This window comes from Bacillus sp. mrc49, from assembly GCF_002803435.1.
In genome coordinates this window covers 1-50,449 of record NZ_PHNG01000673.1, presented here as the reverse complement: position 1 = coordinate 50,449, position 50,449 = coordinate 1, and the positions used below count along the sequence as shown (strand labels likewise).

Sequence of the window (50,449 nt, the reverse complement as noted above, 5' to 3'; positions counted from 1 at the left end):
TATATCTAATTTTTAATTGTAAACACAATGAAAAGATTATATCACATAATGGTGTGATGTTTTTAAGTTTATTTGGCAATAAAAAAGACTTGCCGATTAAGGGCAAGTCTCTGAATGTAGACAATTCGATTTTAGTTTTATAAAATCTGACCGTTCCATTCCACTATGCGTGAGAACAAAGAACTGGCAGCCTGCTTGCTCCCAGTTTGATGATTTGGATGATGAACCTTTCGTTTCACTGCGAGTGCTCGCTTTCCGCGGGCGGTCCGTGAGCCTCCTCGGCTTTTAGCCTGCGGTGTCTCACCGTCGACACGCATTTCCCGCAGGAGTCTCGCACCCTCCGTTCCACTTCACTCTGCGTGAATACGAAACTGGCAGCCTGCTTGCTCCCAGTTTGATGATTTGGATGATGAACCTTTCGTTTCACTGCGAGTGCTCGCTTTCCGCGGGCGGTCCGTGAGCCTCCTCGGCTTTTAGCCTGCGGTGTCTCACCGTCGACACGCATTTCCCGCAGGAGTCTCGCACCCTCCGTTCCACTTCACTCTGCGTGAATACGAAACTGGCAGCCTGCTTGCTCCCAGTGTGATGATTTGTATGATGAACGTTTCATGTCACTGCGAGTGCTCGCTTTCCGCGGGCGGTCCGTGAGCCTCCTCGTCTTTTAGCCTGCGGTGTCTCGCGTGGACACGCATTTCCTGCAGGAGTTCTGTACCTCTTCAAGAATGACTCGGTAATATCATGACTAGTTTAAAAGATTATCTATGCGAAGTAAAAGAGGGAAAAAAGTGAGTACCACTCATTCATATCTCGAATTCGAAAAGCCAAAAGGTTTCGGAATGAGACTTCCGAAGCCTTTTGGCTTACAAGAGCTACGACTTGCCGATTTAGGGCAAGTCTTTTTGTCAGTCGCGCATCGATTCAAATTCGTTCATCGCTTCTACATTTGAGTCTTTTTGGATAATGAAGGCTTGGGAAGGAATGGCGATTTGGACTTCTTCTCGTTCGAGTATCTCCATTATTTTAAAGTTGACGTCTTCCTTGATGGATAAATATCCGCCAAAGTCAGTTGCATTGGTAAAGAAGTAAAGATAGAGATTGAAACCGGAATGACTGAATTCATCAAATTTGACGAGTATCGTTTCCGGATGCACTTCTTTGTGCTCGATCAGCATAGTCTCGATGTCTTTAATGACATTTTCCAGCTTTTCCTTTGGGGTTGTAACGTTCACACCCAAATGGAAGGCGATTTGGCGTTTCCCCATCTTGGACCAGTTGATGATCGGTTCGTTCGAGAGGGTCGCATTCGGTACGGTAACGAGCGCCTGGGCAAAGGTCCGCACTTTGGTGCTTCGGAACGTGATGTCTTCAATCGTGCCTTCCACACTGGGGGTTTTGATCCAATCGCCTATGGTGAATGGCTTCTCGGTAACGATGACGATTCCTCCGAAGAAATTGCTGACGGTATCCTTGGCAGCAAGAGCGAAAGCTAATCCGCCCAAGCCAAGTCCTGCAACAAATCCGTCGACATTGAATCCCCATTCTTCCGCAATGATGGATGCTCCAAAAGCGATGATGATCAATTTAATGATTTTTGTGAAAAACGGCAGGACAATTTGGTCAACTTCCAGGCCGAATTTACTTACAAGCTTCGGAAATAAAATGGTCAAGATCGAACTGATATTGAAAATCGTCCAAAAGAATAGGAAAACAAAAAACGATCTGTAAATTTTTGATTTGAGTTCATCCGAAGGTGAGTCAATCGGAAAATAGTTCAAGGAAATAATGACACCGATTAATACGATAAGCCACCTTACCGGCCTTTCCAAAGCGAGCATTAAGTTGGCGGCAAATTCAATTTTTCGTTTTTCAGCAATTCGAAGAAAGAATTTGAATATATATGTAGTGAACACTTTCCGAAGTAAAAGAAAGATTAGGAAAATGCCGATTGTAATTCCTAATTGGGTCCAGGCATCGATTCCATCGAATTGATTTAGTGATTTAGAAACTTCTTGCAATGTATTACTCCTCCAATGTATCTTGTAGTATTGTAGAATACTAAGATTATAATATATCCATGCTGAAAAAGGAAAAATTATTGATGATTAAAGGAAGCGAGATCCACATAAATGCTTTTTCAAGTTATTAATGGCAAGGATATATGGTAATATGGATGCAAAGTGACTTTTTAAGTTTGGAAGGTGGAAATATTGACTAAGAAAATAGTGTTTACCGGTGGCGGTTCTGCCGGTCATGTATCAGTTAATGCAGCAATCATCCCAGAATTCCTCAAGCAGGATTGGGATGTTACCTATATTGGTTCAAAAAAAGGCATCGAAAAAGATATTATCGAAAAGGAATTTCCCGAGGTGCGTTATGAAACGATTTCCGTTGGGAAATTCCGTCGGTATCTTTCCATTGAAAATATGAAAGATCCTTTCAGGGTCATAAAAGGGATTTTTGATGCAAGGAAAATTTTAAAAAAGGAAAAGCCCGATTTCATCTTCTCTAAAGGTGGATTCGTTTCCGTTCCCGTCGTTTTGGCAGGGAGGATGCTGAGGATTCCGATCGCCATACATGAATCGGATTATACTCCTGGACTTGCGAATAAAATTGCCATGCCACTTGCATCAAAAATATTCACGACCTTCCAGGAAACCGAAAAAGGCCTTCCACATGATAAGGCGATGTATCTGGGGGCTGTATTGCGGGATGGAATTTTCAAGGGAAACGCTTCTGCCGGCAAGGCATTCTGCGGGTTTACAAGCAAAAAACCGGTGTTGCTCGTCATGGGCGGCAGCCTTGGGGCAGTGAAAATCAATAACTTGATCACTGATAATCTCGATGTCTTATTAAAGGAATACCAGATCATTCACATTTGTGGAAAAGGACATGTGAAAACGGAATTGAAACAACCAGGATACGCACCATTCGAATTCGTCCATGAGGAGTTATTCGACCTTCTGGCGGCTGCAGATGTGGTCGTGTCAAGGGCTGGATCCAATTCAATTTTTGAATTCCTTGGTTTGCAAAAGCCGATGCTGTTGATCCCCCTAAGTGCAAATGCATCACGTGGAGATCAGATCCTCAATGCATCCAGCTTTGAAAAACAGGGATTTTGTAAGGTCCTTCAAGAAGAAGAGTTGAATGATCGGGTTTTCAAAGACACACTAGCAGAATTGGTCGATCAATCCGGTGCATATCAGGAGAAAATGCGTCAAAAACGTCCATTCAAGACCGCTTCAGAAATGTATGATTTATTACTTGAAGTCATGACAGCAAAAAAATAAGTATCAATCCCCTCCTTGAAGCATATCTATTTCTTGAACAGAGGAGGGGGCAGTATGGCTTATGAATATTCCAAGGGGTGGTTCATCCAGCAATTAAAAGCCGGAGGGATAAGCTATCACCCAATCGAGAAGAAAAAGCTCGAGCTTTATAAAACACATATTTTAAGGCGTTTATACGAAGACCTGAAGAAGAATTAACCATAAAAATAACCGCAACGTCATTGGCGTTGCGGTTATTTTTATTTAAAGGAAATGGCTGATGACAGGAAAGAAGCATGAAATCAGGATACCTGCAATCGCCATGGCCGCACCGGCAACAGCTCCGGTAAACTCGCTCTCCTGAGCCGCTTGCGCCGTTCCAAGACCATGAGCGATGGTCCCATATGCGATACCGCGGGCAAAGGGCATAGTAATGTTCAATTTATCCATCATTTTCGGAGCGATCATCGTTCCCAGCACACCGGTCAAAATGACGAAGGCTGCCGATATATTGGAATCACCGCCATAAAGCTCGGTGATTTCCACCGCGATTGGCACGGTTATCGACTTAACCGCCAAGCCTTGAAGGATGAATTGCGGCAGTGAAAAGGCATGTGCAATGGTGAAGGCGATGGCCAAGGTGACCATAAGGCCCAATATCATCCCGCTAATCGCCGGTATCGCATATTTAACGATTATCCTTCTATTTTTATAAAGCGGAACAGCCAAGGCGACGGTTGCAGGACCGAGGAAATAGGAGATGATATCCTTTGCTGGGGAATAATCATCAAAATCCAAACCGGTGGCCAATAAGATGAGAATGATGGTGATAGTACTGAAAAATACAGGCGTTGTAAAAGGTGATGGGCGTTTGGCATATAATTTCCGTCCCATATAATAGGCAAGGAGAGTTATCAAGATGCTATAAGGTGTGATTAGCGCTGTCATGCTGATTGACCTCTCCTCTTTGAGAAAATTTCTGAACGGTCCATGCGGAAACGATGAATCCGAAAATCAAGCTGACTCCAAGTGTAAGTGCCAAAGGAAAACCGAATTCAATAAATAGCCATCCCATGGTCATTAAACTGATGGAAATGGGAATAAAGAAAAAGGCGAGGTGCTTCACTAAGAATCCTGAAGCCAGTTCAATCCACTCGACCTTTAAAACCTTCGTTTGTAATAAAATGAATAATAAAATCATGCCGATGACATTGCCTGGGATGGGTAAATGACATAAGTCAGCCAAATAATAGCCGAGCTTGCAAATGACGAGCAGCACGGTAAGTTGCACGGGAAAAGCCAATATTTTTTTCATGATTAAATCCTTTCAATGACGCTTTGAATATATCGTTGAATTGGTCAATTGTATTCATTATAAAAAAATATCCTTAAAAAGAATAGGGAATTGCAACATTCTTTTCGGTGCAACTCTTGAAAACGGGAAAAAGAGCTATCCAATTTTGGAAGCTCCCGTCCTATATATGAAAAGATAAGCAAATTTTTATGCTTCGAGTAATTGCTGTTCGTCATCATCATGCTGCCTAAGGATATGAAAGGTGTACAAATCTTTAGGGATTTCGAACAAATCGAAGATATCTCCTTCATGATTGATCTGATCATAAAGGGACTTTCTTGTATCATTGGCATTGACGGCATAAGGAAGCTTTTCAGCAGCTTTGATCGAACGGATATTTTTTTTGCGGATTCGCATGAAGACCGTCTCCAGTCCGAGCTCAAAGAAAAGCTCTTTAAAGAAAGCGTCTTTTGCGATTGCATTATATCCTTTTCCATGATAAGACTTGCCAAGCCATGTGCCTAAGAAACCTGCACCATTTTCAATGTCGTATAAAGAAATGCAACCGATCGGATTTTCCCATTCGTCCAGGATCGTTCGTGAAATCAGTTCCCCAGCTTCTTCTGCCTCGATCGTTTGCTTAGTAATGAATACATATTCTTCATATGAATCTACTTTATGGCGCACGAAAGGGAAGACATCTGGATGCGTCATTTGTTCATAAAGAGAAAAACAATCTGAGAAATCTCTCTTTTTTAACATTTCCGTCCCTCCGTTTGAGGGCAGTTTTTATGCGTAGTCGCTGCCCACCCTCGAAATTTTTTAAGTCGTTCATCAAAAAATTTCGGGGTGGGAATCGAACCCACTAGAACCGGAAACCGGTGGCGCACCATTTGCCTTCCCTATTTTTATTGTCAGAAATTATATAAATCTAAAGAAGCTTACGAAGGTATAATACTAAAAAAAAATCGGTTTGGGAATAGGTTTTTTGCCTTTTTTTTTCGTCAAATTCCAACTTTTTTTCGACGTGTATAAATAGCGGGCAAACGCCTGCATTTCTCCCTTGAAAATGCGGCTTTTCGCCTGTTTTTCAAGGAGGAAATGATACAATCCTTAAAACTTTCCTGTGTACTGCATGCATAAAATGATGGCTCCAAGCGCCCATACGTAAATGGAGAATATTTTAAGCGACCGTTTCTTTAGGAAGTCGATCATCCATACCACTGCGATATACCCAAAGATAGCTGCTGCAAGGGTCCCGACAAAAAGGGCAGTAAGGGGAAGCCGCTCAACCTCCCCTGTGAAAATTGGCTTCATCTGAAATACAATGCCGCCAGTAATGGCTGGAATCGAAAGCAAAAAGGAAAAATAGGCGGCAGTGGCCCTATCCAACTTGCAAAAAAGCCCAGCAGCTATCGTAAGGCCTGAACGCGAAAGTGCAGGCATGATCGCAGCAGCCTGGAAGGTTCCGATGATCAAAGCATCTTTGACGGAAATTTCATTGAGTGATTTTCCGCCCTTTCTGATTCCGTCCGCTACCCATAAAATCAATCCAGTTGCTAAAAATTCCCAGCCGATGGTCACACCTGTTTTCGAAAGGCCATCAAACCAATCGCTGAGTAAAAGGCCGGCAATCACTGCAGGGATTGTCCCGGCAATGAGGACCAAGGTCAGTCTGGAAAAAGGATTTTTCAAAATGGAGAGGATGTCATTCTTATAAACCACCAATAATGCCAGCAACGTTCCGATATGAAGCATGGTATCGAGAAAAATGCCTGCTTCATCAAGATGGAATAAATGCCTCCCCAAATATAAATGTCCGGTGCTCGATATAGGTAAAAACTCCGTCAGGCCTTGAATGACCCCAAGGATGAAGGCCTGGAATTCGTTCAGCAAATTCATCACTCCATTCCTGAAAATATCGGAAATTCCATTATTTTATCTTTATGCACCAGCTGGTTGAACATGTCCGCATATTTTGTCGTTGAGGATTTAGCAAAAAAGGTTCTCTCCTTTACTTTTCTTCGAATAAAATGAAAAGAAAATGAAACCAATCCTCATTTGATTCGTAATTATTCTTATAAGAGAGGAGGAGAAGACACTATGCCTACTAAAGATGAAAGAGTGTTTGCTGCCCTTATATATGTGATCAGCTTTTTCACAGCATTTATCGGTCCTTTAGTGATTTGGTTACTGAAGAAGGACTCATCACCGTTTGTGGATTATCATGGAAGGGAATATTTGAATTTTTTCATTTCCTACACCATTTATTCGATCGTTGCAGGGATACTGACGATAGTCTTGGTTGGATTCTTGCTATTGCCGGTTATCGGCATCGCGTTAATCATATTCACGATCATTGCTGCCATTAGGGCTTATGAAGGAACGGATTACCGGTTCCCGCTGATTTTTAGGATACTATAGTAAGAGATAGAAGGATTCCGTTCATAACGGAATCCTTCTTGCGCCTGGAATAGGCAGATTAAAAAAGGGAATCGATCATCTGAAAGCGAATTAAATGAACGAAGGGGATTGGTTGGCTGGCGCCTTGGAATGCTAGTTAGGCGGAGAAACTTTCTTAGTGAGGAGTGTGAAGCTGAATAGTATATGAATATACGCGAATATTATCAAAAGATGAGCCATTCCAATTTTTATGCTTCCTCGATATCTCTTGGGTTGGCCGTTATCTTTTTCATTGGCCATGTTGTCGGTTTGATCCCTGGCCCTATTATCTTGATTACGGCTCCGTTCATTTTAATAAGTATTGCCCTATATATCGTCCATCGAATATATGAAAGTCGAATCAAGGAATTGCCTCGTGATCTATATGGCACGAAGCACGGCTTATTGGATGCCGAACATATTTTGCTGACATTCTTGCCGGCACCGACATTGCGTTTGCTTCTATTTGCGCCTGATGGTAACCTGATGGGCGAGATCCGGGATAGGAATATGAAGTGGTTCATGTGGATGGTACCTAATTTCTTGTCGATGCTCTTGGCCAAACGGTATGATCTAGTCAATCCTGAGGGTCATGTACTTGCCGAGTATCATATTGGGAGGGGGCTATTCAATGAAATGGCGATCATGGATGAAGAAGGGAGCCTCATTGGTTCCTATCAAGAAAAAAGGACCTTTATGAAAATCGAGGGAATGATCTACAAGGAGGATGGGACGGAATGGATGCCCGTTGACACGCCGGGAAGTTTAAATTCATTTGAGATTGCAACGATAGCTGGGAAAAAAATCGTGACCTACCAAGAAGGATGGATGCCTGTTGAGTGGGGAAGGCGATTTAAGACAAATACGCCTATCCTGACCTTTTCATCTCATGTGGAAAAAATACCCAGATTAATCATCTTCGGGTTTTGTGCCGCCGCCTTAAATCATCGTTCAAATTGACTACGACCATACCCTTTAGTAAATCTATTAAATATTTGCTATAATAAAAGGGAAATACTTTTGCATAATTACATAAAAAGGGTGGTAAATATGAGTTTACTTAATGAGATTCTGGATTACAATGAACAATTTGTAGAAAAAGGGGAATATGTTAAGTATAAAACTGATAAGTTCCCTGAAAAACGAATGGTCATCATAAGCTGTATGGATACAAGGCTCGTGGAGCTACTGCCAAAATCGATGAATGTCAAAAATGGCGATGTGAAAATATTGAAGACTGCCGGGGCAATCGTCTCCCATCCGTTTGGAAGTGTGATGCGGAGTATCCTGGTTGCCATTTATGAGCTAAAGGCGGATGAAGTATTGGTCATACCTCACCATGATTGTGGGATGGCTTCCGTCGACGCGGATTCTGTCGTCGAAAAGATGGTCGCACGTGATATTCCGAAAAACACCATCGATACACTGGGAGCGGCTGGAATCGATATCCGCACCTGGCTTCGCGGATTTGATGATGTTTATGAAAGCTGTAAAAACAGCGTGGAAATCATAAAAAGCCATCCTTTGATCCCTAAAAACATACCTGTACACGGACTCATCATTTCCCCTGACACTGGGAAGCTGGAAGTGGTAGTCGATGGGTATGCTGCTGTAGAAGAAAAGTAATGTAGGGTTTTGAAACTGCCGGATTTATTTTCGGCAGTTTTCTTTATTTTTAACAATTCTATTTATTTTTTTCCGTAATTTTGATAAAATCGCCAAGTGTAGTTTGTCACTTAAACAAACGGGTGGGCGAGGGACAATTTAATAAGGATACAACATGAAGAAATTTAACTTGGAAGCCCTTTTTCATTTTTCCAACCATGGAACGAATGGAAAGCGAGAAATCCTGGCCGGACTTGTCGGCTATTTCACGATCGTATATATCCTCATCGTGAATTCCCTAATTTTATCGGAAGCGGGCATACCGATTAATGGCGCGGTCATTGCCACCATCCTATTGTCCGCCGTAAGCTGCATCATGATAGGGATTTGGGCGAATGTCCCGATCCTCCTCGTTCCTGGAATGGGCGTGAATGCACTATTCGCTTATACGATGGTACAGGGAATGGGATTATCCTGGCAATCAGCGCTTGGTGCTGTATTTATCTCTGGAGTCATTTTCGTGATCATTGCTTTTACTAAATACTCCAGATTAATCAGCGATGCCATACCTAGTTCGCTGAAAGACGCCATCACAGTTGGCCTCGGCTTATTCTTGATGCTGATCGGACTTGAAAAGGGCGGGATCATAACGGAAGGTTCAACCTCCATCATCGCACTGGGAGATTTAAGCAACCCAGCAGTATGTGCGACGGTGCTGACCTTTTTACTGGCGATTACGCTTTTCATCAAGAATGTGCCTGGAAATTTCATGATCACTATCCTGGCAGGCAGTCTTATTGCCTATTTGTGCGGAACGATTCAACTATCGGATATCCAATTTTCGGGTATGGATACAGCTTCATATAGCGATCTTTTCTTTTCATTATCGTTCATGCAAGCGGACCGGATTGAGTTTTGGATAAGTGTCTTTGCGATGACGATGGTTCTTGTCTTTGAAAATATCGGTCTCGTACACGGACATGTAGACAGTATCAACCGCCAGGATGCTTATAAAGAGTCGCTTAAGGCGACAAGTGTTTCCGTTCTGTTATCAGGTATTTTCGGTTCGAGTCCTACGGTTGCGACAGTTGAAACGGCAGCTGGAATAGCTTCTGGAGGCAGGACCGGATTGACCTCGGTTGTAACAGGCTTGCTTTTCATCCTTTCATTGCTATTTATCCCAGTGATAAAAGTGATCCCGGATAGTGCCATTGCGCCGATCTTGATCATCATTGGCATTTTGATGCTAGGGAACATTAAAAGATTGGATTTCAGCGATCTTACCGAGAGTGTACCTGCAATCATGATCATTACGATCATTCCATTCACGTACAGTATTGCTGATGGAATGGCATTCGGTTTCATTCTCTATCCATTCTTGAAGCTTGTAACCGGAAAGGCGAGAGAAGTTTCTGCCCCGATGTATGTGAGTGCGGCCATGTTTATCGTCTATTTCATCATCGGTTTGATCGGTTAATACTTTTGGAAGAGCGGTTGGAAAGGAGGATTTCTCCTGTCGGCCGCTCTTCCTTGCATAGTACATAATATTGAGGGATCGGATGATTTTTTTACTTTTCGCGATGACACATCTATTGTGAAAATGTTATGATATAGAATATTTTAAAAATGATAATGACATGCATATTAAAGGAAGTGACAGGATGATTATTGAAGGGCTAAAAAGCCATGGCTCAGGAAATGATTTCTTAATCATTGATGAATTGACCACGAACTTGACGTTTACTGAACAAGAAAGAGAAAACTTAGCGAAGGCCCTTTGCAATAGGGGGAGACTTGGAGCAGACGGTATTTTGTTTGTGATGAAAAGTGAACAGGCTGATTGCCGGATGCGTGTCTTTAATGCCGATGGATCGGAAGCATCAATGTGCGGTAATGGACTTCGCTGTGTGGCAAGATATGCAAATGATGTGTTAGGACTCGACAAAATGATCGTCGAAACGATGAAAGCAAATTTACTCGTTGAAAAAACGAATGATATTTATCAGGGGATTCCAACATTCAAGGTTGAAATTTCCCCCGTCAGTTTCAATGTTAAGGATTTGCCGCTCATCATTGAAAAAGAAACGCTGCAAAACGAACCATTGCCAGAGCTTCATTCTTCCCTTTTGTTTTCGGCATTGGCGGTTCCCAATCCGCATTTGATTACCCTAGTGGATAAGGCCATTTTACAAAGCGACCTGCAAGAGGACCTTTCCGTCAAGGTCAATCAACCGAATGAGCTTTTCCCTGATGGCGTCAATGTCAGTTTTGTCAAAGAACTCGAACCAGGCAGCATTTACGTAAGGACCTTTGAACGTGGAGTGGGCTTCACCAATGCTTGTGGAACGGCGATGTCAGCTTCTAGCTTAGTAACCTGCTTTGCTGGATTGAATGAATTGGAGCGCGAAATTTCCGTATACAATAACGGCGGAAAAGTTAAATGCGTCGTACACTATGATACAGAAAATCAAACCTATTCAATCGACCTAATCGGGAACGCAACCTATGAATTCAAAGTATCGCTTGAAATAGACAAAAATCATCCCGAACAATTTGAAATACTCGAAAAAGACGAATTCGAAGAAGAAGCAAGCCTATATGCCAAACTGCAAGATGAAGTTCAAACCTACTTGCAAACTGCATTATAGAAAAGACACAAAGGATGCGAATCAATTGATTCCGCATCCTTTATTTTTGAAACTCACGATCTTGAGCGAGTATTTCTTTCAAGTGGCTGACCAATCATTGACGCTCCAATAATGCCCAAATTGGCGAGTAAAGCACCCAAATTCGTAAGAAACCGTTCCCAATCATGAGAAAACATCCGCAAATGAAGAGCGAACGCGGTAAACTTACGGGTAAACGCCCCATTTTTACACTAATATGCGCCGAAGCTAGTCTTTCTTTTGCTTGAGAAAGGCCAATACATCCTGGAAGGCAGTGCCATTATCGACATGGCGATATTCCCTGAAAGCACAGCCGTCCCTTTTGATACGGGGCGGGACGGTTAGGATGGTAAAGTTTTTTAGCTGGAGGTCTTCGTCCACTTCTTCCCAAAACAAAGGTGTAGCTACGCCTGCGAAATCATTCCCTCGTGGCGAATATGGCACTATGATGGTTTTTCCTTCACTATGCTGGATAAAGTCCAAGTAAAGTCGATTATGCCGGTTCACTTTCAATCTTTCCATCGTAAAATCATTGGGGTGGGAACTTGTAAGGTAATGGCCGAGAAAATCGGTGAATATGCGTGTCTCTTGATAAGTGAATTGGTCTTCGGGCAGCGGGATGTGTACCTGAAGCCCTTTGTTGCCGGACGTTTTAACAAAAGCTTCCATTCTTAATGAGTCCATCACCTTTTTTATTTCTTGTGCAGCCTTTATTGCTAGTGAAAAATATTCGATCGAAGGAGGATCCAAGTCCAGGACGATTTCATCAGGTTTTGTTTTCCCCGCTTTTTGAAACGGGGCATGGAATTCCAAAGCCAGTTGGTTACCAAACCAAAGTAGCGTTTCAACATCGTTGCATAGCATATATTCAATATCTTCGTCCTTGTACGTTTTTATGAAGCCCGGCGCATAGTCAGGCTTGTTTTTCTGGAAAAATCTCTCTTGATCGAGCGTGCCATGAGGATACCTGATCGTAGTCAATAGTTTTTCCTTTAAGAAAGGTAGGAAGAAAGCGGAAACTTCACGCAAGTATTGGAGGTATTCCACTTTAATCACGTCTTTGCCAGCCGTTGTCCATAATGGCTTATCACGGGAGGTTATTTGAACGGTTTCTGGAAAGGTATACTGGCTTATTACGAATTTCTCCCATGTGCATTCTTTTGGATCCAAGTGCAGAAGCCATTGGGAAAATTGGGGCTCGCGCAATTCATTTTCTTCATAAACATGTAAGCATTGCACTTCGATGCAAATCGAAGGTTGGATATAAAAAAATTGGGCGTCCTCTCCAGAGGCATTTCGCTTGATTAAATCATGCAGGATCCCTTTATTTTGGGCACTCAGACCATTTTTGACGCTGCCGATTTTCATTACTTTTCCATCCTTGAATACCCCGAGGGAAACGTATCCATTTTCTTTATGCAATGCCGTGATGAAACAGGAGATAGCCTTCCAATTTTTTACTTTAATCCAGGCGGTGGTTCGCTTTCCTTCTTGCCAGGTTCCCCGTATTTCCTTTGCAACCACTCCCTCGCCATCCAAAAGGATTACTTCATTCATCGCGACATTCAAAGAATCGAAGCTCTCAATTATTTGTACTAAAGCTTTATCGGCTGGGTCAGGAGGACTAGGGAGGCCGAGTTCTTTTCCCATCTTCTCTATCCATTCCCTGCGGTCTTCCATGGATTGATTTCTGATGTCCTTGCCCTTTATGCGCAGCAGATCGAACGCTATATAACGGCATGGGGAAAAATGAGCATGTTCAGAAATCAATAATGGGTTACGCAGGCGGCCACGCCATTGGATTTGAAAAAAGTCTGCTTTTGCTTGATTCGTCAGCCAGACCAATTCTCCATCCAACTGCAACGGTAGATACGCTTCAAGTTCCATTTCTTTTATGAATGTAACGATTTCCGGGAATAACGTGGATAATTCCTTCTCGTTTCGACTCTTGATGCTTATCGTATCGGAGTCAATCGTTAAGATGGCCCTAAAGCCGTCATATTTGACTTCATAACGCCAATCGTTAGAGACGGGCGCTTCCGGGTAATAAGTTGGCAGCATCGGTTTCATTTTGAAAAACACCTTCCGCAAATAAATGATTAACATTATTTTGCCAAAAAAACAACGAGTTAGAGTTGGCAAATTTTTTTTCGATTTTTTTTTTACAAAGGGGAATAATAACTGTGTTCTCAAAATTAAAAATAAGTTATGAGGTGACCCATATGCATACAATGTGGAAGGGGAGCATATCATTCGGTTTGGTGAACATTCCGATTAAACTTCATGCGGCTACGGAAGATAAGGATATATCTTTACGGACGCTGCACAAGGAATGTCATTCACCAATCAAATATGAAAAAGTGTGTCCGGTCTGCCAGAAAGAAGTGGGTAAAGACGATATTGTCCGCGCTTTTGAATATACAAAAGGAAAGTTTGTCGTTTTGGAGGACAATGAACTGGAACAGCTAAAAAAACAGAATGAAGAAAAAGCAGTGGAAATCGTGGATTTCGTGAAAATAGAGGAAATAGATCCGATCTATTTTAATCGCAGTTATTATATGTCCCCGAATGATGGGGGGATTAAGGCTTATTCCCTTCTAAGACAGGCACTTAAGGAATCCAATAAGGTGGGGATCGCCAAAATCATCATTCGCTCAAAAGAGCAAATGGCAGTCATTAGGGTCGTTGATAATACACTTGTGATGGAGACGATTCATTATCCGGATGAAGTCCGCTCCGCAGCCGATGTTCCGAACATCCCTGCAAATGATGCGATCGTAAAAAAAGAAATTGATACGGCCGTGCTTTTAATCGATCAATTAACGTCGACTTTCGAACCAACCAAATACACGGATGATTATCGCACCGCTTTACTCGAACTGATTGAATCAAAGAAAACGGGACAGAAGGCGATTGCCGCCAAAACGACGGAACCGGCAGCAAACAATGTAACCGATTTAATGGAGGCGTTGCAAGCTTCCATTGACCGGACGAAGCATGAAGAACCGGAGAAAAGAACCACCCGTAAGAAGGCGGCAACGAAAAAAAAGAAACAAGCATAATACAAAAAAGCCAAGCGGAGTAGGAATGCGTCGCTTGGCTTTCTATTTGGGGTTTCGTTTAAGTGGAGATCGATGCAGGGCAAAAAAAAATCGCTCCCTTAAGAGCGACAATGAGGAATTCAATCGTGAAATCAACATATAGGCGAACTGTTGTAGTTTTCGACTATATATTGTGTTCATATTCTATCATATTTAATTCTGAAATAGCAACAATATTACGGTAACTTACTGATGATTTTTTCTGGAATTCCAAGATATTTCAACCAATTGAAAGCATGGGGACCCGTTTTCGGTTTTTGCATTTGGTATATTCTCCTATTTGGCTATAGAATCAAATGGATTTTTAGTATAATTTATTCATATAAGGATGGTATATAACTAAATGAGGATAGGGAGACGAAGAATGGAAAACAAAAAAATAGTTTCACTTCAAGTCAGTAAGCCAAAACAAGAAACATTTGCGAATGTCAACATTTTTTCTGCCATGAATAAACAAGCAGTGGATACCGTGACTGTAACGAAATCTGGCCTAATCGGTGATGGGGTAGGCAATGAAAAGTTTCATGGAGGACCTGATCGAGTCGTATGTTTTTATCCCTATGAACACTACGCATTATGGAATGAGAAGTTCAATAAAAAGCTTGATATTCCCGCGTTTGGTGAAAATGTAACCGTTGCAGGGATGACAGAGGATGCTATCTATATTGGTGATATTTATCAAATAGGCGATGCGATCGTCCAAATTAACCAGGGAAGGATCCCCTGTTCGACCATTTCCCATTTTAACCGTGAGGCCGGGCTTTTGAAAATAGTTATGAAAACGGGTTTCACTGGTTATTTTGCAAGAGTGATCAAAGAGGGGACCATAAAGAAACAAGATGAAATTTTGTTACTCGAACGCCAGCAGGAAAAAATCACGGTTCAATTCGCCACTGAGGTGATCCTTCATGGACGGGACGGGGAGGAAGGAGCGAGTGCTTTACTTGCTGTGGATTCACTCGCGGACGACTGGAAACAAAGGGCCGTAAAGCGCATTCAGGCTGTGCAGGACTGAATGAATTGTAGGGAAAATGAAAAAATGCGCGGTAAGGTATTGAAATTAACAGATTATTAAGGTAAATTAAATATAAATAAATTTTAAAATTTTATGAAAATTATATATCGATCTTATCGAGAGAGGTGGAGGGACTGGCCCGACGAAACCTCAGCAACCAGCTTAGGCAAAGGTGCTAAATCCAGCAAGCGGAGCTTGATAGATGAGGAGAATGTTCCAAGAAACCTTCTTCTTTGAGAAGGTTTTTTTTCTTTTCTCTCATACGCTTAGAATATGACAAAAACAGAATTGTTTTTGAGAGAGGGTGTAATAATGAATTTTCGTAAAGAGTTGAAAGAAAGAATGCTGGTTGGAGAAGGGGCGATGGGGACTTTATTATACTCCTATGGCATCGATCAATGTTATGAGGAATTAAACTGTACCAATCCCGGTCAAATAGAATCGATCCATCGTGCCTATTTGGAGGCAGGTGCCGACATCCTACAATCGAACACGTATGGTGCCAACTTCAATAAGTTGAAGCGACATGGACTAGAAGATGAGGTAAGCAAGATCAATCGTCAGGGAGTCATCCTCGCCAAAAAAGCGGCACAAGGCAAGGCCTATGTCTTCGGTACGATCGGGGCCCAGCGGAGTATAAGAAAATCGGATTTAAGCATGGAGGAAATAAAGCGAGGCTTTCGTGAACAACTTTACAGCCTGCTGATGGAAAGCCCGGATGGGATTCTCCTGGAAACCTTTTATGACCTCGAAGAACTGGAAACCGTGCTGGAAATCGTAAAAAAAGAAACGGAACTGCCAATCATCGCAAATGTTTCAATGCATGAATTGGGCAATCTCCAAAATGGGATCCATTTGAATGAAGCCTTTCAAAAACTCGAGCAATTGGGAGCCGATGTCGTCGGTGTGAATTGCCGACTTGGGCCTCACCATATGATTCGTGCCTTGGAAGAAGTGAGCCTGCCAAAGCATGCTTCGATTGCCATCTATCCAAATGCCAGCCTCCCGGATTATGTGGATGGCAGGCTCGTCTATAAGGCAGTGCCTGAATATTTCGGTTCGAGTGCCCTGGACCTACGTAAGCAGGGTGCCACGATCATAGGCGGATGCTGCGGTACGACTCCTCTGCATATTCAAGCTGTGAAGAATGCAGTGGGAAGCCTGGTTCCCGTGAAAGAAAAATTAACGAAACCCCGTGAAATAGAAATAATGGAGATCAGTGATAGAGCAGGAGAACTTCCTCTATATGAAAAGGCCAAAACAGAAAGGACGATTCTTGTTGAACTCGATCCACCGAAGAAGCTGGGAATAGAAACTTTCATGGCCGGGGCGAAGGCTTTGAAAACTGCAGGGGTCGACTCGATTACATTAGCGGATAATTCACTTGCTTCCCCGAGGATATCGAATGAAGCGTTGGCAAATTTACTGAAAGACCAATTGAATGTGAAACCAATGGTACATATAACATGTCGTGACCGTAATTTAATTGGCCTGCAATCCCATTTAATGGGCCTGCAGACGGTAGGCTTGAATGAGATATTGATCATTACCGGCGATCCATCCAAAATCGGGGACTTCCCTGGGGCCACTTCGGTTTATGATTTATCCTCCTTTGACTTGATAAGCATGGTCAAACAATTTAATGACGGCCTTTCCTATTCGGGTCAAAGCTTGGGCCAACGGGCAAATTTCAAAATTGCCGCCGCATTTAATCCCAATGTGAAGTACTTGGATAAAGCGGTGCAGCGTATGGAAAAGAAAATTGCCTGTGGTGCTCATTCCTTTTTGACACAGCCCATTTATTCAATCCAACAGATGGAAGAAGTTCATGAAGCGACCAAACATTTGGAAACGCCGATTTTCATCGGTATCATGCCCTTGACAAGCACGCGGAATGCGGAGTTCATCCACAACGAAATCCCAGGCATCAAATTGCCTGACAATGTCAGGAGAGCGATGGCATTAGCCGGGAATGACCCTGTAAAGGCGAGGATAGAAGGCGTTAGCATTGCAAGGGAGCTAGTGGATGCAGCAAGGGATAAATTCAAGGGAATCTATTTAATCACCCCATTCCTTCGTTATGAAATGACAGCCGAACTTACGAAATATATAAGGAAAGCCGATAGTAAACAAACATCAGAGGTGGCAGTGCATGAATAAAAAAGCGATACAAGAACAGTTGGATTCCAAAATTCTCCTGCTTGATGGAGCGATGGGAACCATGCTTCAGGCAGAGAATTTGACGGCAGCGGATTTCGGAGGCGAGCAGTTCGAGGGATGCAATGAATATTTATCGCTGACCCAGCCGGAACTGATCCAATCCATCCATGAAACTTATTTGGCAGCAGGTGCAGATATCATCGAGACAAATACTTTTGGTGCGACAAGCATCGTACTTGATGAATATCAAATAAGCACGATTGCATACAAACTTAATAAAATTTCCGCAGAGCTTGCCGTCAAGGCTTGTGAAAAGTATTCAAAGGATAGCTGGCCAAGATATGTAGCAGGCTCAATGGGGCCCACGACAAAAACACTATCGGTTACAGGGGGGACGACTTTCGATGTTTTAACCGACTCTTATGAAGAGCAGGCACTCGGCCTCTTGGACGGCGGTGTCGACCTTTTATTGGTGGAAACATGTCAGGACATGCTTAATGTCAAGGCTGCCTTTTCCGGAATAAAAGCCGCCTTCGCCAAAATCGGAAAAGAAGTCCCGGTGATGATATCCGGTACGATCGAACCGATGGGCACCACACTTGCCGGCCAGTCGATAGAAGCTTTCTATTTATCGGTCGAACATATGAAACCTATTGCTGTCGGCTTGAATTGTGCGACAGGACCGGAGTTCATGATCGATCATATCCGGACGCTTGCAGAGATTTCAAATAGTGCAATCAGCTGTTACCCGAATGCCGGGCTTCCGGATGAGGAGGGACATTATCATGAGTCACCGGTTTCCCTTGCGGAGAAAATGAAGCAATTTGCCGAAAAAGGCTGGGTCAATATCATCGGAGGGTGCTGCGGTACGACACCTGAGCACATTAGGGAGCTTTCCAAGGCGCTCTCTGGCCTGCAGCCCCGCGTAAAGGCTGAATCTGCTCATGGCCACGCCGTATCAGGCATAGAGCCGCTCATTTACGATGAGTCAATGCGTCCTTTATTCGTAGGAGAGAGAACGAATGTAATCGGATCAAGAAAATTCAAGGAGCTGATCCGTGGGAAACATTACGAGCCAGCAGCCGAAATAGCACGTGCCCAGGTGAAAAAAGGTGCACATGTCATTGATATTTGTCTTGCAGACCCGGATGGCGATGAGCTCGGCGATATGAAGGAGTTCGTGGAAGAGGTCGTCAAAAAGGTGAAGGTGCCCTTGGTCATCGATACGACGGATGAAGCCGTCCTTGAGCAAGCATTAAAACATTCACAAGGAAAATCGATCATCAATTCCATAAACCTTGAAGATGGTGAAGAACGTTTTGAAAAAATCGTACCATTTATCCATCAATATGGTGCCGCGGTCGTGGTCGGAACCATCGACGAAACGGGGATGGCCGTCGATGCTGAACGGAAAATCGAGGTGGCCACCCGTTCTGTCGACTTGCTTGTCAATAAATATGGACTAAACAAAAGTGATATCATTTTTGACCCGCTTGTATTTCCTGTCGGTACCGGAGATGAGCAATATATCGGATCTGCCTTGGAAACGGTGAAAGGAATCAAGGCAATCAAAGATAAGTTCCCGGAATGCTTGACGATACTCGGCATCTCGAATGTTTCGTTCGGATTGCCAGCACGGGGCAGGGAAATCCTGAATGCCGTTTTCCTTTACCATTGTACGAAAGCGGGCCTCGATTACGCTATCGTGAATACGGAAAAGCTTGAACGCTTCGCCCTGATACCTGATGATGAAGTGAAATTGGCTGAAGCCCTCCTTTTCGAGACATCCAGTGAAACCTTGGCCACCTTTACTGAATTTTACCGTGGCAAAAAAGCGGAGAAGAAGGATGATGGTGTAGTCCTGCCATTGAACGAGCGGTTAGGGAACAATATTATCGAAGGGACGAAGGAAGGCTTAATTGAAGACTTGAATAAGGCCATTGAGCGCGGCGATGCTCCACTGGAAATCATCAATGGGCCATTGATGGCAGGAATGAGTGAAGTGGGGAGATTATTCAATGACAATCAGCTTATTGTCGCGGAAGTGCTTCAAAGTGCAGAGGTGATGAAGGCGGCAGTGTCTCATCTTGAGCCGCTGATGGAGAATTCCGAAGATAGCGCGAAGAAAGGGAAGATCCTTTTAGCGACTGTCAAGGGGGATGTGCATGACATCGGCAAAAACCTAGTGGATATCATTCTCTCGAATAATGGGTATGAGGTCATTGATCTTGGTATTAAGGTTGCGCCTCAGCAAATCATTGAAGAGGTCCGAAAACATGAACCAACGATCATTGGACTATCAGGCTTACTAGTGAAATCGGCACAGCAAATGGTCTTGACGGCCCAGGATTTGAGGCAAGCGGGCATAGATACCCCAATCTTGGTTGGAGGGGCTGCCTTGTCCCGTAAATTCACCGATTTTAAAATATCACCGGAGTATGGCGGTCCTGTGCTATATTCCAAGGATGCGATGGATGGGTTGGCGGTAACGAATATTTTGCATGATACGAACAAAAAAGTGGTGTATTTGGAGGAACTTGTCGAGAAACGAGAAAAATCGAAAGCAAATGCCGCCATTGCTGCCACGCTGGAAAGGCCGGAGCGGAGGCAATCGACAGCTGCCCCTTTAAGCAACGTTCCTGTTCAAAAGCCTCGTGATACGAAGCGTCATGTTCTGAAAAACTACCCATTGGATGTCATCCAGCCTTACATTAATCGGCAAATGCTGATTGGACATCACTTGGGATTAAAGGGTAAGGTAGCTGATCTGCTTAAGCAAGGGAATGAAAAAGCCGTGCAGCTGAATGACCTCGTCGATGAATTGATTGAATTTCTAAAATCGGAACCGGATTATGGGTTGAATGCCATATATCATTTTTTCCCTGCCCAAAGTGATGGGGACAGGCTCTTGATATATAATCCCGATAATCATATGGAGGTATTGGAAACGTTCGATTTCCCGCGTCAGGACACGAATCCTCATCTTTGTTTAGCGGATTTCGCCAAGCCCGTCTCATCGGGGGAAATGGATTTTGTTGGCTTTTTCCTCGTTACAGCAGGTAAAGGAATCAGGAAATGGGCAGAAAAACTAAAGCTTGAAGGTGACTTCCTGAAAAATCATGCCCTGCAATCACTTGCACTCGAAACGGCCGAGGGTTTTGCCGAAAGGATACACCAATTGATGCGAGATGATTTGGGGATCAGCGATCCAATTGATATGTCCATGAAAGAGCGGTTTGCAGCCAAGTATACGGGACAAAGATTTTCATTCGGTTATCCCGCTTGCCCCAATCTCGAAGACCAGGAGAAGCTTTTCCGCCTCCTGCAGCCAAGGGACATTGGTGTTGAATTGACCGATGGATGCATGATGGAGCCTGAGGCTTCCGTTTCTGCGATCGTTTTCGCTCATCCGGAAGCACGATACTTCAATGTCGATCGTTAAATGCATGGATAAGGCAGCGGTATTTTTTTCCGCTGCCTTATTGCGCATGAAACCCCTCCGTTAGTACACCTTAAGGGTCAAGAGGAAGGGGAGGGAACGATGAAGAATCTGCTTGGTTTTTTTGTTTCGGTGGTATGTTTTTTTATTATATGTATGCTTTTGCCTGGTTCAGGGGCGCATGTCCATGCATATGTCCCGGAAGAGATGAGCCCGCTCGTTAAAAGTAAACAAAACCAGAAAATCGCTTATTTAACTTTTGATGATGGACCGTCATTGAATACGATGGATATATTGGATATATTGGATCGCTATCATATCAAGGCCACATTTTTCGTGATGGGCAATGAAGAACCATATGCAAAAAAAGGATACCAGGAAATGAAATCCCGAGGACATGCGATTGCCCTGCATTCTTATACACATGATTATTCAATCGTCTATAAGTCACCAGATAGCTTCTTCCAGGATTTGAATCGTCTTGAAGCAAAGCTGCATAAGGAGTTCGGCATAAAAAGCTGTATTGTCCGCCTGCCTGGCGGCTCGAATAACCTTCTGCGGCATCAGGCTGCAACAAGGCCCATCATAAATGGAATCCTGCAACAATTATCGGAAAAAGGATATATATATGTCGATTGGAATATTGATTCGACGGATGGCATCAGTCCATCGATAAGTGAACAGCAAATTATTTCTTCCGTACAAAAAGGGACGAAAGGTCAAAAGCATGTTAATATCTTATTGCATGACATCAATAGTATGAAAAATACCGTGAAGGCATTGCCGGATATAATCGAATACCTTAAAAAAGAAGGCTATTCCTTTGATACGATTGATGAGACAACCCCGAAAATACAATTTAATTGATGAACACTTGGTTCATATATAGTAAATTAGGGATGGGGATAAGAGATTTTATTGCGAAAGGATTTATCGTTTTTATGATGCCATCATTGTTTTTATCACATGGTACACCGTTATTGGCTTTGGAAAAGAATAGCTACACCGCTTTTTTGAAGGATTATATGAAGGCTATGAATAAACCTGCTGCGATCGTTATTTTGTCTGCACATTGGGAAAGCGGAGAGCAGATGATTTCGGCAGTGAGGAAGCATCAGGTCATTTACGATTTTGTTGGTTTTTCCGAAGAAATATTCAAAATAACATATCCTGCTCCAGGGTGCTTGGAACTGTCCGATCGGATCTTGACCTTATTGTCGAGGATAGATATATGGGGGGAGCTTGATGATAGGCGCCCTTTGGATCATGGTGCATGGGGTCTGCTGCACATCATGTATCCTGAAGCCGATATTCCGGTCGTATCTTTATCCATCAACCCTGAACTTCCATTAAATAAGCAATATGATATCGGAAAAGCTTTGGGGGAACTGAAAGAGGAAAATGTCCTTATCATCGGAAGCGGTGGTATCGTACATAATTTCTCCCATATTCAGAAGGATATGAATGTAGCGGAGGGCTGGGCCATCAATTTTGAGAACTGGGTCGAAGGGAAAATCAGGAATTGGGATATGGAAGCTCTGTTTAATTATGAACAAAAAGCCCCGTATAGCCTGGATGCAGTGCCCACCAAAGAGCATTTCATACCCTTGATCATCGCAATGGGGGCAGGAAATGAGCATAAAAAAGCGGCTCTGCTGCATAGGAGCTTTCAATATGGCAATTTGAGTTTAACAGCTTGGAAGTTTGATTGATTATAATCGTTTTTCGCCTAGTTATATATACCCGCCAACGATCAAATATACAAAAATACATAAATCTTTTTTTAGCGAAAAAAGATTTAAATGAGCAAAAAAGTCAATTAAAGGCGCATATTGGCGAATTAAGCAGAAATATAGTATCAAAAAGGTTGCATAAAGTCGTTTAACCTTTGGATATTTCGACAAAAACATGTTAATATAACATCTGAAAACGTTTTATCCTTTAAAATTTTATTATTCATTGACCAAAGTTATTTAATTATCATTTCATATATTTGGGGAATAGTTAGAAGATAGAAATTTGGGGATGGATAAAACGAATTGAAAAAAACTATGAGAGAAATTTGGGGGTTTACAAAAATGACCATCAAGGATGCTAAGGCATACGACCCATGGAAAGCTTTTTCAGGTCCAAACCTTGGGTATGTCATGGAGCAATACGATCTATTTCAAGCCAATCCGGAAGAAGTAGATCCGGAGCTGAAAAACTTTTTTGAAGTATCAGGTCCTCCTTCATTCGATGTATCGGCAGAAACAACAATCGGAAGTGCACCAATCGCACAAGCTGGAGAAGTTCTTCCAATGAAGAAAATTATGTCTGCAGTGAAGCTAGCGGAAAACATCCGCGCTTACGGACATCTTGCTGCAAACATTTATCCTTTAAAAGAAGAAGCACTGGATACAGAACAAATTCACTTTGAAAAATACGGCTTAACTGCAGATGATTTAAGAAAGATACCGGCTGACCTTATTTGTCCAGAATCACCAAAGGACGTAAAAGACGGTTACGAAGCCGTACAATACTTAAAACAACTTTATACTAAAACGATAGCCTTTGAATTTCACCATGTTAATGACTTGGAAGAAAAGCAATGGCTTACAGATATGGTCGAATCCGGAGGCATGTTCCCGGAAGTGACTAAAGAGAAAAAAGAACTGTTACTGAAGCGCCTGAATGAGGTGGAAGGATTTGAAAAATTCCTTCACCGCACATACGTTGGGCAAAAACGTTTTTCTATAGAAGGACTAGATATACTAGTGCCGATTTTAGATGAAATGATTTCACAGACGGTTCAAAATGGAACAGGCAATGTGAATATAGCCATGGCTCACCGCGGACGCTTGAATGTGCTCGCACACGTCCTAGGAAAGCCATATGAAGTCATCTTCTCGGAATTCCAACATTCGCCTAATAAAGATTTGGTTCCTTCTGAAGGTTCTACAGGGATTAACAATGGGTGGACAGGTGATGTCAAGTACCATTTAGGTCTTGATAAGCAGATCACCAAAGCCAACATACAAAAAGCAAGGATCACTCTTGCGAATAACCCAAGCCACTTGGAAGTAGTCGGTCCAATCGTGGAAGGGTATTCCCGTGCGGCACAAGAAGACCGTTCGGCGAAGGGATTCCCAGTTCAGGACATTTCCAAATCGCTGGCAATCCTGATTCATGGTGATGCAGCGTTCCCTGGTGAGGGAATTGTACCAGAAACATTCAACTTAAGCCGTTTACGCGGTTATCAAGTTGGCGGCGCCATCCATATCATCGCCAATAACATGATTGGTTTTACAACGGAAAGTGAAGATTCGCGTTCAACTAAATATGCCAGTGATTTGGCTAAAGGCTTTGAAGTGCCGATCGTGCATGTGAATGCAGATGATCCTGAAGCATGTATGGCTGCCGTTAACCTTGCCAACCAATACCGCGAGAAATATAAAAAAGATTTCTTGATCGATTTGATTGGTTACAGACGTTTCGGCCATAACGAAATGGATGAGCCGCTGGTGACTCAACCTGAAATGTATGCCTTGATCCATAAGCATCAAACGGTTAAAGACCTGTATGGCAATAAGTTGGTTCACTCTGGTGAGTTCACGGAAGAAGAAGTGAAAGCTATCGCTGAGCAGGTAGATACAAGACTTGCAGACGCCTATGCGAAAATTTCCGGAAACAAACCGGAAGCTTCCAAAGAGTGTAACCCTCCTGGCATTATCGAAAAAGGACTTCCGACGATCGAAACCGGTGTTCCGAAGCAAGAACTGGTTTCCATAAACGAAGAACTTGTTCAGTGGCCGGAAGGATTCACACCTAATAAAAAACTAGGAAAGATTTTATCACGCCGCTTGGATTCCTTTGCTGCTGAAGGTAAAATCGATTGGGCTCATGCCGAAACGCTGGCATTTGCGACCATTTTAAATGACGGTACACCAATTCGTTTGACAGGACAAGATTCTGAGCGCGGAACATTCGCACAGCGTAATATCATGTTACATGACAGTGTGAATGGAAAGACTTATTCACCACTTCACACACTTGAAACGGCCAAAGCTTCTTTCGCTGTTCATAACAGCCCGCTTACTGAAACGGCCGTTCTGGCTTATGAATATGGGTATAATGTATTCGCACCTGAAGCACTTGTACTATGGGAAGGCCAATTTGGAGATTTCGCCAATACTGCACAAGTCATCTTTGATCAATTCATCGCGGCCGGCCGTGCAAAATGGGGTCAAAAATCAGGTCTTGTCATGCTGCTTCCGCACGGATATGAAGGACAGGGACCAGAGCACTCAAGTGCACGCCTAGAACGTTTCCTTCAATTGGCAGCTGAGAATAACTGGACCGTTGCCAATTTAAGTTCGGCAGCCCAATACTTCCATATCCTTAGAAGACAGGCAAAGATTTTGGATAAAGAGCAAGTACGCCCGCTTGTCATCATGACACCGAAGAGCATGCTTCGTAATCAAGTGATGGCTTCAGCAGCTGCAGAATTCAGCGAAGGCTCGTTTGAATCGTTCGTAGAAACGAAGACATTAGGCAAAAAACCTAAATCGGTTGAACGCATTGTCTTCGCATCAGGTAAGTTGGCGGTTGAACTTCGTGAAAAAGCGGCAGCTGAAAAGAATACGGATTGGCTGCAAATCATCAGTATCGAAGAGATTTATCCATTCCCGTTCACTGGTGTTCAAGAAGCATTGAAAAAATATACGAATCTTAAAGAAATCTTCTGGGCTCAAGAAGAACCAAAAAATATGGGAGCTTGGACATTTGTCGAACCACGCCTTAATGCAGCGGCACCTCGTAACCTTTCCGTAACATATATAGGAAGGAAGCGCAGATCAAGCCCGGCTGAGGGAGATCCACTTGTCCATAAAAATGAACAACAACGGATTATGACTCAAGCAATTACACGCAATAATGAGGGGGAGAAATAAAATGGCTGAAGTAAAAGTACCTGAATTAGCAGAATCAATTTCTGAAGGATCTATTGCGCAATGGTTAAAACAACCCGGTGACCACGTTGAAAAAGGAGAATATGTCCTTGAATTGGAAACGGATAAAGTAAACGTAGAAATCATTTCAGATTATACGGGTACACTTTCTGAACATTTAGCAGAAGAAGGCGACACTGTCCAAGTTGGACAAGCGATCGCCATCGTCGATGAGAATGGATCAGCTGCAGCAGCTCCGAAGGCGGAAGCTCCAAAAGCAGAAGAAGCTAAGGAAGCTAAAACCGAACCAGCCAAAAAGGAACAAGCCGCTCCTGCTCAAGAGGCTCCGAAAGCAGAAACGAAGGAAGCAACATCCACTCAACAAGTTATTGCGTCACCAGCTGCAAGGAAATTGGCTCGTGAAAAAGGGATTGACTTGACTCAAGTGCCTGTAGCCGACCCGCTAGGCCGTGTACGTGTACAAGATGTAGAAGCTGCAAGCAATGCACCAGCAGCACCTACAGCACCAGCAGCGGCAACAAATACAGCGCCAGCAGCGGCAACAAATACAGCGCCAGCAGCTAAACAACCAGCAGCACCTGTTGAAGTGAATGATGACCGTATAGAAGTGGTTAAGATGACTCGCCGTCGTCAAACCATTGCCAAGCGTCTAGTTCAAGTACAATCCGAAGCAGCCATGCTTACAACTTTTAACGAAGTCGACCTTTCTGCAGTAATGGAATTGCGCAGCCGCCATAAGGATTCTTTCGTGAAAGCGAATGATGTTAAACTTGGCTTCATGTCATTCTTCACTAAAGCAGTCATTGGCGCCTTGAAAAAATATCCGCTATTGAACGCTGAAATCAAAGGCGACCATATCCTGAAAAAGAACTTTTACGATATCGGTGTAGCTGTATCGACTGATGAAGGTTTAGTCGTTCCTGTTGTTAGGGATGCAGACCGCAAAAGCTTTGCTGAAATCGAAAAGAACATTTCGGATTTGGCTGTTAAAGCGCGTAGCAATAAACTGGGTCTTTCTGATTTATCAGGTGGTACTTTTACCATCACAAATGGCGGGACTTTCGGTTCCCTATTATCAACACCGATCTTGAATGCCCCTCAAGTCGGGATTTTGGGAATGCATACAATTAAAACGCGTCCTATCGCTGTTGGAGACCAAATTGAAAACAGACCGATGATGTACCTAGCATTATCTTACGATCACCGTATCGTTGACGGTAAAGAAGCAGTTGGCTTCTTAGTGGCCATCAAAGACATGCTTGAAGATCCTGAGCAACTTTTACTTCAAGGATAATAAATGAAATTATGTAAAAAACCTCTGTCAATTTGACAGAGGTTTTTTTGCGAAAAAAATTAATTACCTATTTTCATAGGGAGAAAATAGGCATGCGTGGTTTATGAAATTGTTTTAATTTTCAAAAGTTTGAAGGTTTATGGATGATTTTTATTTATAATTGAATGGAATTGAATAATTTTAAACGTTTTTGATTGATTCTTTAAACGTTTTCATATATGATGATGGTATTAAAGCGAGGTGGATGGATTGTTAACGACTGAAAGACATGAATTCATCATATCAATTCTAAAAAACCAAGGAACGGTAAAGCTTCAGGAGCTTGTAGATCAGTTGCACGCATCAGAGTCGACGATTCGAAGGGATCTAGTGCAGCTAGAAGAAATGAAGTTGTTGAAACGTGTGCATGGCGGGGCCTCCTTGCTTCAAAGAAAGGGCCTTGAACCGACAACGGTGGAAAAGCAAAATAAAGCAACGGCTGAAAAGCGGCTAATTGCAAATCGGGCGTCCTCTTTCATCGAAAAAAATGATTGCATTTATCTTGATGCAGGTACGACAACGGCAGAAATGATTCCCTTTTTAAAAGAGAAGAATGTTACGGTCATGACAAATGGCCTCATGCATATTCCAAAACTGATCGAGCTGCAAATCAAAACCGTCCTAGTCGGCGGCACAATAAAATTTTCGACAAATGCAGTTATCGGAAGCAATGCTGGACAATTTTTGAATGAATACAGATTTGATAAATGTTTCTTGGGAATGAACGGCATCCATCAAGAGATGGGTTTCACAACCCCGGATCCGGAAGAAGCCCAATTGAAGAAGCTGGCAATCAGTCTCTCTAATGAAACGTATGTGCTTTGTGACAGCTCTAAGCTGAATGAGGCGACGTTTGCAAAGGTTGCTGATGTAAGCGATGCCATCATCATAACGGATGGAAATGATGAAGAGGCTGTTGCTCAACTGCAAAAAAATCCAAAGGTAAAGGTTGTGACCATAAAATGATTTATACAGTAACGCTCAATCCATCCATCGATTATTTGGTAGAGGTGGAAGACTTTCAAATAGGGAATGTGAATCGGACTTCTTACGATGCGAAATTCCCCGGAGGGAAGGGGATCAATGTTTCGCGTGTTCTTAAAAGGCTTGGAAATGTTACGACGGCCTTAGGCTTCATCGGCGGGCAAACGGGTGAATTCGTCAAACGATTTTTAAAGCAAGAAGAGATCTACACGGACTTTACGGAGATTGCGGGAGATACGAGAATTAACATTAAATTGAAAACGGGAATCGAGACTGAAATAAATAGTCAGGGGCCCATCATTTCGAAAGGGAATTACCAGCAATTATTCAGCCAGATCGAGCAGTTGAAAAATGATGATATCCTCATTTTGTCTGGCAGCATCCCTTCAAGCGTCCCTGCCGAGGTATATGAAGCAATGGCAGAGACTTGTTCTGCTAACGCCATTAAAGTGGTGGTGGATACAAGCGGCAAGGAATTACTGAATGTCCTTCCCCATCGGCCCTTTTTAATAAAACCCAATCATCATGAATTGGGCGAGCTATATGGTACAGAAATAATAACAGTGGACGATGCCGTTGAGTATGGGAATAGATTGGTGAAAGAAGGGGCACAGAACGTGATCGTTTCCATGGCGGGAGCGGGTGCCGTGCTTTGCTCGGACGGACAGTGCTACTCGGCAAATGTGCCAAAGGGAAAAGTCATCAACTCGGTAGGTGCCGGTGACTCCATGGTGGCAGGGTTCATTGGAACCTATGAAAAGACGGGTGATCTATTAGCTGCCTTTTGCTTCAGTCTTGCGGCAGGAAGCGCTACTGCCTTTTCATCCGATCTTGGTACATTGGATAAAATTGAGGAATTATTGCCGCAAATCGATATCAAACAACTAACAGGAGGCTGACTCTATGAAAATCACGGACTTGTTAAAATTGGATACAATCATCATCGATCTTCAAAGTGCTACAAAGCAAGCTGTCATTGATGAATTGTCAGGGAAGCTAGCCGAGGCTGACCGATTGAATGATGTGGAGGCATTCAAAGCCGCCATCTTAAAACGTGAAGAACAAAGCACGACAGGAATTGGAGAAGGAATTGCGATCCCTCACGCTAAAACGAGCGCTGTGAAGATACCTGCCATCTGTTTCGGTAGATCTGTGAACGGTGTCGATTACGAATCGCTTGATGGCATGCCTGCACATTTGTTCTTTATGATAGCAGCAAGCGACGGAGCGAATGCCGATCACTTGGAAACCTTATCACGCCTTTCTTCATTATTGATGGATGAACAATTCAGGGCACGCTTGATCTCCGCATCCTCCGGTGAGGAGATCATTGAGATCATCAACCATAAAGAAATGGAAGCCGATGCAGAAGAAGAGAAAGAGCTGCATTCGAGCAATAGTGAAAGAGGTCAAAAAAACGGCAAGGTCCTCGCCGTTACAGCGTGCCCTACAGGGATTGCCCATACCTATATGGCAGCCGATGCGCTCAAGGCGAAAGCGAAGGAAATGGGTATCGACTTCAAAGTGGAAACAAATGGCTCAACAGGAATCAAGAATGCTTTGACCGCTGCAGAAATTGCAGAGGCGGATGCCATCATCGTAGCCGCTGATAAACAGGTGGAGATGGATCGTTTTAATGGGAAGCATGTGATAATCGTTCCGGTTGCCCAAGGAATCCGGAAGACCGAAGAATTGTTGACTAGAGCCGTGAAACAGGATGCGCCTGTTTACAAAGGAACTGGCCATGATAAAAGAGATGAAGCGGACTCAACTAAAAGCGGTCTGAACATTTACAAACACTTAATGAATGGGGTAAGTAATATGCTCCCATTTGTAGTAGGTGGCGGTATCTTGGTTGCGCTTTCTTTCTTTTTTGGAATCGAGGCCGCAGATCCGGCAAATCCGGAGTATAATCCGATTGCCAAAGCATTGAGCGATATCGGAGGGGGAACGAGCGGCGCCTTCTTCCTGCTTGTTCCTGTACTTGCCGGCTTCATCGCTTCCAGTATTGCCGATCGACCAGGCTTTGCCCCTGGTATGGTTGGGGGGCTATTGGCTGCACAGGCCCATGCCGGTTTTCTTGGCGGACTGATTGCCGGTTTCCTTGCTGGTTATGTCGTCTTGCTATTGAAGAAATTGTTTTCAAAGTTACCGCATACCCTTGAGGGAATAAAGCCTGTACTGCTTTATCCTGTTTTTGGGATGTTAATTACCGGATTGATCATGATATTTCTCATCAATGAACCAGTGACGGCCATTAATCAAGGCTTGACCAATTGGCTCCAAGGATTGTCTGGCACGAATGCAATATTCCTTGGGTTGATCCTTGGGGGCATGATGGCAGTGGATATGGGCGGGCCCCTTAATAAAGCGGCTTTCACTTTTGGCATTGCGGCTATCGAAGCTTCAAGCTTTGGACCGCATGCCGCCGTAATGGCCGGCGGAATGGTCCCCCCACTCGGAATTGCTTTGGCGACAACGTTCTTCAAAAGCAAATTCAGTGAAATGGAACGGAAATCAGGCTTTACCAACTACTTTATGGGCGCTTCATTCATTACAGAAGGAGCGATCCCTTTTGCGGCAGCGGATCCACTGCGCGTCATCGTCAGCAGTGTAATCGGTTCAGCGACTGCGGGGGCACTGTCAATGGCTTTTCATGTAACACTGCCTGCACCCCATGGAGGAATATTCGTCGTTCCGCTTGTTAATCATCCATTTCTCTATTTGCTGGCCATCTTAATAGGCTCTCTCATCACTGCTTTACTATTGGGTGTATGGAAAAAGAAACAGCTATGAATAAAAAGGGCGGGTCCAATTTAATTGGACCCGTCTTTTGGATGTTAAAAAGCTTATGTTATTTCATCGCGCTAGAGGCATATTTATAAAGTCCTTGCTTTTTCTTACATGGGCATACCGAGGAAACTTCTTTCATGTCTTCCTGCCAGCCATTCAAGAAAGTTTTGCATTCAGTGCTTGCTTCACACCATTTTCTTTAATGAAAAAAGACTTGCTAACACAAATCGTATATATCAATACGATTACTGACCAAATGAAATTCCCTGTGAAAGGGGGGGAATTATTGTAGAATGAAAGAACACAACTTATCATTCCGAATCCAAAAGAGTATAAAATCATTAACCAAAATCCCCATTTTCTTAAGCTCATATAACCACATATGACGATCAGTGAAAATATCGCCCATGTGATCCTGAATAATCGTTCCGGGAAGAGAGGTAAACCGAATCGCTCCGCCACACTAACATCATTAGCATTTGCATCGAAAAGTATTGCCGTGGCAATCAATACAACCGCGCCAAACAAATAAAAATAGCTAATCAACGTTACGCCTAAAGGTCTTTTCATGTATTCACCTGCTTTATATTTGTTCGAAGGATTCCATGGAAGCGGTTTGTCTTATGAAAACCCTCACACCATTATTGATTTTTATTGGGTCCGGATTGGAAGCAACAGCATTATTTCCATTCCAAAATTTCGATCCGGTTTCCGAAGGGATCTGCTACATAAATGCGGTCTGCTCCAGGTAGCCTCTCATCTTCAATAAACGATATATCGTTTTGGGTTAAATGCTGTTTCAGTCCTGATAGATGTTCAATTTCAAGTGCTGGATGGGCCTTTCGGGCAGGAATGAATGGTTCCTCTATCCCGATATGTATGTTGACCGAACCCGCTTCGAACCATACTCCCCCGTTCACTTTAAGGCTCGCGGGCTTTTCGACTTCCCTCAGCTTTAGAATGCCATGATAAAACTTCCTTGATATGTCCTCGCTACCCTTGGGGGATGCTAATTGGAAATGATCGATCGATTTAAATTGGAAATCCATTATTCTACACTCTCCTTATTCATTATATTTCCAATTTTAAAACGAAAACTACAATAAGGAAAGCTTAATTAATCTATCGGAATTGATAAGCAGGCTTTATCGCCCAATCGAAGACAAAGGCATAAGTTTTACACTACTGGGTATAGAAATAAAAAGAAAAAAAGGAGTGAATGTGAATGCTGAAGAAATATACGTTAAAAACGACAAAAAGGGATGATATGATCGATGTTTCAAAAGATGTGCAGGCTTTCATTTCTGAATGCGGAATTCAAGAGGGCATAGCGCTCATTTATTGCCCGCATACGACGGCTGGAATCACGATCAACGAGAATGCCGATCCGGATGTCAAGAAGGATATGCTTAGAAGGTTGGACGAGCAATATCCTTGGGATCATACCCTGGACTTACATATGGAAGGAAATACGGCGGCACATTTGAAATCAAGTACGGTCGGTTCTTCACAGCAGGTGATCATTCATGGAGGGAATTTGATTCTTGGTACATGGCAGGGTGTGTTTTTTTGTGAATTCGACGGACCGAGAGATAGACAATATTTCATTAAATTGGATGTTGACGGGTGAAATGGAGGATAAAAAATGGAAGATGTTCGAATCGTGGGTAAAAGAGTTAGTTTACGAAATGTGAAGGAAGCCGATTTCAAATGCTTATGGAGCTTGAAATATGGGGAAGCCAATCCGGAATGGAAGAAGTGGGATGCACCGTATTTTCCTTTGGAGCTCGTTGATTTCGCTACGTTTATCGACAAAGAAACGAAGATGAAAGCGTTCGATGAAAAAATAGGGGCTTATTCAGAGCTTTTGCTTGAAATCGACGATCAAATAATAGGTTCCATTGTTTATTACTGGGAACACCAACCTTCACGTTGGCTTGAAATCGGAATTACGATTTTCGATCCAACGTATTGGAATGGAGGCTATGGAACGGAAGCGTTGATTCTGTACATAAGCTACTTGTTTGAAAATATCGAGATCGAAAGGATTGGGCTGACGACCTGGTCAGGCAATCCGCGAATGATGGCTGTTGGGGAAAAGGCAGGTATGCAAATAGAAGGCAGGATGAGAAAATGCCGTTATCATGATGGCGTTTACTATGATTCAATAAGAATGGGACTATTACGTGAAGAATGGGAATCAAATAAGTCCGTGTAATTTTTTCCTTGATTTCCTTGGAAAAAATTTAGCGCTGTTTTCTCTTATATGGTCTGTTATCCTTGGTAGATGCTTAACAAGGAGGTTACAAGATGAAATTATCAGCAATAATAGCCGTGATAATGACTCTAAGCGTCATCGCTATAGGAATCGTTTTTCCTAAAGGAACGACCAGTAAAGCTTCTGATGGAGCAACCAAGCATGTCATCAAACAAGGCGAATCGATATGGGACATTGCCAAGCAGTATGGTGTACCGATCGCGAAGTTGAAAGAAGCCAATCATAATGTCAACAATGTTGCCGAACCTGGTAAAAAATTGATCATTCCACATGTAATGAGTGAAAAAGATAAAGAATTATTAGCAAGGCTTGTGCATGCAGAAGCCAAAGGGGAACCGTACAGAGGTAAGGTGGAAGTCGCAGGTGTAGTATTGAATCGTTTGGACAGTGATGAATTTCCCGATACTGTAAGGGAAGTGATTTACCAAAAAAATCAGTTCTCTCCTGTCGGTGATGGCAGTATCAACCGACCTGCCGGAAAAGACGCCAAGAAGGCCGTTAATGAAGCGTTGGCCATTCATGGCTATACAAATGACGCCTTGTATTTTTGGAATCCAAGCATCTCGGACAGCAAATGGATGAAAAAATTGGAGGTCATCAAAGTCATCGGCGGCCATCATTTTGCCATATAAAGAATTGACTTTGAGTAAACCGGCTCACCCATCATGGGAGGCCGGTTTTTTATTGCCATGAAGCATGTTACTCGATAGTAGCCCACATCTCGCGTGGGTTCAGTTCATAAATGCCGTTTTCCCTATACATGATGCTGCCGATGATGAACTCACGTCTTATCGTTGCGTGATCATCGTGAAAGGAGTGAATGAACGCATTCAGTTCTTTTTCCTCATATTTACGGCCGCTTTCCAAGAGGCTTGCCATATGATAAAGAACGATCAATTTCTTTTTCCTCTGGGCTGGGATGGTTTTTAATCGGCTATCTGCCGTTAGGAAATTTTCAAGGATCTTTTTATGATCTCCTGACAGTTTTTTATTGTCCATATTATTGGATTCCCCCTCATAAGAAATCATTTCAGGTAATGCTCGTGAATAATGCTGAAGCACATCATCTTTCAAATAATAATATACCGAATTTTTTTCCCGCCGATCTCTCACTAAATTGACCTCTTTCAATTTCGTCAAATGGTGTGAAATGGTAGGGGCTGTCAGTTTCAATATGCCTGCAAGTGCCTGGCCCCGTTTTGGACCATTTGCAAGAATGGATATAATCCGTATCCTCGTCACATCACCCATCGTTTTATGGAATGCGACCAATTTTTCAATTTGCACATGGATTCCTCCTGATTAGATTGCTATCTAATTAGATACTAATCTAATCAGTTTCCGATTTCAAGTTAATATTCACTTTTCTACATGGCTTTGACTTAACTGATGTATAATAAAGATATCCAAAATGTTAATGGAAGAGTTAGGAGCTGTAACATGGCCAATACACATGTGTATACAAGAAAAGAAGAAGTGGTCAATGCGATAACTCATGGAATCGGTGCGTTATTAAGCATTGCCGCCCTAGTGTTCTTAATCATTTTCTCTGCCCAGGAAGGACCGGCTTGGCATGTCGTCGTTTCAGTCATCTATGGCGTCTCCATGCTTATTTTATATATTTCATCTACTTTGGTTCATAGCTTTCCGGAGGGGAAAACAAAAGATATCTTTGAAATCTTCGATCATTCAGCGATTTACCTATTCATTGCAGGAACATACACACCCATCATGCTGATTGTGGTTCAAGGATCCCTAGGTTGGACGTTGCTGGGAATCATTTGGGGAGTGGCAATCATTGGCGTCGTCTTCAAGGCGTTCTATGTGAAAAAGTTCTTATTCCTTTCAACGATCCTTTATATCGCCATGGGATGGATGATCGTTATTGTATGGGGACCTCTTACTGCAACGATGCCTTCTGCTGGCATCCAGTTGCTGATTGCTGGGGGGCTGCTTTATACGTTTGGCGCGATATTCTATGTATGGCGCGGTTTTCCTTTCCACCACGCCGTATGGCATGTATTCGTTCTGGGTGGCTCGGTCACGCACTTTTTTGCTGTACTGTTTTATATCATTCCACTATGAGTCATTCCAGCTTCCTTTAATTTGGCATACCTTCGGAAATCTAAAAGGTTTTTTTGTTTTAAAAGACTTCTTTTAGGAAATAGATAAGGTATACAAACTTCTAAGGAGGAAATGACAATGAAAAAAACATGGAAAGTATTATCAGTACCGTTTGCGGCCATGCTAGTTTTGGCTGGGTGTGGGGAAGACAAGGACGAAGTGAAAAATCCACCGGCGCAGGAAAATGAAAATCAAGCAGACACGAATACTGAAACGGGAACGGATAAAAATAATGAAAAGCTACCATTCACATTCAAGGATTTCCAATTGGAAGTCGACTATCCAGGCAATGATAACGACTATGAAGCGGAATATGATACTACAGGGGCCCAAACGGAAGCTTCAATTGAAGACGAAGCGAACAAACACAAAGTTCTTGGTGATGAAGCCATGAAAGAACTGACTCCTATGTTAGAAAAATTGACCTTCACGAAAGATTCCACAGATGAAGAAGTCATTCAAGAAGTGACTAAAGTGTTTAATTTGAAGGATGGCTATGAAGAGTTGGACTTAGAGGTCGTTTTTGATGATGGCACGAAAAAAGAGTATAAAGCGAATAATAAATAACAGAAAGAAAACCTATCCTAAATTGGAAAGCTTGCTTGTATTTCCTCAATGGTTGTCAAAATGCCTATCGTATAGTAGAATGGGTACGTTAGCAAAGGGGATCATATATATTTGCATATTCGGACTTATGGGGATAGGGCCGCAATTTTAAAAAAGATTCTTATCTAAGAGTCTTTTTTTTTTGAGGTTACCGTAAAAAAGAAGGAAGGGTACCGATAAACGGCCCCTTCCTTCTTGCTTTGCCCCGATTTGATATCAACGGGAAAGTGTCGCATTATTTTTGGGAAGCATGTTGGCCGACGCTAACCTGGAACGAATCGTAATTCCAAGCCAAGATGCAAGGAAAGCCTTCAGGACCCCGACAATGATGAATGGAGCAAAACCACTGGCAAATGCCACTGTCCAAGATAGCGAACTCATATACTTCAACCAAATCGTTCCGATTATCAAAGTAAGGATCATTCCGATTATATTTGCAAGGAAGGCCATTGGTACAGTGAAGCGAGTTTTTTCCAATATTAGGCCAGTTATATAGACTGTAGGAATATAGGATAATAAATAACCGCCAGTTGGACCGAAGATTTTGGCTAGACCGCCGGACATTTCGGCGAAGACCGGCACTCCTGCCGCTCCAATGAATAAATATAGCAATACGGAAGAAGTTCCGTAACGCGACCCAAGAATGGTCGCTGCGAGTCCGACAGCCAGTGTCTGGCCTGTAATTGGTACCAATGGAAGTGGGATCGTAATTTGTGCGAGGATCCCGATAAGTGCTGCAAACAAAGCCGTAACCATCATCATTCTTAACTTCTCATGACTTTCCTTCATCGTGCTTCCTCCTATTGTAAACCTATTGATTTTATAGTTAACATATATAGAATTTTAATATGTTCCGCAAGCAGTGTCAATAACAATATGCATCGTGGAACCTCAGGCAAGCAGAAAATGCTCCACTAGTCCGGAAAAAAAGCTTGGAAAAATATCTCCAAGCTCCTTTTGTGATTGATATTCTTAATTTGGCCAACAAAATCGCAGCGGTGGAGGTGCACAAACTTCGGTAATACCGTTCAACAAGGCAGTATGATAGATGTAAAATACTAAGTAAATGTAAGGTATTTTCTAGTTTAGTAGAACGACCCTTCTTTTCTCCAACCCCATGAATCCGTGTTTTCAACTGGTTCATGCTCCACCATTAGATGTAATCTATTCATGTTTTGAACTTCATTTTCAAAAAAGGAAACAACAAGCTGTTGAGGGAGGTAATCTTCATCAATGCAATAGTTTGTCTTCAAAAGAAATGACAGTCATCGGATTAAATGAGTTTTCCATTATTTCCCCTGAAATAAATACACCAAATGCATGCGAGTATCGGCTCGTTGAATCTTTTATGAAACCTGGAGTAACGAAAAATGGATGAAAGCTTCTAAAGGTGGGAGAAAAATGAAACTTTTTGAGCTGTTGTCCGTATTAAAGGTATGCAAAATAATTGGAGGGGATTATAGAAAAAAACATATTCATGAATAGGTTGTAAACGGTCATTCAGGAACGGAAAAGCGGCCTGGAAAAATTAAATTTAAAGGATGAAAAAGATGGAGTTATTTGGAGTTCCATTAGAGACAATCTATTTATATGGGTTAATTATTTTCGGGGGGCTAACATTCTTATTTATTTTGTTTAATGATATATTCTCTGGCCTTGAATTGCCCGATATATTTAATCCGACACTCATTTTCAGTTTTTTAACGGTCTTTTTTGCAAGTGGTTTTTTGCTTGAATCGGTTACAGGACTGAATAGTGCGGGGATTGCCGTGATTTCCCTGCTAATTTCAGTTTCGATCGTCACCCTGTTGAACGTATTTGTGTTGATTCCCATTTCATCAGCGGAGGAGAGCTTAACCTTTCATGACAATGATTTGAGAGGCAGGGTCGGCAGGGTCCTGACATCAGTACCCGTTAATGGATTTGGGGAGGTCTTGATCGAAAGCATCAGTGGAAGCATTGCGAAGACTGCGGCCAGTTATAAGAATGAAGAAATTGTTTCGGATACAAAAGTCTTGATCATCGAAGTGAAAAACGGGGTAATCTATGTTATGCCCCACGAGAATGAATAACGGGTAGGAGGTCTTTTATGTTTAGTTTAATTTGGATTGTTGTGGCCATTGTGGCATTTTTATTGATCGCACTTATTGCTGTTTTTGTGACGAAATACCGTACTGCCGGCCCTGATGAGGCATTGATCGTAACCGGAAGCTATTTGGGAAGCAAAAATGTTCATGTTGACGAATCGGGAAATAAAATAAAGATTGTCCGCGGCGGGGGTGCTTTCGTGCTGCCTGTGTTCCAGCAAGCTGAACCATTAAGCTTGCTATCTAGCAAACTTGAGGTCTCGACACCAGAGGTATATACGGAACAGGGCGTTCCTGTCATGGCGGATGGTGTCTCTATTATCAAGATTGGCGGTTCGATCACGGACATTGCCACAGCGGCTGAACAGTTTCTCGGTAAATCGAAAGATGACCGTGAACAAGAGGCACGCGAGGTGTTGGAAGGTCATCTTCGTTCCATCCTTGGTTCGATGACTGTCGAGGAAATTTATAAAAACCGTGAAAAGTTTTCCCAGGAAGTGCAAAGGGTGGCCTCGCAGGATTTAGCCAAAATGGGGCTCATTATCGTATCGTTCACGATTAAAGATGTCCGGGATAAAAACGGATACCTGGAATCCCTTGGTAAGCCAAGGATCGCCCAAGTGAAGCGGGATGCCGATATCGCTACAGCTGAAGCAGAGAAGGAAACGCGAATCAAGCGGGCCGAAGCATCGAAGGAAGCCCAGCGCGCCGAGCTTGAAAGGGCGACTGAAATAGCTGAAGCCGAAAAAATCAACAAACTGAAGGTTGCGGAATTCAGGCGTGAGCAGGATATCGCCAAAGCCCGGGCTGACCAAGCTTACGATCTTGAAACCGCCCGTTCCAAACAGGATGTAACCGAGCAGGAAATGCAAATCAGGATCATCGAACGGCAAAAGCAAATCGAGCTGGAAGAAAAAGAGATCCTTCGCCGTGAAAAGCAATATGATTCCGAAGTGAAGAAGAAGGCGGATGCCGACCGTTATGCAGTCGAGCAGGCTGCTTCCGCAAATAAAATGAAGCAGATAACGGAAGCGGATGCGGATAAATATAAAATCGAAGCCATGGCACAAGCGGAAGCGGAACGCGTTCGTATGGACGGCCTTGCAAAAGCGGACGCCCAAAGGGCACAGGGTACGTCCGAAGCGGAAATCATCCGCTTGAAAGGGGTGGCAGAGGCCGAGGCCAAGCAGAAGATCGCCGAAGCCTTCGAACAGTTCGGTCAGGCTGCCGTCATGGACATGATCCTGAAAATGCTGCCGGAGTACGCCAAACAAGTGGCAAGCCCGCTTAGCAATATCGACAAAATTACTGTCGTGGATACAGGCGGAAGCGGTGCAAGCGGCGGGGCCAATAAAGTGACGGGCTATGCCACGAATTTAATGGCCACATTGCAGGAGTCACTAAAGGCATCTTCAGGCATTGATGTCAAAGACTTGCTTGAGAATTTCTCGGGGAAGCGCAATATATCAGTAGCGGCCATCAAACAAGAAAATCCTGAAGTGAACATGGATATGGTAGCAGGCAAGGAAGAATAACCGGAGGAAATAAAAAGGTATCGGAGTGAGGATCATTCCGATACCTTTTTATATTGTTTTGGCAAAGAGACGCTGAGGTTATACAAGATGTTTATGAAATCAATCGTTTTAACTAAATCCGTTACAAGGCTTTCAAAAACATGACAAAAGTGAGAGAACCAGAAGGTGAATTTTCGTGTGTGCTGAACTTAAGCTCACTGGAGTTACTGATCTCGAAGCACTAAAGCGAAACTCTCGGTTATGATACGTAAGACCTTATCTCCAGCTTTGGCCGTTCCATAACGATTAACGAAGCTGCTGAATCAAGTAAAACGACATACAGCTATGACATCACAAATTTGGTGGATTTTTATTTGGGAAAAGGAAGAGGGTAATGGTGCTCAAAAGAAAATTAAAAATTTTAACTGGTACTAGTGTTAAAATTTCAGCCAAACCCACATTCATCACCGTATCGTTGTATAATGTGATCTCATGCTATTACTTCAATTTTAGCTTGAATTTAAGCTTGTTATAATTGTTTTAAATCTTTTGTACAAGTGTGCACAATAGCACTTAATGTAAGAAGAAATTATCTCCTAAGTAATAAATAAGCTCATAGATGTTCAGAAAGGCTAAGATATACAGTTCCCATTTCTTAAAATGCAATATGATGTGTTTTAAGGAGTGATGATCATGCCATGGCAACAAAAAACCAGGTTTTTTGTTGGTCAGCCTGTAGGAATTTCATTAGCAAACGGACAAGGGACTTCAGATGTATTGTGCGGTACATCTGACAATAAGCTTCTTGTCATTGAATATCGGTAACAAGCTCAATTTGCCTTAAAGCAATATGATTTTCAACTGATTCAGGATATAAATGGATTTCCAGCTTGTCAGAACCCGCAGCCTTTATATTAATGAAACGTCCCACCATAGAGTTTTTTTACGTTTTAATATGTGTCAATTCTAAAATAAGTCCTAATGAACTAACGGGTGCGTTAGCTGAAGATCGGAGCTGTCTTTATGGCGGCTTTTTTTATGCAATTATAGGGGCAGGTTAGTCCAAGAACGGTGGATAGGTAAAAGAACAAGTTGACAATATTATCATTGGAAGGTATATTCGTAAACATGACGTTAACGTCATGTTAATAGGAGTGATATGTTATGGAAAAACGCATGCGTATTGGGGAGCTGGCAAGGCGAGCTGGAGTAACTCAACGTACTGTTCGACACTATGAGAGCATAAAACTCATGCCTTCGGGTGAGCGTGAAGGAAATGGACAGTATTATTATACGGAGGAATCTCTTGAACGTCTCCGGAAAATTGATCAATTAAAGAAATTGGGTCTGAGCCTGGATGAAATGCGTGAAGTCGTTCAGCTATATTTTATCGATCCTAGTGGAGTACAATCAAAACGGAAAGCTCTTTCCATCCTTCGTCAGCATCTAACTGAAACGGATCAGAGACTCAGTGAATTAGAGCAATTTCGTGGGGAAATTCAGTCTCTAATTGGCCACTTTGAGCGCTGGTTCGAAAAAAGAGAAGGTGAATAACCTTTTCTTAACCTAAACATGACGTTTACGTAACTCGTAATGTATTTTTGGGTTGCAACTTATATTTGGAGGCAAAGATAAAAGAATTTATCCATATTAAGGAAAAGAGTCTGGTGTAGATAAAAATAAGTATGATAAATTCAGGAGGTATTAATATGAAAGATCAAACAAACGAAAGAGATATATCCAGGCTAGGACTTGGCTGCGGTCGTATGTCCAATGCCAATTCTGACAGAGTTGAAAGCATAGCCACCATTCATGCTGCCCTAGATGCTGGAATCTCTCATATTAACACGGCGGATTTCTATACCAGTGGTCATAACGAAATGCTGATTGGTGAAGCACTCAAGGGTTACCATAGGGAAAAGGCTTTTTTATCTGTGAAATTTGGAGCATTAGTGGCTCCTGATGGCAAGATGTATGGTCTGGATGTTAGACCTCAACATATTAAAAACTATTTAACGTATTCACTTAAACGATTAGGCGTGGACTATATCGACCTATATCAACCGGCAAGAATTGACCTAGCTATCCCTGTTGAAGAAACGATAGGTGTCATTTCCGACATGGTTAAGGCTGGATACGTCAAACATATCGGAATGACTCAATTGGATGCTGAGACTCTTAGAAAGGCGCATTCCGTTCATCCAATCAGTTTGGTCGAATACCAATATTCTCTTTTCAATCGCAGCATTGAGAAGGATATTTTGCCGACTGCAAGGGAATTAGGAATCGATGTTGTGGCATTTGGGACACTGGCTCATGGGCTTCTTGGCGGTACTATGTCAAAAGACAAGGTCGATCAAAGCAATGCCTACATCCCATTGTTTCATAAAGGAAATATAGACAAAAATCTTTCTCTTGTTGAAGTATTACGTCAAATAGCTGTAGAAAAACAAATGACGGTAGCGCAGCTTGCGGTAGCGTGGGTGTTAGTCAAAGGCAAAGATATAATACCGTTAATTGGTGCCAGAAAAGTAGATCAGCTTAAGGAATCAATAAAATCTCTTAATGTACATCTAAATGAAAGTGATGTAAAAAGAATTGAAGGAGCTATTCCAGTAACTGAGATTGCCGGTGGTAGTTTTCCTCAGATGCAATTTAAAAATGGAATGGTGGTTCATTAATAAACATTTTTATACAGGTCTTCCTTTATTTTTTAGTAATAAACAAAGAGTTTGTGAAGTAAGTTACTTAAACTAACGGGTGCGTTAGCTGTAGATCGGAGCGGCCTTAAGGCAGCTTTTCTTATGAACCATCGAGGCTGGATAGATCAGCTCTTTTTCTTTATATGGTAAAGGAAAGGAATGGTCAGACAGGCAGGCAGGTTAATTTAATGCTCCACTGTAAAAGGTTTAGTGGAATAAAGGGTAAAAAGAATGCCGTATTTCCCACTTTACTTAAACTAAGGATTCTTTTGTATATTCAAGGACATGAATGCATGCTTTTTTTCATACTCTATTTTAGAGGTGAGAAAATGGCAAGAGTAGCTTACCGAAGTGCAGACGTTGATTTAATGGCAAGAATGATGAGGGCGGAAGCTGAAGGCGAAGGAAACCAAGGGATGCTATATGTTGGAAATGTGATTGTTAACCGTGTTGTTGCGGACTGTACGGACTTTAATGAATTGAAAACAGTTCGTGATGTCATTTTTCACGTACAGGGAGGCAATTACTCATTTGAAGCTGTCCAAAAAGGTAATGTATTTTATCAAAGACCGAGAGAATCTGAAAGAAGGTTAGCAAGGAGAAATTTGGATTCTTGGAGAGAGCACCCAGCAAAATTTGCTCTTTGGTACTTTAATCCATACGGTCCATGCCCTTCAACCTGGTACAACCAACCCTTTACTGGTCAATTTAAACAACATTGTTTTTATGAACCAGCACCTGGAACATGTGCGAGTGTTTATATCGGCTAGTGAAAGTAGGACCATTAATAATGGTCCTTTTTTATTAGTTAAGCATAATAATTGGTCCGCGAAATGATCAATCCAAACAAATGTTTACCACGATAAAATGCTAAAGGAGACAGACGTTTCAATTCTTTATGGATTGAACTCGCACTGCATTGAATAAGAATAAAATTCAAGATATTTCCTCAAACTAAAGTGAAAAAACTTTAAGGGTGAAATTGAATGAGTAAAAAAGATTTGCAGGAAACCATTCAAGAAAATATTAGCGATATAAAGAAAACATTTCATCATACATCTGATCTTATCGTTAGAAAGATAAAAACGGGCTTCAAGAGTTCTGTCGAAATCAACATTGTCTATTTGGATGGAATTATTGATAAAGACCTCATACAGGACTATGTTGTCAAACCATTATTGGAGCCTTTCAAGACTGTAAAGTGTAATGAATCACTTACTGATCAAATTAACGAAAGATTGATTGAAGCTGCTGATGTGAAAACCACGACTCAGTACATTGACGTAATAGAAGCTATCGTAAAAGGAAATACCATTATATTGATTAATGGCCATCGAAAAGGAATTATCGTACCATCAGCCAATTGGAAGGAAAGAAGTCTTGAAGAATCACTAGGGGAACGTTCTCAAATGGGTCCCATTGTTGGACTGACAGAACAAATGAAAACAAATATTAATATGTTAAGAAGTACCATTAAAACTCCCGATTTCTGTGTAGAAACAATGGAATTTGGAACATTCTCGAAAACAGACGTTTCAATATTATTTATAGAAGGGATTGTGGATAAAGGAATTTTAAAAGAAGTACGAAAGAGGCTAAGAAGCCTAAAAATAAAATATTTGCTAAATTCAAAAGTTGTGGAAGATGTATTGGAAGGAAAACCAAGAACCATTTTCAATTTAGCAAGAACTTCAGGACGAATTGATGGAGTTGTATCCTCATTATATGAAGGAAAAGTAGCAATTATAGTGGATGGTTTCCCTAGTGCAATTATTGCACCTACACTTTTTATCGATTTATTACAGGCGCCAGATGAGTATCACGTAAAAGCGGGTCGCTTTTCAAATCGAATAATAAGAATGATTTGCTTTTTCTTAGCTGTATACCTACCTGGTGTTTATATCGCGATAGCAAATTTTCATAAAGGAGATTTAACTAATAAAATATCGAAGGCACTCATAACTAAAAATGAGTTATTACCAACCTTTTGGGAAATAGCGCTTCTCTTATTTATCATAAAAATCTTATTGGATGCATCTTATCGTATTCCGAAGGCTTCAGTGATTTTGCTTTCCTTGATCGGAACCATCGTAATAGGGGAAACAGCTGTTACGGCAAAACTAATTCATCCACTTAGTCTCATAATCGTAGGTATAACGACTATTTCTAGTTTTCTACTCGCCAATAGAGGAATGCTAGCTGCTGAAAGTACTTTAAGATCGCTTTTTTTGATTATTGCTTATTTTTATGGATTTAATGGTTTAATCATCGCTGCAACAATAAAAATAATTTATATGGCAAGACTTAAATCTTTAGGTGTTCCCTATCTTTCTCCTTTGCTTCCGTTCAGGATACAGGAATGGAAAGATACAATATATAGGGGAGATTTACAGACACTAATTAATAGTAAACACACTTATCCTGAGGAGAATGATTGATTCATTTTTTTTGTTGTTTTGGTTTCATCTTGCAAACCTATGGCTGTGGTGAGAAAGAATACAAGACAATGTCAGCTATTCTCCATTCTACGAAAAACCTCGTTGAAATTCAGCGAGGTTTAGGCTTATCCATATGTTCTGATTTGTTTACTCCCACTATTGAATCGTGACAGTTCATTGTTATGACAAGAAATCTCCCAAGTCCCTCCCCATAAAAAGAGCCCTAGGATCACTCTTCTCAAAGGGATTAACTTGCAGTCACTTCAAAAAATTTAGTGAAATCGGTTATGATTCCATCGCTTCCCAGGTGTTTTTCTTCGAATAACGAGCGATTTTTACCGAATGGATCGATGGCGATGATCTTGCCGATTCCTGCTTTCTTCGCTGCTGTAAGTCCCGAAAAAGCATCTTCAATTACTAAGCATTCAATTGGTAAAAGCCCTAATTTCTTCGCCGCTATAATGAATATATCCGGTTCCGGCTTGCCAGGGAAGCTCCCGTCATCAAAGGTCACTTTGTCAAAATCGAACCACTGGTCCAATTGAAAAATATCAAAGTAAAATTGAACATTTTCCTTTACCGTAGCGGTCGCAATGGTAATGGGCATTCCTGAAGCTTTCAGCTGATTTAACATGTCCACGAGGCCATTGGTCAGCTTTAGTTCATCCTTGTTCTTCAGGCATAATTCCCTGTAGTACGCTTCTTTTTCAAAAGACATCTTTTCGATTTGCGCATTTGTCAACTCTTTTGAGATAAAATGGGTAAGGATTTCCTTATTCGTTCTTCCATGAATGTTAAGCAAAATTTCTGTATCCGATATTGCCTTTGGGGAATATTTCTTTACCATGTAAAACCATGCTTCTTCGTGAATATGCGAATCTAGAAACATGGTGCCATTAAAATCAAAAATAATTCCTTTCAATGAACTACCCCTCCCTTTTCTATTCATTTTTTTCTGCGATTTTGATATCTACATATTGCTCGTAATGGGCTAGGACATCCTTCACAACGTTATCATCAGTAATCAGATAATCCATATCATGTAAATCATAGAAAACGTAAAAATCTTCTCGATTGAATTTTTTATTGTCTACTAACAAAAATTTGGTTCGAGAATTATTCAGCGCAATTTGATGTGCTTCTCCTTCTTCGACACTATAAGTAGAGATTTCATCATTATGAATGCCATTTGCACTAATGAATGCCTTCGTGAAATTGAATTTTTGCAAAGTATTATTGGCAATAGGCCCAACGAAAGCACCAGTGTTTTTTCTATAGTCGCCGCCAATCAGGATAATATCTGCCGCTTCGCAATGCGTTAAAATATTGAATACAGGATAGTTATTCGTAATAATCCTGATTCGTTTGTTCAATAGATATTTGGCTAAAAGTTCAATTGTAGTGCCTGGTCCGAGAAAAACCGTATCGCCGTCTTCTACATACGATGCAGCCAGCTCTGCAATTTTACCTTTTGCTTCTACTTGAACACCAAGTTTTTCATGATGTGATAACTCTCGATCTATTGAGTGGGAAATACTCTGCGCACCGCCATGGATGCGAACGATTTTCCCGGCTTTGTCAAGTTCCTCTAGATCTCTTCTAACTGTCATATCGGAAACATCCAGTTCATCCATGATGTCATTCACCGTAATGATTCCTTTGGAGTTAACGATATCGATGATCTTTAATAACCGTTCTTTTTTTAACACATCTAATCACCTCAACTTTAAACACAATTTATCATAGAAGAGAAACATAGGTCAATAAAAAAACAAAAACAAACATTTATAAAGAGCGCTAAACGATCCTGTTCTTATCGTGATAAACAGTGATTAACTTAATAATTAATCGCTTACATTTTTTGAAAAATCTATTGACAATCATTTTGTATACGCTTACGATAAACAAAAGTTAACAAAAACAAACATTTTTTAACTAGCTTGTATAAACTTTCATTAGGAGGATTCAAGTAATGCTGAAATTACCAAGTGATTTTATTTTAGGCGGTGCCACAGCAGCGTATCAAGCAGAAGGTGCAACAAAAGAAGGCGGAAAAGGACCTGTTGCTTGGGATGAATTTTTAGAAAAGCAAGGAAGATTCAGTCCTGATCCTGCAAGTGATTTTTATCATCAATACCCGGAAGATATAAAGCTATGTAAAAAATTTGGCATAAATGGCATTCGCCTTTCCATTGCTTGGACAAGAATTTTTCCAAATGGCTCAGGAGAAGTCAATCAGCAAGGCGTCGATTTCTATCATGATGTTTTCGCAGAATGCCAAAAACATAACATCGTTCCTTTTGTTACGCTCCATCATTTCGATACACCAAAAGAATTATTCGATAAAGGTGATTTTTTAAATCGAGAAACACTAGAAGCTTTTGTTGACTATGCAGAGTTTTGTTTTAATGAATTTACCGAAGTTAGAAACTGGAGTACGTTTAATGAAATCTATCCTGTTGCGACAAACCAGTATTTACTCGGTGTGTTTCCTCCATCTATCAAAAGCGACTTCACAAAGATCATTCAATGCTTACATAATATGATGGTGGCGCATGCAATGACGGTTAACCTATTCAAGGAAAATAACTATCCTGGTGAAATTGGCGTCGTCCACTCGTTGGAAACAAAATACCCTGCCAGTGACTCAGAAGAAGACCGTCATGCCTGTTTCCTGGATGACGCGTTATCAGTCAGGTTTCTCCTTGATGCTACTTACCTCGGTTATTATTCTGAGAAAACCATGCTTGCACTGGATGAAATCTGTCAGGCAAATGGTGCGAAATACGAGTTTTTGGACAGTGATTTTGAAATCATGAAAAAAGCTTCAACACGAAATGATTATCTCGGCATCAATCATTATCAATGCCATTTCGTTAAAGCATACGACGGAGAGACCATGATTCATCATAATGGCACCGGCGACAAAGGAACCTCGGTTTATAAAGTAAGAGGGATTGGTGAAAGGATTTACAAAGAAGGATTGAAAAGAACGGATTGGGACTGGCTCATCTATCCTGAAGGGATGTATGACATTCTTCTGCGTATTAAACAAGATTATCCAGATTATAACAAAATATACATTACTGAAAATGGCATGGGCTATAAAGATGAATTCGAAGACGGAATCATCATGGACAAACCAAGAATTGAATATTTAAAAGTTTATTTGGAAGCCATTAGTAAAGCTATCACTGATGGTGTCAAAGTAAAAGGGTATTTTTTATGGTCCTTAATGGATTTATTTTCTTGGACAAACGGTTATAACAAACGTTATGGTCTTTTCTACGTCGATTTTGAAACCCAAAAACGATATCCGAAAGAATCCGCCTACTGGTACAAGCTTGTAAGTGAAACGAAAACGATCGTTTAATTTTCACGCATGATGCAAAGAGTCTCTTTTCATCATGCGTTGCCAAAAACTATGAAATCGCTATTGGAGGTCACTTATATGAATAAAGAAGAAATACAAATGCTCGGTTTTGAAATTGTTGCTTATGCTGGGGATGCTAGAAGTTCATTATTAACATTACTAAAAGAAGTGCGTGCCGGAAACTTTGATAATGTGGAGGCAGGCCTAAAAAGTGCCGATGAAAACTTACATCTCGCCCACAATGCACAGACGAAGATTCTATCGGAAGAAGCCGCAGGAAAAGATATGGATATAGGATTTATTTTCATACACGGCCAAGACCACTTAATGACAACTTTGCTTCTTCGTGAACTCATCCAAGATTTTATTGAACTCTATCGTAAAAACCGTTAATTTGGAGGGGAAGTAATGAACGGTGTAATCAAGCAAATCGAAAAAGGGAAACCTTTTTTTGAAAAAATTTCAAGAAACATTTATTTAGGGGCAATTCGTGACGGTTTTCTAGCCGCCATGCCGGTCATATTGTTTGCGAGTATTTTTATTCTTGTTGCGGCTGTACCGGAAGTATTCGGTTATATTTGGCCTGAAAAGGTATCCACCTGGCTTTGGAAAGTGTACAACTATTCAATGGGAATCGTGGGACTGCTTGTTTCTGCCACAACGGCAAGATCTCTGAGTGAATCGGTAAATCGCAGAATGCCAAAAAATCAGTATATTAACTCTACTTCCACAATGCTCGCTTCCATCGTTGGTTTTTTAGTTTTAAGTGTTACTCAAATCGATGGCGGTTTTTCATCGGAATATCTCGGTACAAAAGGTCTTTTAGCCGCTTTTGTATCTGCTTTCATTACGGTCAATCTCTATAAGTTCTGTGCACTTAAAAATATAACGATTAAAATGCCGAAAGAAGTTCCAGGAACGATTTCTCAAACGTTTAAGGATGTCTTTCCATTCGCCTTTTCCGTTCTAGCCATGGTTATCATGGATTTAATCGTTAGAAGTACACTTGGGGTCCCATTTGCAGAAGCACTCGCTACTCTGCTGTCTCCGTTATTCACAGCTGCTGATGGGTATCTAGGAATCTGTATCATTTGGGGAATGATGGCACTATTTTGGTTTGCCGGGGTACACGGACCTTCTATAGTAGAGCCAGCTATTGCCGCCATTATTTACGCTAATGTAGCCACAAACTTACAGCTTCATAATGCCGGTGAGCAAGCATCCAACGTGCTTACGGTCGGACTTGGAAACTTTGTCGGTACTATGGGAGGGACCGGTGCTACCCTTGTCGTTCCGTTTATTTTCCTTCTTCTTGCTAGATCAAAACAGCTGAAAGCAGTCGGAAAAGCATCCGTAGTACCAGTGTGTTTTGCCGTTAATGAACCGCTTTTATTTGCTGCACCAATGATCTTGAATCCTTATTTCTTCATTCCTTTTTTACTAACGCCAATGATTAATGTTTGCTTGTTCAAGTTTTTCGTTGACGTTATCGGGATGAACAGCTTCATTTATGTCCTGCCATGGGCAACACCAGCACCAATTGGCTTAATACTTGGTACAGGCATGGGACTCTGGGCTTTGGTTCTTGCTGTCTTATTAATTGTCGTCGATTTCCTTATTTACCTTCCGTTCTGTAAAGCTTATGACAACGAATTGCTGGCAAAAGAAGCGAAAAATGCTGAATTGGAAGCAGCTGTTGGAGTTTCCCAAGCAGGGCAACCTGCAATGGTCGGTGCAACAGGGACTGATACATTCGCTATCATGAACAACAATGCTCAAGTGGAGGAATCAGCACCAACGCTGGAGAAAAGCATCAACGTCTTGGTACTGTGTGCCGGAGCGGGAACAAGTGCCATGTTAGCTAATGCATTAACGGAAGGCGCTAAACAATACAATGTCCCGATCACTGCATCAGCAGGTGCTTACGGTTCTCATTACGAGATCATGAAAGACTTCGATATGGTGATTTTAGCTCCGCAAGTAGGTTCATATTATGATGACATTAAAGAAGACACAGACCGATTAAACATTAAGCTCGCTGCCACAAAAGGGGCAGAATATATCAATCTCACTAGAAATTCGCAAAAAGCCATTGATTTTGTCCTGGAACAGGCTGCCTTCGTTCATTACATCATCATTGGCGACTGCCCTTGTACCGGCAGTCAGTGAGGCACGGACGACCGGGAACTTCCTGCTCGTTGAACACAGGCTGCAGCAGGCACTGAAAATCACGTTTATCACAGGCTGCTTAGCCGTCGTCATTTTGTTCATCTTTGCCGA

General features: G+C 42.0%; 44 protein-coding genes, 2 pseudogenes and 1 riboswitch. Of the genes and pseudogenes, 34 read left to right on the top strand and 12 right to left on the bottom strand.

Going from position 1 to position 50,449, the window contains the following annotated elements:
• Positions 1-902: 902 nt before the first annotated feature.
• The gene (locus CVN76_RS10505; RefSeq protein WP_232732166.1) at positions 903-2,015 is read right to left on the bottom strand and encodes a mechanosensitive ion channel family protein; all 1,113 of its coding nucleotides are present in this window, start codon (positions 2,013-2,015) and stop codon (positions 903-905) included.
• Between the two features lie 183 nt (positions 2,016-2,198).
• On the opposite strand from CVN76_RS10505, the gene CVN76_RS10500 reads away from it, so the two are divergent.
• Together CVN76_RS10500 and CVN76_RS10495 are read left to right on the top strand one after the other, a co-directional pair.
• The gene (locus CVN76_RS10500) at positions 2,199-3,287 is read left to right on the top strand and encodes an undecaprenyldiphospho-muramoylpentapeptide beta-N-acetylglucosaminyltransferase (protein WP_232732164.1); all 1,089 of its coding nucleotides are present in this window, start codon (positions 2,199-2,201) and stop codon (positions 3,285-3,287) included.
• 54 nt (positions 3,288-3,341) lie between these two features.
• Positions 3,342-3,485: a DUF2639 domain-containing protein gene (locus CVN76_RS10495; RefSeq protein WP_081092263.1), complete on the top strand. Its 144-nt coding sequence runs from the start codon at positions 3,342-3,344 to the stop codon at positions 3,483-3,485.
• 45 nt (positions 3,486-3,530) lie between these two features.
• On the opposite strand, the gene CVN76_RS10490 is transcribed toward CVN76_RS10495, so the two are convergent.
• From CVN76_RS10490 to CVN76_RS10475, 4 genes are all read right to left on the bottom strand, one after another.
• Positions 3,531-4,214 (bottom strand): LrgB family protein, encoded by a 684-nt coding sequence (locus tag CVN76_RS10490; protein ID WP_100531206.1) that lies wholly within the window; start codon positions 4,212-4,214, stop codon positions 3,531-3,533.
• Entirely contained in the window at positions 4,189-4,581 is a 393-nt protein-coding gene (locus CVN76_RS10485; protein ID WP_100531205.1) for a CidA/LrgA family protein, read from the bottom strand. The genes CVN76_RS10490 and CVN76_RS10485 overlap by 26 nt, the downstream gene beginning before the upstream one ends.
• Before the next feature lie 186 nt (positions 4,582-4,767).
• Entirely contained in the window at positions 4,768-5,322 is a 555-nt protein-coding gene (locus tag CVN76_RS10480; protein ID WP_061140469.1) for a GNAT family N-acetyltransferase, read from the bottom strand.
• Positions 5,323-5,673: 351 nt separating this feature from the next.
• Positions 5,674-6,453 carry an undecaprenyl-diphosphate phosphatase gene (locus CVN76_RS10475; RefSeq protein WP_100531210.1) on the bottom strand — a complete coding sequence of 260 codons (780 nt, stop codon included), beginning with the start codon at positions 6,451-6,453 and terminating at the stop codon, positions 5,674-5,676.
• 210 nt (positions 6,454-6,663) lie between these two features.
• Between CVN76_RS10475 and CVN76_RS10470 the strand changes: the two genes are divergently transcribed.
• From CVN76_RS10470 to dapF, 5 genes are all read left to right on the top strand, one after another.
• Positions 6,664-6,984, top strand: a complete 321-nt coding sequence (locus CVN76_RS10470) for a DUF4870 domain-containing protein (RefSeq protein WP_061140470.1) — start codon at positions 6,664-6,666, stop codon at positions 6,982-6,984.
• A 183-nt stretch (positions 6,985-7,167) separates the two neighbouring features.
• The gene (locus CVN76_RS10465) at positions 7,168-7,962 is read left to right on the top strand and encodes a hypothetical protein (RefSeq protein ID WP_100531204.1); all 795 of its coding nucleotides are present in this window, start codon (positions 7,168-7,170) and stop codon (positions 7,960-7,962) included.
• 90 nt (positions 7,963-8,052) lie between these two features.
• Positions 8,053-8,628: a beta-class carbonic anhydrase gene (locus CVN76_RS10460; protein WP_061140472.1), complete on the top strand. Its 576-nt coding sequence runs from the start codon at positions 8,053-8,055 to the stop codon at positions 8,626-8,628.
• Between the two features lie 154 nt (positions 8,629-8,782).
• Positions 8,783-10,084 (top strand): NCS2 family permease, encoded by a 1,302-nt coding sequence (locus CVN76_RS10455; RefSeq protein WP_100531203.1) that lies wholly within the window; start codon positions 8,783-8,785, stop codon positions 10,082-10,084.
• A 184-nt stretch (positions 10,085-10,268) separates the two neighbouring features.
• Positions 10,269-11,255 carry a diaminopimelate epimerase gene (gene dapF, locus CVN76_RS10450; RefSeq protein ID WP_100531202.1) on the top strand — a complete coding sequence of 329 codons (987 nt, stop codon included), beginning with the start codon at positions 10,269-10,271 and terminating at the stop codon, positions 11,253-11,255.
• Positions 11,256-11,501: 246 nt separating this feature from the next.
• On the opposite strand, the gene ligD is transcribed toward dapF, so the two are convergent.
• Positions 11,502-13,343 carry a DNA ligase D gene (gene ligD, locus CVN76_RS10445; protein ID WP_157805634.1) on the bottom strand — a complete coding sequence of 614 codons (1,842 nt, stop codon included), beginning with the start codon at positions 13,341-13,343 and terminating at the stop codon, positions 11,502-11,504.
• Between the two features lie 152 nt (positions 13,344-13,495).
• On the opposite strand from ligD, the gene ku reads away from it, so the two are divergent.
• The 11 genes from ku (at position 13,496) to CVN76_RS10390 (ending at position 31,050) form a co-directional block, all read left to right on the top strand.
• Positions 13,496-14,335: a non-homologous end joining protein Ku gene (gene ku / locus CVN76_RS10440; protein ID WP_100531200.1), complete on the top strand. Its 840-nt coding sequence runs from the start codon at positions 13,496-13,498 to the stop codon at positions 14,333-14,335.
• A 403-nt stretch (positions 14,336-14,738) separates the two neighbouring features.
• A complete protein-coding gene (locus tag CVN76_RS10435) occupies positions 14,739-15,389 on the top strand; it encodes an MOSC domain-containing protein (protein WP_157805633.1) in 651 nt (216 codons plus the stop codon).
• Between the two features lie 110 nt (positions 15,390-15,499).
• Positions 15,500-15,598, top strand: a riboswitch (SAM riboswitch).
• A gap of 103 nt (positions 15,599-15,701) precedes the next feature.
• Positions 15,702-17,549, top strand: a complete 1,848-nt coding sequence (locus CVN76_RS10430) for a bifunctional homocysteine S-methyltransferase/methylenetetrahydrofolate reductase (RefSeq protein ID WP_100531198.1) — start codon at positions 15,702-15,704, stop codon at positions 17,547-17,549.
• Positions 17,542-20,991, top strand: coding sequence for a methionine synthase (gene metH / locus CVN76_RS10425; RefSeq protein ID WP_100531197.1), 3,450 nt, complete (start codon positions 17,542-17,544; stop codon positions 20,989-20,991). The genes CVN76_RS10430 and metH overlap by 8 nt, the downstream gene beginning before the upstream one ends.
• A 99-nt stretch (positions 20,992-21,090) precedes the next feature.
• Complete coding sequence (locus CVN76_RS10420; protein ID WP_100531196.1) at positions 21,091-21,855, top strand: polysaccharide deacetylase family protein; 765 nt, start codon at positions 21,091-21,093, stop codon at positions 21,853-21,855.
• Positions 21,856-21,929: 74 nt separating this feature from the next.
• Complete coding sequence (locus CVN76_RS10415) at positions 21,930-22,700, top strand: dioxygenase family protein (RefSeq protein ID WP_100531209.1); 771 nt, start codon at positions 21,930-21,932, stop codon at positions 22,698-22,700.
• Positions 22,701-23,066: 366 nt separating this feature from the next.
• Positions 23,067-25,919: a 2-oxoglutarate dehydrogenase E1 component gene (sucA, locus tag CVN76_RS10410; RefSeq protein ID WP_100531195.1), complete on the top strand. Its 2,853-nt coding sequence runs from the start codon at positions 23,067-23,069 to the stop codon at positions 25,917-25,919.
• Position 25,920: 1 nt separating this feature from the next.
• Positions 25,921-27,231: a 2-oxoglutarate dehydrogenase complex dihydrolipoyllysine-residue succinyltransferase gene (gene odhB / locus CVN76_RS10405; RefSeq protein WP_100531194.1), complete on the top strand. Its 1,311-nt coding sequence runs from the start codon at positions 25,921-25,923 to the stop codon at positions 27,229-27,231.
• Positions 27,232-27,480: 249 nt separating this feature from the next.
• Complete coding sequence (locus CVN76_RS10400) at positions 27,481-28,236, top strand: DeoR/GlpR family DNA-binding transcription regulator (RefSeq protein ID WP_061140483.1); 756 nt, start codon at positions 27,481-27,483, stop codon at positions 28,234-28,236.
• A complete protein-coding gene (pfkB, locus tag CVN76_RS10395; RefSeq protein WP_100531193.1) occupies positions 28,233-29,153 on the top strand; it encodes a 1-phosphofructokinase in 921 nt (306 codons plus the stop codon). The genes CVN76_RS10400 and pfkB overlap by 4 nt, the downstream gene beginning before the upstream one ends.
• Before the next feature lie 4 nt (positions 29,154-29,157).
• Positions 29,158-31,050 carry a PTS fructose transporter subunit IIABC gene (locus CVN76_RS10390; RefSeq protein ID WP_100531192.1) on the top strand — a complete coding sequence of 631 codons (1,893 nt, stop codon included), beginning with the start codon at positions 29,158-29,160 and terminating at the stop codon, positions 31,048-31,050.
• A 153-nt stretch (positions 31,051-31,203) separates the two neighbouring features.
• Here CVN76_RS10390 and CVN76_RS10385 read toward each other — a convergent pair whose 3' ends face one another.
• Together CVN76_RS10385 and CVN76_RS10380 are read right to left on the bottom strand one after the other, a co-directional pair.
• Entirely contained in the window at positions 31,204-31,617 is a 414-nt protein-coding gene (locus tag CVN76_RS10385) for a hypothetical protein (RefSeq protein WP_100531191.1), read from the bottom strand.
• Between the two features lie 110 nt (positions 31,618-31,727).
• Complete coding sequence (locus CVN76_RS10380) at positions 31,728-32,096, bottom strand: glyoxalase (protein WP_100531190.1); 369 nt, start codon at positions 32,094-32,096, stop codon at positions 31,728-31,730.
• 176 nt (positions 32,097-32,272) lie between these two features.
• Here CVN76_RS10380 and CVN76_RS10375 point away from each other — a divergent pair, with 176 nt between their 5' ends.
• The 3 genes from CVN76_RS10375 to CVN76_RS10365 all read left to right on the top strand — a co-directional run bounded on the left by CVN76_RS10375 (position 32,273) and on the right by CVN76_RS10365 (position 33,957).
• A complete protein-coding gene (locus tag CVN76_RS10375) occupies positions 32,273-32,677 on the top strand; it encodes a secondary thiamine-phosphate synthase enzyme YjbQ (protein WP_100531189.1) in 405 nt (134 codons plus the stop codon).
• A gap of 15 nt (positions 32,678-32,692) precedes the next feature.
• Complete coding sequence (locus CVN76_RS10370; protein ID WP_100531188.1) at positions 32,693-33,265, top strand: GNAT family N-acetyltransferase; 573 nt, start codon at positions 32,693-32,695, stop codon at positions 33,263-33,265.
• A gap of 92 nt (positions 33,266-33,357) precedes the next feature.
• A complete protein-coding gene (locus CVN76_RS10365; protein ID WP_061140490.1) occupies positions 33,358-33,957 on the top strand; it encodes a cell wall hydrolase in 600 nt (199 codons plus the stop codon).
• A 67-nt stretch (positions 33,958-34,024) separates the two neighbouring features.
• Here CVN76_RS10365 and CVN76_RS10360 read toward each other — a convergent pair whose 3' ends face one another.
• Positions 34,025-34,612, bottom strand: coding sequence for a DUF2087 domain-containing protein (locus CVN76_RS10360; RefSeq protein ID WP_100531187.1), 588 nt, complete (start codon positions 34,610-34,612; stop codon positions 34,025-34,027).
• Between the two features lie 153 nt (positions 34,613-34,765).
• On the opposite strand from CVN76_RS10360, the gene trhA reads away from it, so the two are divergent.
• The gene (gene trhA, locus CVN76_RS10355) at positions 34,766-35,410 is read left to right on the top strand and encodes a PAQR family membrane homeostasis protein TrhA (RefSeq protein ID WP_100531186.1); all 645 of its coding nucleotides are present in this window, start codon (positions 34,766-34,768) and stop codon (positions 35,408-35,410) included.
• Between the two features lie 117 nt (positions 35,411-35,527).
• Entirely contained in the window at positions 35,528-36,016 is a 489-nt protein-coding gene (locus CVN76_RS10350) for a YusW family protein (protein ID WP_157805632.1), read from the top strand.
• Positions 36,017-36,271: 255 nt separating this feature from the next.
• On the opposite strand, the gene CVN76_RS10345 is transcribed toward CVN76_RS10350, so the two are convergent.
• Entirely contained in the window at positions 36,272-36,844 is a 573-nt protein-coding gene (locus CVN76_RS10345; protein WP_100531184.1) for a biotin transporter BioY, read from the bottom strand.
• A 761-nt stretch (positions 36,845-37,605) separates the two neighbouring features.
• On the opposite strand from CVN76_RS10345, the gene CVN76_RS10340 reads away from it, so the two are divergent.
• From CVN76_RS10340 to CVN76_RS10310, 7 genes and pseudogenes are all read left to right on the top strand, one after another.
• Positions 37,606-38,127 carry an NfeD family protein gene (locus CVN76_RS10340; protein ID WP_100531183.1) on the top strand — a complete coding sequence of 174 codons (522 nt, stop codon included), beginning with the start codon at positions 37,606-37,608 and terminating at the stop codon, positions 38,125-38,127.
• A gap of 17 nt (positions 38,128-38,144) precedes the next feature.
• On the top strand, positions 38,145-39,677 hold the full coding sequence (locus tag CVN76_RS10335) for a flotillin family protein (RefSeq protein WP_061140496.1): 1,533 nt from the start codon (positions 38,145-38,147) through the stop codon (positions 39,675-39,677).
• A 672-nt stretch (positions 39,678-40,349) separates the two neighbouring features.
• Positions 40,350-40,574 (top strand): annotated as a pseudogene (locus tag CVN76_RS10330) (hypothetical protein).
• Positions 40,575-40,820: 246 nt separating this feature from the next.
• A complete protein-coding gene (locus CVN76_RS10325; protein ID WP_100531182.1) occupies positions 40,821-41,210 on the top strand; it encodes a MerR family transcriptional regulator in 390 nt (129 codons plus the stop codon).
• A gap of 155 nt (positions 41,211-41,365) precedes the next feature.
• A complete protein-coding gene (locus CVN76_RS10320; protein ID WP_100531181.1) occupies positions 41,366-42,337 on the top strand; it encodes an aldo/keto reductase in 972 nt (323 codons plus the stop codon).
• 350 nt (positions 42,338-42,687) lie between these two features.
• A complete protein-coding gene (locus tag CVN76_RS10315; protein ID WP_061140499.1) occupies positions 42,688-43,128 on the top strand; it encodes a cell wall hydrolase in 441 nt (146 codons plus the stop codon).
• Positions 43,129-43,344: 216 nt separating this feature from the next.
• Positions 43,345-44,796, top strand: a complete 1,452-nt coding sequence (locus CVN76_RS10310; RefSeq protein ID WP_100531180.1) for a spore germination protein — start codon at positions 43,345-43,347, stop codon at positions 44,794-44,796.
• Between the two features lie 247 nt (positions 44,797-45,043).
• On the opposite strand, the gene CVN76_RS10305 is transcribed toward CVN76_RS10310, so the two are convergent.
• Positions 45,044-45,718 (bottom strand): HAD family hydrolase, encoded by a 675-nt coding sequence (locus CVN76_RS10305; protein WP_100531179.1) that lies wholly within the window; start codon positions 45,716-45,718, stop codon positions 45,044-45,046.
• A gap of 19 nt (positions 45,719-45,737) precedes the next feature.
• Entirely contained in the window at positions 45,738-46,505 is a 768-nt protein-coding gene (locus CVN76_RS10300; RefSeq protein WP_100531178.1) for a DeoR/GlpR family DNA-binding transcription regulator, read from the bottom strand.
• A 263-nt stretch (positions 46,506-46,768) separates the two neighbouring features.
• On the opposite strand from CVN76_RS10300, the gene lacG reads away from it, so the two are divergent.
• The 4 genes and pseudogenes from lacG to CVN76_RS32360 all read left to right on the top strand — a co-directional run.
• A complete protein-coding gene (gene lacG, locus CVN76_RS10295) occupies positions 46,769-48,169 on the top strand; it encodes a 6-phospho-beta-galactosidase (RefSeq protein WP_100531177.1) in 1,401 nt (466 codons plus the stop codon).
• A 78-nt stretch (positions 48,170-48,247) separates the two neighbouring features.
• Positions 48,248-48,562 carry a PTS lactose/cellobiose transporter subunit IIA gene (locus CVN76_RS10290; protein WP_061140346.1) on the top strand — a complete coding sequence of 105 codons (315 nt, stop codon included), beginning with the start codon at positions 48,248-48,250 and terminating at the stop codon, positions 48,560-48,562.
• 15 nt (positions 48,563-48,577) lie between these two features.
• Positions 48,578-50,338: a PTS lactose transporter subunit IIBC gene (locus CVN76_RS10285; protein ID WP_100531176.1), complete on the top strand. Its 1,761-nt coding sequence runs from the start codon at positions 48,578-48,580 to the stop codon at positions 50,336-50,338.
• A pseudogene (locus tag CVN76_RS32360) lies at positions 50,283-50,449 on the top strand (stage V sporulation protein B); the annotation flags it as partial. The gene CVN76_RS10285 and the pseudogene CVN76_RS32360, both read left to right, overlap by 56 nt.

Bases quoted from the DNA above. Each gene is read 5' to 3' on its own strand.
- CVN76_RS10490 (WP_100531206.1), bottom strand. From the start codon at position 4,214: ATGACAGCGCTAATCACACCTTATAGCATCTTGATAACTCTCCTTGCC.
- odhB (WP_100531194.1), top strand. From the start codon at position 25,921: ATGGCTGAAGTAAAAGTACCTGAATTAGCAGAATCAATTTCTGAAGGA.
- CVN76_RS10390 (WP_100531192.1), top strand. From the start codon at position 29,158: ATGAAAATCACGGACTTGTTAAAATTGGATACAATCATCATCGATCTT.
- CVN76_RS10370 (WP_100531188.1), top strand. From the start codon at position 32,693: ATGGAAGATGTTCGAATCGTGGGTAAAAGAGTTAGTTTACGAAATGTG.
- CVN76_RS10380 (WP_100531190.1), bottom strand. From the start codon at position 32,096: ATGGATTTCCAATTTAAATCGATCGATCATTTCCAATTAGCATCCCCC.
- CVN76_RS10460 (WP_061140472.1), top strand. From the start codon at position 8,053: ATGAGTTTACTTAATGAGATTCTGGATTACAATGAACAATTTGTAGAA.
- CVN76_RS10470 (WP_061140470.1), top strand. From the start codon at position 6,664: ATGCCTACTAAAGATGAAAGAGTGTTTGCTGCCCTTATATATGTGATC.
- CVN76_RS10495 (WP_081092263.1), top strand. From the start codon at position 3,342: ATGGCTTATGAATATTCCAAGGGGTGGTTCATCCAGCAATTAAAAGCC.
- dapF (WP_100531202.1), top strand. From the start codon at position 10,269: ATGATTATTGAAGGGCTAAAAAGCCATGGCTCAGGAAATGATTTCTTA.
- CVN76_RS10350 (WP_157805632.1), top strand. From the start codon at position 35,528: ATGAAAAAAACATGGAAAGTATTATCAGTACCGTTTGCGGCCATGCTA.
- CVN76_RS10375 (WP_100531189.1), top strand. From the start codon at position 32,273: ATGCTGAAGAAATATACGTTAAAAACGACAAAAAGGGATGATATGATC.
- CVN76_RS10480 (WP_061140469.1), bottom strand. From the start codon at position 5,322: ATGTTAAAAAAGAGAGATTTCTCAGATTGTTTTTCTCTTTATGAACAA.
- CVN76_RS10290 (WP_061140346.1), top strand. From the start codon at position 48,248: ATGAATAAAGAAGAAATACAAATGCTCGGTTTTGAAATTGTTGCTTAT.
- CVN76_RS10320 (WP_100531181.1), top strand. From the start codon at position 41,366: ATGAAAGATCAAACAAACGAAAGAGATATATCCAGGCTAGGACTTGGC.
- CVN76_RS10310 (WP_100531180.1), top strand. From the start codon at position 43,345: ATGAGTAAAAAAGATTTGCAGGAAACCATTCAAGAAAATATTAGCGAT.
- CVN76_RS10430 (WP_100531198.1), top strand. From the start codon at position 15,702: ATGAATTTTCGTAAAGAGTTGAAAGAAAGAATGCTGGTTGGAGAAGGG.
- CVN76_RS10420 (WP_100531196.1), top strand. From the start codon at position 21,091: ATGAAGAATCTGCTTGGTTTTTTTGTTTCGGTGGTATGTTTTTTTATT.
- CVN76_RS10465 (WP_100531204.1), top strand. From the start codon at position 7,168: ATGAATATACGCGAATATTATCAAAAGATGAGCCATTCCAATTTTTAT.
- lacG (WP_100531177.1), top strand. From the start codon at position 46,769: ATGCTGAAATTACCAAGTGATTTTATTTTAGGCGGTGCCACAGCAGCG.
- CVN76_RS10345 (WP_100531184.1), bottom strand. From the start codon at position 36,844: ATGAAGGAAAGTCATGAGAAGTTAAGAATGATGATGGTTACGGCTTTG.
- CVN76_RS10385 (WP_100531191.1), bottom strand. From the start codon at position 31,617: ATGAAAAGACCTTTAGGCGTAACGTTGATTAGCTATTTTTATTTGTTT.
- ku (WP_100531200.1), top strand. From the start codon at position 13,496: ATGCATACAATGTGGAAGGGGAGCATATCATTCGGTTTGGTGAACATT.
- CVN76_RS10285 (WP_100531176.1), top strand. From the start codon at position 48,578: ATGAACGGTGTAATCAAGCAAATCGAAAAAGGGAAACCTTTTTTTGAA.
- CVN76_RS10455 (WP_100531203.1), top strand. From the start codon at position 8,783: ATGAAGAAATTTAACTTGGAAGCCCTTTTTCATTTTTCCAACCATGGA.
- CVN76_RS10435 (WP_157805633.1), top strand. From the start codon at position 14,739: ATGGAAAACAAAAAAATAGTTTCACTTCAAGTCAGTAAGCCAAAACAA.
- CVN76_RS10485 (WP_100531205.1), bottom strand. From the start codon at position 4,581: ATGAAAAAAATATTGGCTTTTCCCGTGCAACTTACCGTGCTGCTCGTC.
- CVN76_RS10335 (WP_061140496.1), top strand. From the start codon at position 38,145: ATGTTTAGTTTAATTTGGATTGTTGTGGCCATTGTGGCATTTTTATTG.
- trhA (WP_100531186.1), top strand. From the start codon at position 34,766: ATGGCCAATACACATGTGTATACAAGAAAAGAAGAAGTGGTCAATGCG.
- CVN76_RS10365 (WP_061140490.1), top strand. From the start codon at position 33,358: ATGAAATTATCAGCAATAATAGCCGTGATAATGACTCTAAGCGTCATC.
- CVN76_RS10415 (WP_100531209.1), top strand. From the start codon at position 21,930: ATGATGCCATCATTGTTTTTATCACATGGTACACCGTTATTGGCTTTG.
- ligD (WP_157805634.1), bottom strand. From the start codon at position 13,343: ATGAAACCGATGCTGCCAACTTATTACCCGGAAGCGCCCGTCTCTAAC.
- metH (WP_100531197.1), top strand. From the start codon at position 17,542: ATGAATAAAAAAGCGATACAAGAACAGTTGGATTCCAAAATTCTCCTG.
- CVN76_RS10315 (WP_061140499.1), top strand. From the start codon at position 42,688: ATGGCAAGAGTAGCTTACCGAAGTGCAGACGTTGATTTAATGGCAAGA.
- CVN76_RS10325 (WP_100531182.1), top strand. From the start codon at position 40,821: ATGGAAAAACGCATGCGTATTGGGGAGCTGGCAAGGCGAGCTGGAGTA.
- pfkB (WP_100531193.1), top strand. From the start codon at position 28,233: ATGATTTATACAGTAACGCTCAATCCATCCATCGATTATTTGGTAGAG.
- sucA (WP_100531195.1), top strand. From the start codon at position 23,067: ATGACCATCAAGGATGCTAAGGCATACGACCCATGGAAAGCTTTTTCA.
- CVN76_RS10340 (WP_100531183.1), top strand. From the start codon at position 37,606: ATGGAGTTATTTGGAGTTCCATTAGAGACAATCTATTTATATGGGTTA.